The 56747-nt window shown below is 65.5% G+C and carries 55 protein-coding genes, 1 tRNA gene and 1 other RNA gene (1 of these 57 running past the window's edge); 9 read left to right on the plus strand and 48 right to left on the minus strand.

Annotated elements, in window-relative coordinates; translation table 11 throughout:
* Window positions 1–199 precede the first annotated feature (199 nt).
* Together GO707_RS08995 and arcA are read right to left on the minus strand one after the other, a co-directional pair.
* Window positions 200–1801: a YfcC family protein gene (locus GO707_RS08995; protein ID WP_114540475.1), complete on the minus strand. Its 1602-nt coding sequence runs from the start codon at window positions 1799–1801 to the stop codon at window positions 200–202.
* 69 nt (window positions 1802–1870) lie between these two features.
* Window positions 1871–3094, minus strand: coding sequence for an arginine deiminase (arcA, locus tag GO707_RS09000; RefSeq protein ID WP_114540476.1), 1224 nt, complete (start codon window positions 3092–3094; stop codon window positions 1871–1873).
* A 482-nt stretch (window positions 3095–3576) separates the two neighbouring features.
* On the opposite strand from arcA, the gene GO707_RS09005 reads away from it, so the two are divergent.
* Window positions 3577–4542 (plus strand): helix-turn-helix transcriptional regulator, encoded by a 966-nt coding sequence (locus GO707_RS09005; protein WP_114540477.1) that lies wholly within the window; start codon window positions 3577–3579, stop codon window positions 4540–4542.
* Between the two features lie 245 nt (window positions 4543–4787).
* Here GO707_RS09005 and polA read toward each other — a convergent pair whose 3' ends face one another.
* From polA to GO707_RS09095, 18 genes are all read right to left on the minus strand, one after another.
* On the minus strand, window positions 4788–7415 hold the full coding sequence (polA, locus tag GO707_RS09010) for a DNA polymerase I (protein WP_114540478.1): 2628 nt from the start codon (window positions 7413–7415) through the stop codon (window positions 4788–4790).
* Window positions 7416–7432: 17 nt separating this feature from the next.
* Window positions 7433–8107, minus strand: a complete 675-nt coding sequence (locus GO707_RS09015) for a winged helix family transcriptional regulator (protein WP_022740168.1) — start codon at window positions 8105–8107, stop codon at window positions 7433–7435.
* A gap of 1 nt (window position 8108) precedes the next feature.
* A complete protein-coding gene (locus GO707_RS09020) occupies window positions 8109–9452 on the minus strand; it encodes a glutamine synthetase family protein (RefSeq protein WP_157012849.1) in 1344 nt (447 codons plus the stop codon).
* A 152-nt stretch (window positions 9453–9604) separates the two neighbouring features.
* Window positions 9605–10087: a 50S ribosomal protein L31 gene (gene rpmE, locus GO707_RS09025; RefSeq protein ID WP_114540480.1), complete on the minus strand. Its 483-nt coding sequence runs from the start codon at window positions 10085–10087 to the stop codon at window positions 9605–9607.
* A gap of 167 nt (window positions 10088–10254) precedes the next feature.
* The gene (locus GO707_RS09030; protein WP_114540481.1) at window positions 10255–10635 is read right to left on the minus strand and encodes a desulfoferrodoxin family protein; all 381 of its coding nucleotides are present in this window, start codon (window positions 10633–10635) and stop codon (window positions 10255–10257) included.
* Between the two features lie 150 nt (window positions 10636–10785).
* Window positions 10786–11637, minus strand: a complete 852-nt coding sequence (gene lgt / locus GO707_RS09035; RefSeq protein ID WP_114540482.1) for a prolipoprotein diacylglyceryl transferase — start codon at window positions 11635–11637, stop codon at window positions 10786–10788.
* Window positions 11637–11867, minus strand: a complete 231-nt coding sequence (locus GO707_RS09040; protein ID WP_114540483.1) for a CpXC domain-containing protein — start codon at window positions 11865–11867, stop codon at window positions 11637–11639. The genes lgt and GO707_RS09040 overlap by 1 nt, the downstream gene beginning before the upstream one ends.
* Before the next feature lie 155 nt (window positions 11868–12022).
* On the minus strand, window positions 12023–12313 hold the full coding sequence (locus tag GO707_RS09045) for a hypothetical protein (protein ID WP_114540484.1): 291 nt from the start codon (window positions 12311–12313) through the stop codon (window positions 12023–12025).
* Between the two features lie 67 nt (window positions 12314–12380).
* Window positions 12381–12611, minus strand: coding sequence for a NifU family protein (locus GO707_RS09050; protein ID WP_114540485.1), 231 nt, complete (start codon window positions 12609–12611; stop codon window positions 12381–12383).
* Window positions 12612–12670: 59 nt separating this feature from the next.
* Window positions 12671–14182, minus strand: coding sequence for an LCP family protein (locus tag GO707_RS09055; RefSeq protein ID WP_114540486.1), 1512 nt, complete (start codon window positions 14180–14182; stop codon window positions 12671–12673).
* A gap of 8 nt (window positions 14183–14190) precedes the next feature.
* The gene (gene murA, locus GO707_RS09060; protein WP_114540487.1) at window positions 14191–15471 is read right to left on the minus strand and encodes a UDP-N-acetylglucosamine 1-carboxyvinyltransferase; all 1281 of its coding nucleotides are present in this window, start codon (window positions 15469–15471) and stop codon (window positions 14191–14193) included.
* Window positions 15472–15603: 132 nt separating this feature from the next.
* Window positions 15604–16464: a translation elongation factor Ts gene (gene tsf / locus GO707_RS09065; RefSeq protein ID WP_114540488.1), complete on the minus strand. Its 861-nt coding sequence runs from the start codon at window positions 16462–16464 to the stop codon at window positions 15604–15606.
* 40 nt (window positions 16465–16504) lie between these two features.
* Complete coding sequence (gene rpsB, locus GO707_RS09070) at window positions 16505–17329, minus strand: 30S ribosomal protein S2 (protein ID WP_114540508.1); 825 nt, start codon at window positions 17327–17329, stop codon at window positions 16505–16507.
* 546 nt (window positions 17330–17875) lie between these two features.
* On the minus strand, window positions 17876–19897 hold the full coding sequence (locus GO707_RS09075) for a class I tRNA ligase family protein (protein ID WP_256156660.1): 2022 nt from the start codon (window positions 19895–19897) through the stop codon (window positions 17876–17878).
* Complete coding sequence (gene sppA / locus GO707_RS09080; protein ID WP_114540489.1) at window positions 19881–21131, minus strand: signal peptide peptidase SppA; 1251 nt, start codon at window positions 21129–21131, stop codon at window positions 19881–19883. Before sppA ends, GO707_RS09075 begins: the two co-directional genes overlap by 17 nt.
* A gap of 33 nt (window positions 21132–21164) precedes the next feature.
* Entirely contained in the window at window positions 21165–23186 is a 2022-nt protein-coding gene (gene rho, locus GO707_RS09085) for a transcription termination factor Rho (protein WP_114540490.1), read from the minus strand.
* On the minus strand, window positions 23183–23869 hold the full coding sequence (locus GO707_RS09090; protein ID WP_114540510.1) for a transaldolase family protein: 687 nt from the start codon (window positions 23867–23869) through the stop codon (window positions 23183–23185). The genes rho and GO707_RS09090 overlap by 4 nt, the downstream gene beginning before the upstream one ends.
* Window positions 23870–24153: 284 nt before the next feature.
* The gene (locus tag GO707_RS09095; protein ID WP_114540491.1) at window positions 24154–25038 is read right to left on the minus strand and encodes a LysR family transcriptional regulator; all 885 of its coding nucleotides are present in this window, start codon (window positions 25036–25038) and stop codon (window positions 24154–24156) included.
* Window positions 25039–25227: 189 nt separating this feature from the next.
* Between GO707_RS09095 and GO707_RS12420 the strand changes: the two genes are divergently transcribed.
* Window positions 25228–25515 (plus strand): hypothetical protein, encoded by a 288-nt coding sequence (locus GO707_RS12420; RefSeq protein ID WP_157012851.1) that lies wholly within the window; start codon window positions 25228–25230, stop codon window positions 25513–25515.
* A 41-nt stretch (window positions 25516–25556) separates the two neighbouring features.
* Window positions 25557–26186 carry an EamA family transporter gene (locus GO707_RS09105; RefSeq protein WP_157012857.1) on the plus strand — a complete coding sequence of 210 codons (630 nt, stop codon included), beginning with the start codon at window positions 25557–25559 and terminating at the stop codon, window positions 26184–26186.
* A gap of 126 nt (window positions 26187–26312) precedes the next feature.
* On the opposite strand, the gene hisI is transcribed toward GO707_RS09105, so the two are convergent.
* Together hisI and GO707_RS09115 are read right to left on the minus strand one after the other, a co-directional pair.
* The gene (gene hisI, locus GO707_RS09110; protein ID WP_114540493.1) at window positions 26313–26636 is read right to left on the minus strand and encodes a phosphoribosyl-AMP cyclohydrolase; all 324 of its coding nucleotides are present in this window, start codon (window positions 26634–26636) and stop codon (window positions 26313–26315) included.
* Between the two features lie 8 nt (window positions 26637–26644).
* On the minus strand, window positions 26645–26938 hold the full coding sequence (locus tag GO707_RS09115) for a helix-turn-helix domain-containing protein (RefSeq protein WP_114540494.1): 294 nt from the start codon (window positions 26936–26938) through the stop codon (window positions 26645–26647).
* Between the two features lie 152 nt (window positions 26939–27090).
* Between GO707_RS09115 and GO707_RS09120 the strand changes: the two genes are divergently transcribed.
* The 3 genes from GO707_RS09120 to GO707_RS09130 all read left to right on the plus strand — a co-directional run bounded on the left by GO707_RS09120 (window position 27091) and on the right by GO707_RS09130 (window position 28266).
* Window positions 27091–27264 (plus strand): type II toxin-antitoxin system HicA family toxin, encoded by a 174-nt coding sequence (locus GO707_RS09120; protein ID WP_114540495.1) that lies wholly within the window; start codon window positions 27091–27093, stop codon window positions 27262–27264.
* Between the two features lie 30 nt (window positions 27265–27294).
* Window positions 27295–27738 carry a helix-turn-helix domain-containing protein gene (locus GO707_RS09125; RefSeq protein ID WP_181869741.1) on the plus strand — a complete coding sequence of 148 codons (444 nt, stop codon included), beginning with the start codon at window positions 27295–27297 and terminating at the stop codon, window positions 27736–27738.
* Window positions 27739–27963: 225 nt separating this feature from the next.
* Complete coding sequence (locus tag GO707_RS09130; protein ID WP_114540497.1) at window positions 27964–28266, plus strand: nucleotidyltransferase family protein; 303 nt, start codon at window positions 27964–27966, stop codon at window positions 28264–28266.
* A 6-nt stretch (window positions 28267–28272) separates the two neighbouring features.
* Here the strand turns inward: GO707_RS09130 and hisF are convergent, their stop codons facing one another.
* From hisF to pyrE, 21 genes are all read right to left on the minus strand, one after another.
* Window positions 28273–29037 carry an imidazole glycerol phosphate synthase subunit HisF gene (hisF, locus tag GO707_RS09135; protein ID WP_114540498.1) on the minus strand — a complete coding sequence of 255 codons (765 nt, stop codon included), beginning with the start codon at window positions 29035–29037 and terminating at the stop codon, window positions 28273–28275.
* A 178-nt stretch (window positions 29038–29215) separates the two neighbouring features.
* Window positions 29216–30007, minus strand: a complete 792-nt coding sequence (hisA, locus tag GO707_RS09140; protein WP_114540499.1) for a 1-(5-phosphoribosyl)-5-[(5-phosphoribosylamino)methylideneamino]imidazole-4-carboxamide isomerase — start codon at window positions 30005–30007, stop codon at window positions 29216–29218.
* A gap of 2 nt (window positions 30008–30009) precedes the next feature.
* Complete coding sequence (gene hisH / locus GO707_RS09145; RefSeq protein WP_114540500.1) at window positions 30010–30714, minus strand: imidazole glycerol phosphate synthase subunit HisH; 705 nt, start codon at window positions 30712–30714, stop codon at window positions 30010–30012.
* The gene (gene hisB, locus GO707_RS09150; RefSeq protein ID WP_114540501.1) at window positions 30711–31301 is read right to left on the minus strand and encodes an imidazoleglycerol-phosphate dehydratase HisB; all 591 of its coding nucleotides are present in this window, start codon (window positions 31299–31301) and stop codon (window positions 30711–30713) included. The genes hisH and hisB overlap by 4 nt, the downstream gene beginning before the upstream one ends.
* 12 nt (window positions 31302–31313) lie before the next feature.
* Window positions 31314–32408, minus strand: coding sequence for a histidinol-phosphate transaminase (gene hisC / locus GO707_RS09155; RefSeq protein WP_114540502.1), 1095 nt, complete (start codon window positions 32406–32408; stop codon window positions 31314–31316).
* A complete protein-coding gene (gene hisD, locus GO707_RS09160; RefSeq protein WP_232325754.1) occupies window positions 32401–33762 on the minus strand; it encodes a histidinol dehydrogenase in 1362 nt (453 codons plus the stop codon). Before hisD ends, hisC begins: the two co-directional genes overlap by 8 nt.
* Window positions 33763–33774: 12 nt before the next feature.
* The gene (gene hisG, locus GO707_RS09165; RefSeq protein ID WP_227070765.1) at window positions 33775–35487 is read right to left on the minus strand and encodes an ATP phosphoribosyltransferase; all 1713 of its coding nucleotides are present in this window, start codon (window positions 35485–35487) and stop codon (window positions 33775–33777) included.
* 319 nt (window positions 35488–35806) lie between these two features.
* A complete protein-coding gene (gene larC / locus GO707_RS09170; protein ID WP_114540504.1) occupies window positions 35807–36664 on the minus strand; it encodes a nickel pincer cofactor biosynthesis protein LarC in 858 nt (285 codons plus the stop codon).
* Between the two features lie 64 nt (window positions 36665–36728).
* Complete coding sequence (gene larB / locus GO707_RS09175; protein ID WP_227070763.1) at window positions 36729–37454, minus strand: nickel pincer cofactor biosynthesis protein LarB; 726 nt, start codon at window positions 37452–37454, stop codon at window positions 36729–36731.
* Between the two features lie 132 nt (window positions 37455–37586).
* Window positions 37587–37970: a MerR family transcriptional regulator gene (locus GO707_RS09180; protein WP_022740202.1), complete on the minus strand. Its 384-nt coding sequence runs from the start codon at window positions 37968–37970 to the stop codon at window positions 37587–37589.
* A gap of 135 nt (window positions 37971–38105) precedes the next feature.
* On the minus strand, window positions 38106–38732 hold the full coding sequence (rdgB, locus tag GO707_RS09185) for an RdgB/HAM1 family non-canonical purine NTP pyrophosphatase (protein ID WP_114540506.1): 627 nt from the start codon (window positions 38730–38732) through the stop codon (window positions 38106–38108).
* Window positions 38733–38777: 45 nt separating this feature from the next.
* Complete coding sequence (gene murI / locus GO707_RS09190) at window positions 38778–39653, minus strand: glutamate racemase (protein ID WP_022740204.1); 876 nt, start codon at window positions 39651–39653, stop codon at window positions 38778–38780.
* Between the two features lie 6 nt (window positions 39654–39659).
* A complete protein-coding gene (locus GO707_RS09195) occupies window positions 39660–41354 on the minus strand; it encodes a L,D-transpeptidase family protein (RefSeq protein ID WP_114540507.1) in 1695 nt (564 codons plus the stop codon).
* Between the two features lie 293 nt (window positions 41355–41647).
* Window positions 41648–42026: a transfer-messenger RNA gene (gene ssrA / locus GO707_RS09200) on the minus strand.
* 95 nt (window positions 42027–42121) lie between these two features.
* On the minus strand, window positions 42122–43075 hold the full coding sequence (gene bsh, locus GO707_RS09205) for a choloylglycine hydrolase (RefSeq protein WP_114540612.1): 954 nt from the start codon (window positions 43073–43075) through the stop codon (window positions 42122–42124).
* A gap of 125 nt (window positions 43076–43200) precedes the next feature.
* On the minus strand, window positions 43201–43833 hold the full coding sequence (locus GO707_RS09210; RefSeq protein ID WP_114540611.1) for a hypothetical protein: 633 nt from the start codon (window positions 43831–43833) through the stop codon (window positions 43201–43203).
* Between the two features lie 216 nt (window positions 43834–44049).
* A complete protein-coding gene (gene smpB, locus GO707_RS09215) occupies window positions 44050–44517 on the minus strand; it encodes an SsrA-binding protein SmpB (RefSeq protein WP_022740208.1) in 468 nt (155 codons plus the stop codon).
* A 5-nt stretch (window positions 44518–44522) separates the two neighbouring features.
* Window positions 44523–45692 (minus strand): M42 family metallopeptidase, encoded by a 1170-nt coding sequence (locus tag GO707_RS09220; RefSeq protein WP_157012853.1) that lies wholly within the window; start codon window positions 45690–45692, stop codon window positions 44523–44525.
* Between the two features lie 78 nt (window positions 45693–45770).
* The gene (locus GO707_RS09225; RefSeq protein ID WP_114540609.1) at window positions 45771–46067 is read right to left on the minus strand and encodes a hypothetical protein; all 297 of its coding nucleotides are present in this window, start codon (window positions 46065–46067) and stop codon (window positions 45771–45773) included.
* A gap of 584 nt (window positions 46068–46651) precedes the next feature.
* Window positions 46652–46726 (minus strand) — tRNA-Thr (locus GO707_RS09230).
* A gap of 100 nt (window positions 46727–46826) precedes the next feature.
* Window positions 46827–47510: an orotate phosphoribosyltransferase gene (gene pyrE, locus GO707_RS09235; RefSeq protein WP_114540608.1), complete on the minus strand. Its 684-nt coding sequence runs from the start codon at window positions 47508–47510 to the stop codon at window positions 46827–46829.
* Between the two features lie 238 nt (window positions 47511–47748).
* Between pyrE and GO707_RS09240 the strand changes: the two genes are divergently transcribed.
* The 3 genes from GO707_RS09240 (at window position 47749) to GO707_RS09250 (ending at window position 51319) form a co-directional block, all read left to right on the plus strand.
* Window positions 47749–48600, plus strand: a complete 852-nt coding sequence (locus GO707_RS09240) for an Rpn family recombination-promoting nuclease/putative transposase (RefSeq protein ID WP_198161066.1) — start codon at window positions 47749–47751, stop codon at window positions 48598–48600.
* A 235-nt stretch (window positions 48601–48835) separates the two neighbouring features.
* Window positions 48836–50353, plus strand: a complete 1518-nt coding sequence (locus tag GO707_RS09245; RefSeq protein WP_114540606.1) for a putative DNA modification/repair radical SAM protein — start codon at window positions 48836–48838, stop codon at window positions 50351–50353.
* Between the two features lie 9 nt (window positions 50354–50362).
* Window positions 50363–51319, plus strand: a complete 957-nt coding sequence (locus GO707_RS09250) for a TIGR03915 family putative DNA repair protein (RefSeq protein WP_114540605.1) — start codon at window positions 50363–50365, stop codon at window positions 51317–51319.
* Between the two features lie 41 nt (window positions 51320–51360).
* Here the strand turns inward: GO707_RS09250 and GO707_RS09255 are convergent, their stop codons facing one another.
* From GO707_RS09255 to GO707_RS09275, 5 genes are all read right to left on the minus strand, one after another.
* Window positions 51361–52263 carry a DegV family protein gene (locus GO707_RS09255; RefSeq protein WP_114540604.1) on the minus strand — a complete coding sequence of 301 codons (903 nt, stop codon included), beginning with the start codon at window positions 52261–52263 and terminating at the stop codon, window positions 51361–51363.
* 194 nt (window positions 52264–52457) lie between these two features.
* Window positions 52458–53390: a radical SAM protein gene (locus tag GO707_RS09260; protein ID WP_227070670.1), complete on the minus strand. Its 933-nt coding sequence runs from the start codon at window positions 53388–53390 to the stop codon at window positions 52458–52460.
* 142 nt (window positions 53391–53532) lie between these two features.
* The gene (locus GO707_RS09265) at window positions 53533–54537 is read right to left on the minus strand and encodes an NAD(P)-binding domain-containing protein (RefSeq protein ID WP_114540602.1); all 1005 of its coding nucleotides are present in this window, start codon (window positions 54535–54537) and stop codon (window positions 53533–53535) included.
* Window positions 54537–55463 carry a DegV family protein gene (locus tag GO707_RS09270; protein ID WP_157012856.1) on the minus strand — a complete coding sequence of 309 codons (927 nt, stop codon included), beginning with the start codon at window positions 55461–55463 and terminating at the stop codon, window positions 54537–54539. Before GO707_RS09270 ends, GO707_RS09265 begins: the two co-directional genes overlap by 1 nt.
* 12 nt (window positions 55464–55475) lie before the next feature.
* Window positions 55476–56747, minus strand: partial view of a nicotinate phosphoribosyltransferase gene (locus GO707_RS09275; RefSeq protein ID WP_114540600.1) — the 3' portion only. The gene runs 183 nt beyond the window's last position; 1272 of the gene's 1455 nt are visible here — the last part of the coding sequence; its start codon lies off the right edge, out of view; the stop codon is at window positions 55476–55478.

The raw sequence follows: 56747 nt of genomic DNA on the forward strand, positions 1-56747 counted from the left end.
GAACACCCGTATCGTATCCCGACTGGCGGCGTTTTGACGCAAGGGCGGAGCCTTCGACGCGCACCCGCATAGCGGGTGGTTTTTTGCCCGCCGCGCTTCGCGCGCCGTGCAGGCTCACGAGCCTGAAAACGAGGAGGGCGTCCCGCTAAAGGACGCCCTCCCGGAAGGATGACAGCCGGCAGGCTGTTATCAACGAATCTTAGGCCGCGCCGGGCAGGATGAGCATGGCGGCGGTAAGAATCACCATGCAAACCACCCCGAGCACGACGAACAGCTTGGCTCCGAACTTGAGCCAGGTCGAGTACTCGATCTTGGCCAGGGCCAAACCGCCCATGATAGCGCCGGAGGTCGGGGTGAACAGGTTCACGAGGCCGTTGCCGGCGGAGTAGATCATGACCATGGTCTCCACCGAGAAGTTCAGCTGGTGGGCCAGGCCGCCCATGATCGGAATAGACACGGTGGCCATGCCGGAGGAGGACGGGATCAGGAAGGACAGGACGATGTAGAGCAGGAAGGACAGCGGCGCGAAGATGATCGCCGACATGCCCGCGAGCGCGTTGGCGGCGTTCTCCAGGATCCACATGTCCAGGCCCGTGGAGGCCATGAGCACGGTGATGGAGCGAGCCAGCGCGATGATGAGCACGACCGACATCATGTCGGCGGCGCCGTTGATGAACGCCTTCACGAAGCGAGCCTCGGACACCCCGCCGATAAGGCCGATGACAAGCGCCATGAGCAGGAACCAGGTGGAGGCCTCGTCGAAGTACCAGCCGCCCAGGGGCACGCCGGTCAGGAACGAGGACCAAGCGGGCTGCACGGTCTCCTCGGAAACCGAGGTGGCCTCCACAGGAGCGGCCAGCTCGGTGGTGGTGCCGTTAGCCTCGTCGTAGGCCGTAATGAGTTCATCGCCGCTGATTGTGGTCGTGACCTCTTCGGTCACCTGACCGGCCTCGAAGATGTCCACGCCGAGATCGGTCCAGGGGATGAACGAGACGATCATGATGACGAAGGTCAGGCCGAAGACGATGAGCGACCACTTCTGGCGGCCGGTCATCTTGGCGGGGGCGGCGGCCTGGCCGTCGCCGGCCTCGACCTCGGACTCCTTCATGCCCCACTCGTTCATCATGTCCTGCTGCTCCTGCAACGACAGGAAGGTGGAGCCCTTGTCGGCCTTCACCTTCTTGGCGTAGCGCATCACGAAGATGATGGAGATGGTGATGGTGACGAGCCACAAAATGGCGCCAAGCGCGATGATGATGGCCTGGTTCACAGCAATGCCCACGCCGGAGAGCGCGTCGACGGCCACGCCGACGGCGAACGGGTTCACCGTGGAGCCCAGAACGCCGCAGCCGGCGCCGAGCAGCACCACGGCCGCGCCGGTCAGGCTGTCGAAGCCGGCGGCCACCATGGTGGCGGCGAGCAGCAGGTAGAAGGGCACGGTTTCCTCGCACATGCCGTAGGTGGTGCCGCCGATGGAGAAGATGAACATCAAAATAGGAATGAGCACGAGCTCGTTGCCCTTGAGCTTGTGAACCAGCGCGGCGATGCCGGCGTCAAGCGCGCCGGTCTCGGTAATGATGCCGAGGAAGCCGCCCAAGATCATGACGAACAGGCACACGCCGATGGCGTCTTGGAAGCCGAACACCGGCGCGGTGAGTACGCCGGAGAGCGTGGCGCCCTCGATGCCCTCCACGCCGCAAGCGGCCATGATGACGGTCACGACGGCGAGAACCACGAGGATGATCAGCAAGATGGTGAACGAAGAGAGGCTCGCGCGCTTCTTCTTTTTAGTATCAGCCATGGGAGTTTCTCCTTAAGGGAGAGGCGGCCGATAAGGGAGATCGGCCGCCGCAATGGATGGGAAGAGAGCCTAGATGGCCTCGCGCCAGGCCGGCATGGACATGCAGCGCGGGCCGCCACGGCCGCGGCTAAGCTCCGCGGACGGCATGACCAGGCAGTTGATGCCGTTCTTGTACAGCACGTCGTTGGTGACGTTGTTGCGCTGGTACACCACGACCGTGCCGGGGCGCACGCACAGCGTGTTGGAGCCGTCGTTCCACTGCTCGCGCTCGGCCGCGATGCGGTCGCCGCCGCCGCAGGGAATGAGCTTCACGGGCTGGCCGACGTACTCGGTCAGGATGGACTCCAGATCCTCGTCGCGCTCGCGGATCTTGGTGCCGCCGTTGCCGTCCGGGGTGATCTCGAAGACGGTCAAAGGTCCCATGATGCCGGGATGGATGGTGAACTTGTCGTAGTCGATCTGGGTGAACACGGTGTCCAGGTGCATGAAGGCGCGGGACACCGGGATGTTGAAGGCCAGGATGGTGTCGATGGTGGACGTCTCGTCGCCGAACACGTTGTGGGCCAGCTGGTCGATGGCGTCGGGCTCGGTGCGCTGCGAGATGCCGATGGCGAGCACGTGCTCGTTGATGTTCAGCACGTCGCCGCCCTCGATGTGGAAGGTGTTCTCGCGGCTGTAGTACTGCGGCACGTCCTTGAAATCCGGATGATAGTTGAAGATGTAGGAGCCGTAGATGGTCTCGCGGTTGCGCGTCTGGCTGTACATGCGGTTGATGCCCACGCCGTTGCCGATCATGTTGAACGGATCGCGGGTGAAGTACAGGTTCGGCATCGGGGCGCACACGAGCTTCGTGCGGTCGGACACCATGTCCACGAGCAGGTTGGTGTGCTGCTGCGGCAGCTCCTGCAGGTTGATACCGGCCATGGTCTTCATGACCATGTCCTTGGTGCCGGCGTACTCGCTATTGATGTAGTCCTTGATGATCTGGGTGTACAGATCGGTGCGGATGCCCGCCTCGTAGATCCACTGGTCGAGGAACTTCTCGCGCAGGGCCGGATCGGTGTCCAGGGCCTCGGCCATGAGGTCTTCCAGGTACACGACCTCGACGCCCTCCTCGCGCAGAATTCCGGCGAAGGCGTCGTGCTCGGCCTGGGCGACCTCCAAAAACGGGATGTCGTCGAACAGCAGCTCCTCCAGCGTGTTCGGGGTGAGATTCAAAAGCTCGTTCCCCGGGCGATGAAGGATAACCTTCTTGAGGTTGCCGATCTCGCTCTTGACGTTTACTCCTTGCATGTGACTCTCCGATCTGGCGCGTCCGCGCCACTCGATTGCCGGCTGCCGCGGTTTCCCTCCACGGCCACGCGAGTCCCGAAGGAACTGGCTCGCGATTTCATGAATCCAATGTGCAGGAACTATGAAGTTTGCGAAAGGTCTAAACCAGTTGTAGCTCGGCCCCATCAGCCAAACGCTTTCCTACGGGTTTCTTCTACAACCAATCTAAACCGCAGGTCACTTACGCTTTTTAAAAACTCTGATTATTGACTTTTCGTCAGGTAATTAAGCGCTGTTACCGTTTCGTAAGCTTTCTGCTCAAGAGTTTTCGCCCGGGCGCGTCTCCACAACTCTCCTTCGAGCGACGCATTCGGGGAACGCAGAGCGCCATCCAGGCCCCCATCGCTCTCGACGGCTTCCCCCGACCCTCGAAATTCCCCGCGAAGCGATATAATGAGCTTAAAAAGAGGGTTTGATGCAGGCTGGCTGGAACGAAGGGGTCTATGGGACTGGCGATTTTCTACGAGACGCTCTTGGTTATTCTCGTCTCGGCACTGACGGCGGCAGTGTGTCTTTCCTCGTATTTGGTGACGAAGCGGAAAACGATGCTGTTCGCCTGCATCGCGTTCATGTTCTACTTCTTCGACGTGGCCTCCATCCTGCAGGACGACTATGCGGCGCGCGAGCTGGCCTCGGGGCTGACCCAGGAGTACTATTTCATCCGCTCGCTCTACACGATGGTCACCGGAGCCGGCTTTCTCGGCGCCTTCTGGTTCATGGTCTGCGAGTACATCGGCGAGTGCCGTCGCAGCATCCGCATCACGCCCATCGTCGTTTATGCCGCCCTTTCGCTGATCCTGCTCGCCATCTCCGGCGAGAGCAAGGTGCTGAGGTTCTGCTATTACAGCTGCCGCGCCGCCTTCATGTTCTGGATCCTGGCCTATGGCGCCGTTCACTACCTGCGTACGAAAGACCAGGTCGAGCGGCAACGACTTGGGCGCTACAAGAACCATTGCGTCGCTCTCGCCCTGCTCGGAATGGTCATGGTGGCCGAGGACGCGCTGTTCTTCCTCGTGCTGTCCACCGACACAATCACCTTGGGGCCAATCACGCTGTCAGCGGAGCGCAACTACGCCGAGAACGTGCTCATGATGGTCTGCGCGGCTATGACCTGCTGGTTCGCCCTGCGCCAGCTGAACATTCACTCGAACACGTCGCCCGTGGTGGACGACACCCTGCGCTACCGCCAGACCGCCGAGGATCTGCTCGTCTACGCCAAGCGCCACCAGCTGACGGCCCGCGAGCAGGAGGTGCTCGACTACATCCTGCGCGATCAGGACAACCAGAACATCGCCTCGTCGATGTCGCTCTCCCCTTCCACCGTGAAGGTGCACGTGCACAACATCCTGCAGAAGACGGGGCACGCCAACCGCCAAGAGCTCGTCCAGGATTTTTGGAAGACGGTGTAGGGGCTCCTCCGGATGGGAGGTCGGGAAGAGGTATTCCCAGCCCGCTGCGCGCTTTATCCCCTTTCGAACGCGGCAAAAGAAATAGCGAAAGGAACGCACATCAGTCGGTACCATCCCCGCATCGCTGCTGCTGAAGTGGAAGCTATTTCTTAACGGCCGCGTTCTACAGGGGGCGCGCAGAGGTCTGGGAATACCTCTTCCCGACCTCCCAGCGCATGGCTCACTCAGCTGACTTGGTCGACTCGCTAGTGCGCCTCGGCCCAGGTGGGGCCCCAGCTGACATCGGCGATGAGGGGTACCTTCAGCTCGACGACGCCCTCCATGACCTCTTTCACCATGGCGGCCAACCGCTCCACTTCCCCAGCCGGCACCGAGAAGTCCAGCTCGTCGTGCACCTGGATCATGAGCTGGGCCGCAAAGCCCTCGGACAAAAGCCGGCGCTGCACCTCGTTCATAGCCATCTTGATGATGTCGGCGGCGCTGCCCTGCATGGGGTGGTTCATGGCCGTGCGCTCGCCGAAGGCGCGCTGCTGGCCGTTGGAGCTCTTCAGTTCGGGAATGTGGCGCTTGCGGCCGAGCATGGTCTCGGCGAAACCGCGCTCCTTCGCCTCGGCGACGGTCTCGTCCAAGTAAGTGCGCACGCCGGGGTACGCCTCGAAGTAGCGGTCGATCATCTCGCGGGCCTCGGCCACGGGGATGTCCAGCGTCTGGGAGAGCCCAAAGGCCTGCTGGCCGTAGACGATGCCGAAGTTCACCGCTTTGGCGCGGCTGCGCAGCTCCGGCGTCACCGCCTCCACCGGCAGACCGAAGACGCGAGAGGCCGTGGAGGCGTGGAAATCCGCCCCGGAGTTGAATGCCGCCACCAAGTGCTCGTCGCCGGACAGATGCGCGAGCAGGCGCAGCTCGATCTGCGAGTAGTCCGCCGACAGGAACAGCTCGCCCGCCCGCAGCGGCACGAAGCAACTGCGGATCTGGCGGCCGAACTCGGTGCGCACGGGAATGTTCTGCAGGTTCGGGTCGGATGAGGACAGGCGCCCGGTCGTGGTGACCGTCTCGTTGAACTGGGTGTGCACGCGGCCGTCGGCGGCCCGCATGCGGGGCAGGGCGTCGATGTAGGTGTTCTTGATCTTCGAGAACTCGCGGTAGCGCAGGATGAGGTCGGGCAACGGATGGATGGCCGACAGCTCCGTGAGCACCTTGGCGTCGGTGGAGTACCCGCGCTGGTTCTTCTTCACCGGGGGCAGTTCCAGTACCTCGAAGAGGATGTGGGCCAGCTGCTTGGGGGAACTCAAGTTGAAGGGCTCCCCGGCCAGCTCGTAAATCTGGGCCGTGAGACCGTCCACCTCGGCCTGGGCCTCGCGCCCCAGCGCCTCCAGACGCTCCACGTCGATGGCGGCGCCCACGCGCTCCATGACGGCGAGCACCCCCACGAGCGGCAAGTCGATGTCGGCATAGGCGTCCCAGCTGCCGTCCTTCTTCAGCGCCTCTTCCAAGAGCCCCTTCAGCAGTCGGGCCGCCGTGGCGCGGATGGCCGCGCGCTCGGCGTCGGTTTCGGCCTCGGGCAGCGTGGAGGCGGCCAGGACCTCCATGAGCGAGTCGTAGGTGTAGGCGGAAAGCGACGAGTTCAGCACGTAGCCCGCCACGGACAGGTCGAAGCCGTCGGCAGAGAGCACCTCCCCATCGCTCACGAGAGCCGGCTCGGCGGTGTCGGCCGGGTACACCCGGTGCAGCTCGGCCTTTACGTCCAGGGCCACGAAGGAGCCCTCGCGCACCACCTGGGCAAGCAGCGCCAGCGCCGCGTCGCCGACAGCGATCACCGTCGCCTTATCGGTGGCAAACGCGCCACAGGCCCCCTCGTCGAACAGCGACACCTGCTCGGGATCGACGAAGGCGACGCCGATGGTCTCCCCGGCCGCCACGGCCCGGGCGACTTCCGCCGCACCCGCATCCCCTTCGAGCATCGGGGCCACTTCCAGCTTCGCCTCCCGCGAGGGCGGCTCGGCGTCGATCATGGCCAGCACTCGGGCCAGAGGACTCGCCAGCTGGTACTTGCCGAAGGTCTCCTCCACGTCCGCCGCATCGAAGGCGGGGAAGCTCACCGACTCCAGATCGAGGGGGAAGTCCAGATCGGTCACGATGGTCGCGATCTCGCGGGACAGAAACGCCGTCTCGCGGTTGTTCTCGATGTTCTCCTTCTGCTTGCCCTTGAGCTCCCCCACATGCTCGTAGATGCCCTCCATGGAACCGTAGGTCTGCAAAAGCTTCGTGGCGGTCTTCGGCCCGATGCCGGGCACGCCGGGGATGTTGTCGGAACTGTCGCCCATAAGGCCCAGATAGTCGATGAATTGCGCCGGTGTCACGCCGTAGCGCTCCTCCACCTCGGCCGGGCCGTTAATGGTGACGTCGGTGATGCCTTTCTTCGTGGTCACGATGCGCGTCAGCTCGCTCGCCAGCTGGTAGGCGTCCTTGTCGCCGGTGACGAGCAAGGTCTCGTATCCCAACGCCTCATCGCGGGCGGCAATGGTGCCCAGAATGTCGTCGCCCTCCCAGCCGGGCACCTTCACCACGGGGATGGCCATGGACTCGAGCAGCTCCTGAATGACGGGGAACTGCACGTGCAGCTCCTCGTCCATGGGCGGCCGCTGCGCCTTGTACTGGGCCATGGCCTCGATGCGGTGCACCGGCTTGCCGGCGTCGAAGGCGCACACCACCGCGTCCGGCGAGGCCATCTCGATGAACTTGCAGAGCATGGTGAGGAAGCCGAAGACGGCGTTGGTGGGGGTGCCGTCCTTGGCGGTCATGGGCGTCTGCACCGCATGGTAGGCGCGATGCATGAGCGAGTTTCCGTCGATGACGGCGATCTTTTTTGACATTTCGAGCCTTTCGGGTCTTAGGCGTTCCACAAATAGCCGACGCCGCGCACCGTTTCCAGGCGTTGGGCGAGCTCCGGGCCGAGCTTGGCGCGCACCCGGCGCACGTGCACGTCCACGGTGCGGCTGCCGCCGTAGTAGTCGAAGCCCCATACGCGGCGCAGCAGCGCGTCACGGGAGTAGGTGCGGCCCGGGTGAGTGACGAGGAAGGCGAGCAGGGCGTATTCCAAATAGGTGAGGTCCACCGGCTCGCCGCCGACCTTCACCTGGTAGGTGGCCAGGTTCACGGTCATGTTGTCCACGGTGATGTAGTCGGCCGAACTGCCCTCGTTGCCGGGCCACAGCAGCTGGCGGATGCGGGTGGCGCACTCGGCGGCGCTCGCCCCGTGCACGACGAAGTCGGCCTTGCAGGACACCGGCAGGCGGAACTGGGCGAGCTGGTCCTCGTTCACGATGACGAGCATGGCGGTGGCGCCTTCCTCGGCAAGCGCCGCCTCAACGGAGGCCACTGTGCCCAGAGCGTCGCCCCGCGCCTCGTAGATGACCAGATCGTGGCTCGGGTGCGCCGCGAGCAGCTTCTTGAACTGAACCGACGAGCCGGCCGCCACGTCCACGTCCAGCTTCGAGAGCACCTGCTGGAACTTGTGGGCGTTATCGAGGCTGTCCGCGATGAAGATTACCGTTTTGCGCTGCATGCTACAACACCGCCAAATTGCGCTCGAGCTCCCACGCGGTCACGATGCCCTGGTAGGCCTCCCATTCCTCGCGCTTGGTGCGCACGAGGTAATCGTGGATGTGCTCGCCCAAGGTCTCGCGCATAAGGCGGCTTTCCGCGAAGCGCTCCACGGCCTCGCCGAGGGATTCCGGCAAGGTCTCGATGCCCCGCGCCCGATGCTCGTAGCGCGTGCAGCCGATGGGCGCGGCCTCGTCGGCGGGGGGCATGAGCTCAAGCCCCTCCTCGATGCCCGCCAGCCCCGCGGCCAGCATGACGGCGAAGGCCAGATAGGGGTTCGCCGCCGGGTCGGGGCTGCGCAGCTCCACCCGACAGGCCGACTCGCTGTTCGGGCGATAGCCTGGGATGCGCACCAAGGTCGAGCGGTTGCGCGCGCCCCAGCTGATGCAGGTGGGTGCCTCACCTCCCGGCTGCAGGCGCTTGTAGGAGTTCACGTACTGGTTCGTGACCAGGGTGTACTCGGGCGCGTACTTCAGAAGGCCGGCGATATAGCTCTTCGCCGTGGCCGACAGGTTGTAGCCCGACGGATCGTCCGGGTCGAAGAACACGTTGTTGCCCGAGCGGTCCATGAGGCTCTGGTGCACATGCATGCCGTTGCCGGGCGCGTCCGCCATGGGCTTGGGCATGAAGGAGGCGTACACCCCGTGCTTCATGGCGATTTCCTTCACCACCTGCTTGTAGGTCATGACAGCATCGGCCATGGAGAGCGCATCGGCGTAGCGCAAGTCGATCTCGTGCTGGGAGGGACCCTTCTCATGGTGGGAGTACTCCACGGGAATGCCCATCTTCTCCAGGGTGAGCACCGTGTCGCGGCGCAAGTCGGAGGCGGAATCGAGCGACGTCAGATCGAAATAGCTGCCGTGGTCGAGCACCTGGGTGCCCTCGGCGTCCTTGAAGTAGAAGTACTCCAGCTCGGGCCCCACGATGAACGAGTAGCCGGCCTCGGCGGCCCGACGCACTACGCGCTCCAGCACATGGCGCGAATCTCCCGCGTAGGGTTCCCCTTCCGGCGTGCGGATGTCGCAGATCATGCGGGCCACGGCGTTGGCCTGGGGGCGCCAGGGCAGGATCTCGAAGGTGGAGGGGTCGGGAAAGGCCAGCATATCCGACTCCTGCGCCGCCGAGAACCCCTCGATGCAGCTGGCGTCGAAGCCCATGCCCTCCTCGAAGGCGCTCTCCAGCTCGCCGGGCACCACCGCGAAGGACTTCATGTTGCCCAAAACGTCGGTGAACCAGAACCGAACGAAATGCACATCCCTGCTCTCCACCGTTTTCAGGACGAAGTCCTGCTCCGGATTCGCAACCATCTCTACTCCCATCGGTCGCGTTACATTCAACCTTCAGCATTATAAAACCGCGCCCGCTCCCCCATGCGGGAATTCACAGGACGGTAAAAGAAAAGACCCGCCGCACACAGGGGGTGCAAGCGGGTCTTGCGTTCACCGAATGCGATGACGGGCTACTCGGCGGCCTCCACGGCCTCGGTCACCTCGGCGTCGGTCAGCTCCACGCCGGGAGCCTCCTCGGCGGTGCCGGCGGCAGCGGCGTCCTCCATGTTCTGGACCTCTTCCATGGCCTCGGCGCGGGCGGCCTCCTCGGCGGCCTTGGCAGCGTAAGCGGCGGCGCGCTCAGCCTTGGCAGCGGCCTTGGCCTCGCGCTCGGCCTTCTTGGCGGCCTCGCGCTCGGCGATCTGGGCGGCGCGCTCGGCCTTCTTAGCGGCCTCGCGCTCGGCCACGACGTCCTTAGCGGCGCCGAAGCGGTCGGCAAAGCGCTGGACGCGTCCACCGGTGTCGATGAGCTTCTGGGTGCCGGTGTAGAAGGGGTGGCAGGCGTTGCAGATGTCGATCTTCAGCTCGGGCTTGGTGGAGCGGGTGGTGAAGGTGTTGCCGCAGCTGCACTTCACGACGCAGTCCACGTACTCCGGATGAATACCTTGCTTCATTGGGTTCTCCTAACTTCCTTGGTTTCCGACCAAGGGGCCGAATGCGGCTTGGTTTCCGACCAAGCCCTGAGACAAGCTTGTCTATATTAGCACCGTTTTCCCCGAATGCAAGAAAAAAAGACCCGCGCAACACGGGTCTTTCTCATTTCGCTCCGCGAGCGGGCGCTTTAGATCTCGGTCACCCACAAACCGTGGAGGTTGCAGTGCTCGTAGACCTTGAGCGGCGTCTCGCCCTCGGCGACGACGAACTCAGCGTGGGGGGCATCGCCCGGGGCGAGCGGGTGGATCTGGTAGCCCTTGTCGGTCACCAGGCAGATGAACTGGATCCAGTGCTCCTCCAGCATGGGATGATCCACCGAACCCACGTTCACGATGACCTTGTTGCCCTCGACCTCGACGGCGGGCACGTGCTTCTCCAGGGCGGCGTCCTGAGAGTCGGCGACCAGCTCGACCATCTTCTCGCCGCAGCACACCAGCGGCACGCCCGCGTCGAAGACCTTAACGGCAATGTTGCCGCAATGCATGCACTTGTAGAATTTCACGTCCATGTTCTACCTCATATCTCTTGTAGCTGCTCGTTACAAAGAGCCGCAGACGCGCTGTCCGCAGCCTTGAAATATTGTACTGGAAGGAGCGCCGCCCTAATTTCCGCAGCGCCGGGTGACACCACGTCGTTACAAGAAAACCCGATGGAGCGCCTAAGCCGCCTCGCCAGGAACAGACGGCGGCTGAATCTCCTGCGGCCCAACCTGGGGATGCCGCGTCCTCGCTGCCCAGATGAGCAGCGCGATGCCGGCCACAATGAGCGGCGCCGAGAGCACTTGGCCCATAGTGAGCCAACCGCCCCACAGGTATCCCAATTGCACGTCGGGCTCGCGCACGAACTCGATGAGGAAGCGGAAGATGCCGTAGAGCACCAGAAATGCGCCGAGGAAGGTGCCCTGGGGCCTCGGCGGCCGCTTGCGCGAGAGCGCGAACAGGACGCAGAAGATGACGAGTCCCTCCAGCACCGCCTCGTAGAGCTGGCTGGGATGACGCGGCATCATGCCGGCCGCCCCGCCGAACACGACGCCAAGGGGCCCGTCGGTGGGCGCGCCCCACAGCTCGCCGTTCACAAAGTTGGCGCAGCGGCCGAAGAACAGGCCCACCGGTGCGGCAATGGAGCCCAGATCGGCCAACGCGAGAAACGGGATACGCGTTATACGGGCAGCTACGGCGCCGCCGATGAGCAACCCCACGAGACCGCCATGGAAGCTCATGCCCCCCTGGTTGAACGCAAGGATCTCCAGCGGATGGGACAGGTAGTAGCCGTCGCCGTAGAACAGCACGTATCCGATGCGCGCACCCAGCACCACGCCGACGATGGCGCAGACCATGAGCGTGAGCAGGTTGTCCTCGCTCATGCCGAGCTTCCAGCGCTTCGCTACGAAGTAGATGATGGCGGCGGCGCAGACGAACCCGAGCACGTAGGCCAGGCCGTACCAGCGCACCACCAGAGGCCCCAGCGAGAAGGCAATGGGGTCAAGCCCCTGATAAATGTCGTTCAGCATTACGATGTTCCCTCATGGGCGCCCATGCCGGCGCCCAGCTCGATGGCGGCAAATACAACTTCCTCCCGCAACTCGGGCGGAATGGTCAGAAGCGCCGAGATGCGGGCGGCGCAATGGGGACAGGTCAGCGTGAACAGCGCCAGATCGGCGCGCAGGGCCATGAGCGAGTCGTAAGCGCGCACGTCGAGGTCATCGGCCCCGCAGGCCGGACAGGTCACCTTCGCTTTCACTGCTCTCACCGCCTTCGCTCACGCTTGAACCTTTGCCGAACTGCATTGTAGCAGAGCCCCTCGACAATCACGCAAAAGCAAGCCCTCTCACCCAACTGCCTTCTCGGTCTTTGCAAAAAGTCGAGAGAAAATGGTCACAAAATCTGTGTCGAGTCCTAAAGCAGGAACCGGTTGCGACCGCTGAATTTGTCGCGCGTGCACGTTTCCGGGTCGATGTCCGGCCCATTCACAAGGAAGTGCTCGCAGAAGCGACACACCTGCTTGACAGCCGCGTCGTAATCGCGGTTCGGATTTAAGAGCACTCCGAAGTCCTCGCACACCACATGAGTCGGACGGTGGCACGCCGCGTAATGGCAGTCCGCCGGGCACGGCTCCCCCGGCACGTTGTGCGGACAGCGCCCCTGCATCTCGTCATCGCACCCGCGACGGCTCCAGCATCCTTCCATACACCAGCCTCTCTCGTAAAAAAGCGGGCCCCGAAGAGCCCGCACGCATTCCCGAACTCGTTGCCGCCTATTGGGCCGGCACCACGGAGGTAACGCCGGGCACGCGCTCCTTCAGGATGCGCTCGACGCCATTGGCGAGCGTCATCTGGGACATGGGGCAGCCCTTGCAGGCACCCTGCAGCTCCACCGTGACGACGCCGTCGTCGGACACGTCCACCAGCTGCACGTCGCCGCCGTCGGCCTGCAGGCTCGGGCGGATCAGCTCCAGCACCGCGGCCACATCGGACTTCTCAACCATGAGTCACTCCTATCGTGAGAGGTTTCCTATATCGGCCAGCATCATAACACAGAGGGCGCCTAGCCGATCCAGTCGGTGCCGATGATCACCAAAACGTTGGTGTCGAAGGCATAGAAGTCACCGCCGTTCACCACCCGTCCCGCGGACAGGTCGCTCACGATGGCCTTGGCGGCGATTTCGAAGGCCTCGTCCTTGTAGATGACGAGCGTCTCGGGGTACACCGTGCCATCGTCCACGTTGCCGACGGATTTCACGTCGTAGCCCGCCGAGGTCAGAAGCTCGCCGCAACGGGCCGCCGCGCCCTGGATGCCGCTGCCGTTGCGCACCTCCACGGTGACGAGGCTGCGGTCGACATTGGCGAGGTTGCCCTCGAAACTCTCCGGCGAATTCCCCGCGTTCACCGCTTCCATCATCGCGGCGAGATCCTCGTCGGACACCTCGTAGGTCTCCTCGCCCTCGTCGGAGGTCGTGAGGCGCCCGGGAACCACGGCAGCGTACACCGTCGCCTCGGTGAGGGGGCTGAGAGCATCGCCCAAGGAAATGAGCTGGCCGCTCGTCCAGTCCGTGGAGACGAAGGGCGCGCCGTCGGCTATCACGCTCGGGAAGGAAAGGCCCTCGCCCGAGGTGGCGCGCTCGGCCAGGTTCACCGTGAACAGGGCCCGCATCTTCGCCTGCATTCCCATTGCATCGCTGTAGTTGGCCGCTCGCAAAAGCGTGAGCGCCTGGGCGCCGTCAAGCGTCTGGGAGCCGGCGGCCAGCACGTGAATGCCGGCCCGGGGGTCGTCCACCTCCTCGGACAGCTCCACCGGCACGCCTCCCACCAGATCAACCAGGGAGGCGAGGCCTTCGGCATCGGTGGAGGCAAAGTGGGCGAACTGAACCCCGAGCAGCGAACCGGCGGCCCGGAGAAGCTCCGCGTCGCCGCCAACCGACGTGGCGTCGCGGAGGGCGTGGCGCTCGCCGTCGGAAAGCTCCACGGACACCGAGGGCGGCAGCGAGATGAACGTAAGCGTGCGGGCGCCCTCGTCGATGCGCACGGCCAGGTAGGCCGCGTCAGATGCGGAGGGAGCTGCCGTGTTCTTGGCGAGATCGGCGGAGAGCAGCGCGTAATAGGGCGCTCCCTCCTCGGGAGCCGTCAGCGCCTCTTTGGCGTTCGAGTCGCCCAAGGACAGCTGGGAGTCGGACCAGGCGAAGAACGCCGCCGTGCCCGCCACGGCGGCCACCACGACTACGAGCAGGGCAACCGCCCCGAAGAAGATCATCTTGCGGCGGCGCCCCTTGGCCTGAATCTCCTCGGCGTAGCTGCGCCGGGCGCGGCGCCGAGCGTAATCGGAGTCGCTCTCGCCGCTCGTAGCGCCCACGTCCACCTGGTCCACCATGCCGCGGTCAGCTCGGCGGCTGCGGCGTCCGTCGGAGAAGTCGACGCGGGCCGGACGGTCGGCGCCGGCAGCGTGGCGCCCCCGAGCGGAGGAGCCGCGTTCCACATGGGAGCCGATCATGGAATCGTTCACGCGTCGGGAGACGCGACGGGTCTGGGAGGCCGAAGGGGCCTTTTTGCCGTGCAGTGCCATGGACGCCCCTAGCGGAGAGAATCCGCGGACACGCGACGGATGTCGGCGCCGAGGGAGGCCAGCTTGCCCACGTAGTCCTCATAGCCGCGGTCGATGTGCTCCAAGTGGTGCACGCTCGTCTCGCCGTCAGCCACGATACCCGCGAGCACGAGAGCCGCGCCCGCCCGCAGATCGGTGGAGGACACGGGTGCCCCTTCCAAATGATCGACACCGCGCACGATGGCATGGTGGTCGTCCAGCGTCACGTCGGCCCCCATGCGCATGAGCTCGGCGGCGAACATGAAGCGGTTCTCGAAGACGTTCTCCGTGATGACCGACACGTCATCGGCCAGGGCCGCCAGCAGCATGAACTGGGCCTGCAGGTCGGTGGGAAAGCCGGGGTGCGGCAGCGTCTGGATGTCCACGGAGGACAAGGGCCCTTCGCGGCGCACGGTGATCCAGTCGTCGCCCGTTTCGACATCGCAGCCCATGGCGCGCAACTTCATAATGGCCATGCGCAAAAAGGCGGGGTCGATGCCGTGCACGGTGAGGGGGCCTCCGGAAAGCGCGCCGCCGACGAGGAAGGTGCCCGCCTCGATGCGGTCGCCCACCGTCGTGTGCTCGCAGGGATGGAGCGTCGAGAGCGGCACGCCCTCGATCTCGATGAGCGAGGTGCCGGCGCCGGACACGCGGGCTCCCATGGCATTGAGCATGTTCGCCAGATCCTCGATCTCGGGCTCGCAGGCGGCGTTCTCGATGGCCGTGTGGCCCTCGGCGGTCACGGCGGCCATGAGCATGTTCTCCGTGGCGCCCACCGAGGGGAACTCGAGGTACACGTGGGTGCCGCGCAGGCCGTTCGGCGTCGTGGCGGCCAGAACGCCGTGATCCACGTCGAACGCAACGCCCAGGGCCTCCAAGCCCACCAGGTGCATGTCGATCTTGCGGGCGCCGATCTGGCAGCCGCCGGGCATGGCCACCCGCGCCTCGCCGAAGCGCCCGATGAGCGGCCCCAGCACCGAGATGGAGGCGCGCATCTTCGAGACGAGCTCGTAGGGCGTCTCGCAGCTGTCGACGTCGGCAGTGTTTATGCGCAGGGTATGCCCCTCGCGCACCACGGTGGCGCCCAGGCGCGCGAGCACCTCGCTCATAAGTTCGATATCGGAAATGAGTGGCACGTTGTGCAGGATCGTCTCCCCCTGCCCCAGAATGGACGCGGCCATGAGCTTCAAGGCCGAGTTCTTGGCGCCGGAGACGCGCACGTCGCCTTTGAGGGTATGGTTTCCCCGAACGATGATGACTTCCTGGTTCATTTCTAGTCCTTTTGCCGGGACGCCCGAGCGCCCCGCGTCATGCAACTATTCACAAGTGTCCCTATTATAGAAAAAAGCCCGCGCACCCGCGCGGGCTTTCCTCCTTTTGGAAATAAATCCATCCCGTTGCGGCTACTCGCCCAGGGCGAAGCGCACGAAACCGGTGATGGCGATTTTTCCGCCCATCTCCTTGGCGCACTCGTCGGCGTACTGGGCCACCGTGAGGTCGGGGTTCTTCACGAAGTCCTGCTCGGCGAGGCAGTTCTCCTTGTAGAACTTGTCCATGCGGCCGAGCGCGATCTTCTCCTGGATGGCCTCGGGCTTGCCGGACTCGGCGGCCTGGGCCTTGTAGATCTCCATCTCGTGGGCGGCCACGTCGGCGGGCACGTCCTCGCGGGTGGCGGACACCGGGTTCAGAGCGGCCACCTGCATGGCGATGTCGCGGCCGCACTTCTGGAAGGCGTCGGAGGCCGGATCGATGCCCTCAACGTTGAAGGTCACCAGAACGCCGATCTTGCCGCCGCCGTGGATGTAGGCGGACACAGCCTGGGCGTCCACCACGGCCACGCGGGCCAGCTGGGTGTTCTCGCCCATCACGTGGATGCAGTCGGTGACGATCTCCTCGACGGTCTCGCCGTCGATGACGGCGGCCTTCAGCGCGTCCACATCGGCCGGCTTGGCGGCAAGCGCCGCCTTGGCGATCTTCTCGGCGTAGGCCTTGAACTTCTCGTTCATGCCCACGAAGTCGGTCTCGCAATTCAGCTCGACCACGGCGCCGGTGGTGCACGCGTCGTTCACGATGGCCATGACGGTGCCCTCGTTGGTGGCGCGGCCGGCCTTCTTGGCCACGGCGGCGAGCCCGCGGGTGCGCAGCACGTCGACGGCCTTCTCCATCTCGCCCTCGGCCTCGGCCAGGGCCTTCTTGCACTCCATCATGCCCGCGCCGGTCATCTCGCGGAGCTCCTTCACCATGGAAGCGGTGATGTTAGCCATGAATTCCTCCTTTGGGGAATGAGAGTCTTACTGGGTCGGGTTACTCGGAAACCGCGTCAGCCACGACGTCGGCGGCCACTTCGGCGCCCGCGCCCTCGGCCACGTCGGCAGCGGCCTCGACGGCCACCTCGGCCACGGCGTCGGCGGCAGCGGCCTCGCCGGCCATCTCGGCGGCGGTCACGTCGGCACCGGTGCCGGCGATGACGGCGTCGGCCATGAAGTCGGCCAGAAGGCGCACCGAGCGGATGGCGTCGTCGTTGGCCGGAATGCCGTAATCCACGTCGTCCGGATCGCAGTTGGTGTCCAGCGTGCCCACCACGGGGATCTCCAGACGATGGGCCTCGTGCAGGGCGATGCCCTCGCGGTTGGTGTCGATCACGAAGATGGCGTCGGGCACCTTCTTCATGTTGCGGATGCCATTGAGGTTGGTCTGCAGCTTCGCGAGCTCCTTGTGCAGCAGGATCTGCTCCTTCTTCGGAAGCAGCGCCATGCGGCCGTCGGCGTCCATGGCCTCCAGCTCCTCCATGCGCTTCACGCGGGTGCGGATGGTGGCGAAGTTGGTGAGCATGCCGCCGAGCCAGCGGGCGTTCACGTAGGGCATGCCGCAGCGGTTGGCGGCGTCGGCGACGGCCTCCTGGGCCTGCTTCTTGGTGCCCACGAACAGCACGGTACCGCCCTTGCGGGTGAGGTTGCTCACGAAGGTGTAGGCGGCGTCGAGCCCGTAGAGGGTCTGCTTCAGGTCGATGATGTAGATGTCGCCGCGGCTGCCGAAGATGTACGGCTTCATCTTGGGGTTCCAGCGGCGGGTCTGATGCCCGAAGTGCGCGCCGGCGTCGAGCAGCGTGGTAATGCTGACTTTCGTCATGATCACTCCATTCGTTAGTCCTCTGCCCGAGGTCATCCCAGTTCAACCGCAGCCTTTTCCGGTGGCCACTCGCGGTGCCGGTCGCCCGAGCATGTGTGATAATTGCCGCTGCCCATCGCACGCCTGCGAAGACAGCCTGTCTAAAATAGCACAATCCCCCGCAAAAGCAAGGGATTGCGCAAAGAAAGTACGACAAGGCAGACAAGCGCCGGAGGAGGCGTCCCCGCGCAGCAAGAAGGCCCTCGACAATCGTAGCCATCTCATTCCCCTTCCGCTACAAAGCTCCCAGCCCGCGCTATCTCGTCCGCACCACTCAACGAACAGCATCGCGGCCGCAACCTCCGACCGACAGCCTCCGCCACGCAGCCGCGCAACCGCGACTTCCGGTTCGATGCATCGGATCCGCCATGCTGGGCACTCGCAGCCCCATTTGCGCGCTCTCGCTCATCCCTTACGGACCATCGCTTTCGCGGACAGGACATCCGAAGGAGCAAAAAGAGCCCGCCAGAAGCGGGCTCTCGGAACGATCGGTCCGGCACGTTAGCCTTACTTGTACTGCGACTCGTGCTTGCGGAAAAAATCGAAGCGCGGAGGGAGCTCGTGGATGCGGTGGGCGCCGGCATCGATCTCGATGGCCGGGCACAACTCGTCGTTGGAATCGAAGTCGTAGTTCCAGCTGAAGAAGTCACCGAAGTCGAAGCTCAGGTAGTCGCAGATCTTCTCGCAGCCCACGGGCACGACGGGATGCATGAGCAGGCAGGCCACGCGCAGCAGGTAGAACGAGTCCACAAGCACCTGGCGGCGCGCATCCGCGTCCTCGGACGCCTCGGCGGCCTTGATGCCGTCGGCCCACCACTTGTTCGACCAGCGGATGAACTCGTCGCACACCGACATCACCCGGTGCAGCTCCACCTTGTGCATGCGCTCCTCGTAGTCGAGCAGCGCCTCGAAGGCGCGACGACGCACCTCGGGCGTCACGGCGCCCAAAGGCATGCAGCCGTCGAAGTTCTTCTGCGCCTCGTAGAAGCAGCTGCGGGCGAGGCGGTTGAACACATTGGTGAGCAGCGCCCCCTCCTTGAGCACCGGGTCGGCGTAGCGCGGATCGTCGCGCTTGGCCGGGTCCGGGTCGAAGGGCTTCGGGGAAAAGCCGACGGACTTCTGGTCGAGCCCGAGCGCCAGGAAGTGGGCGCGCAGCTGCTCGGGCGTGTAGTGCTCCAGCAGCTCTTCGCCCGTGGGCGGCTTCACCGCGCCCGACGAGGAGGCCTTCTTTTTCCCGAAGAGCATATGGTGGTTCGCCACGAGCGTGGTCTGGCGCATCTGGGAGTCGGGGCCCTCGGCGAACAGGCCGCCGGGGCGCAGAGCCTCCCACAGCGCCGGCTGGGCCACGCCGTAAAAGTACAGGTTGTCCTGGCCGATGAACTGGTAGACCCGAGCGTCGTCGGAGCACCAGAAGTCGCGCCAGCTCGTGCGCGGCATCCCCTGCTCGTCGTTGATCGTAATGGTGAACGAGATGGGCGCCCACAGCGATTCGGGCCAGCACCACACCGTGAGCCCCTCCACGCCGTCGATGACGGGAGCGCGCACGCCCCATTCTATGTTGCCGGTGATGCGGAAGGGCACGAGCGTCTTCGAGGTGCGGAAGCGCAGGCCGGCCGCGGCCAGCGCGTCGCGGGCCCGATCGCGCTCGCCGATGGAGGCGAACTCTATCTCGAAGGATTGCTTGTTGCCCTCGGCGGGACGGAACTCGTGGGGCGGCAGCTCGGCGGCCATGGCCTCGTACTCTTCCAAGTGCTCGTTCTTCACGAAGATCACGGGCGGCGCCAGAAACTCGGCGATGGCCTTGGTCACTACCGGGCGCACCTCGTCGTCGGCCTCAAGCTCGCGCACGTAGCCCTTCAGGAAGTCCTCGAACCCGGGCAGATCGAAGTACCAGTTCTCCACGGGCCGCATCTCGGGGACGGTGCCCGTGAGCGTGGATACCGGAGCGATGAGGTCCACTGGCGCGTACTGGTGCCCCAGATCGCACTCGTCGGCGTAGGCGTGCTCCGACTTGCAGCCCTGCACGGGGCAGTGGCCCTGCACCTGGCGGCCGTTCAGGAAGGTGCCGGCCTTAGCGTCGTAGAACTGCAGGGTGGAATCCAGCTTCAAGTGGCCGCTCTCGTGCAGGCGCTCGATGAACTGGTCGGAGATCATCTGGTGCACGTCGCCCGCGTGCCCGATGCCGCTTCCCTCGTAGATGTCCAGGCTCACCTGGAAGGCCTCGAGGGTCGCCTTCTGGCGCTCATGGTTGGCGAGCACGTAGTCGGCGATGGTGCCCGAGAACTCGCCGGCCTCCACCAATTTGCGGTAGCCCTCGTTGATGGGGCTGCCGAAGCAGTCGGTACCGGAGACGAAACGGACGTTCTCGGCGCCGATGCGGTCGCGCAGAAAGCGCGCGAAGGCGTCGGCGGGCACGAACACGCCGCCGATGTGGCCGAAGTGCAAGGGCTTGTTCCCATAGGGCATGCCCGCCGTCACCACGGCGCGGGCGGGCCACTCGACCCGCTCTCTGCTATTCAAGTCCGACACGGTTCTCCAACTCCTTCAGTGTCCCGGAAACATCCAGCGAATCTTCGGTGCCCATGATATCCAGAAGGCGCGACAAATCGCTCGTGGACGACTGCAGATACACGGTATCAGCATCGGCGATACCGGCCAGCTCGCAGGCCTTCGCCACGGCGGCCTCTTGGGTGCCCAACTCGTCGGCCAGCCCGTTTTCCACGGCGTCCATGCCGGTGAACGTAAGGCCCGTGGCCAGCGCGCGCACGTCTTCCACCGGCATGTCGCGGCCCTCGGCGACGAAGTTGATGAACACCTCGTTGATCTGATCCACCTGATCCTGGTACCAGGCGCGCTCCTCCTCGGTGAGCGGGCGGTTGCCGGCGCCGGAGTCCTTGGCGTCGGCCGAGGTGATGTTCTCGACGGATATACCCAGCTTCTCGTAGAGCCCCGACAGGTCGGTCACCGACATGATGACGCCGATGGAGCCGATGGAGGTCGTCTTGTCCGTGAAAATGTAGTCGGCCTGGGACGAGATCATGTAGGCGGCACTCGCGTTGATGGAGGCGCTCGAGACCACCACGGGCTTGGAGAAGTCGCGGATGTAGGTGCTCATCTCCTCGCCGGCCGTGGCCACGCCTCCGCCGGAGTTCACGCGCAGCACGACCGCCTTGATATGCGGGTTCTGCTCGGCGGCGTCCAACTGGCTTTTAAGCCCCTCGGGGCTTGAGGTGGTGCCGTCGTACTGGATGGTGCCGCTGATGTTGATGATGCCCACGGTGTCTCCGGTAACCGTGTCGGCCCAGGAGGGCGACTCGTAGGAGAAGGCCCCCATGGAACTGGTGAACACCGAGGTGCACGACCCGATGGTGGCCACCCCCAAGATGAGCACCGTCAGCACGGCGGCCAGACCGACGATCCAACCGCGCCGTTTGGGCTGCTGGGCCGGGACGGCCCCAGCCGCGGTGCCGTAGGGAGCCTGGGCCGGCGCCGCGTAGGCGGCAGCCGGCTGCGACTGGGGCTGCGCGGCGTAAGCGGCTTGGGACTGGGCGGCATAGGCGGCAGTCGGGCGCGGCTGGGCAGCGGCGTAGCCGTAGGGATTTGCCTGCGCCTGCGGCTGCGGAGCCACCTGATAGGGAGGCTGGGGAGCGGCCTGCTGCGATGGGGCGCCCTGCCCCTGCCCCGCCGATGTGCCGCCCGAGGACGGGGTGCCCTCCTGCGGTGCGCCCCAGGCGGCGTTCTGCCATTGGTTTTGATCGCTCATGATGCCTCTTTCGTCGGGCCGGATTCGTCGGGCTTACAGTTCCATGCCATCGTCCGCACGACCCTGCTGAGCCTGCATCTTCTTCGCCATGCGCAGCAGGAACTCCTGGTTGGAATTGGTCTGCTTCAGCGACTTGATGAGCATGTCCATGGCGCGCTCGGTGGAGTTCGTGTTGGCCAGAATGCGGCGCACGCCCCAGATGAGCGGGGCCTCCTGCGGATCCATGAGCAGCTCCTCCTTGCGCGTGCCCGAGGAGATGGGGTCGATGGCCGGGAAGATGCGGCGATCGGCCAGGTAGCGGTCGAGCTTCAGCTCCATGTTGCCGGTGCCCTTGAACTCCTCGAAGATCACCTCGTCCATCTTCGACCCGGTCTCGATGAGGGCCGAGGCGAGGATGGTGAGCGAGCCGCCGTTCTCGATGTTGCGAGCGGCGCCGAGGAAGCGCTTGGGCGGATAAAGGGCCGTGGAATCGACGCCGCCGGAGAGAATGCGGCCGCTCGCGGGCTGCGCCAAGTTGTAGGCGCGGGCCAAGCGCGTGATGGAATCCAGCAGGATAACGACGTCCTTCCCTTGCTCGACCAGGCGCTTGGCGCGCTCGATGACGAGCTCGGCCACCTGGATGTGGTTCTCGGAGGGCATGTCGAAGGTGGAGGAGACCACCTCCCCGCGGATGGAGCGCTCCATGTCGGTCGCCTCTTCGGGACGCTCGTCGATGCCCAGGTACATGAGGTGCACGTCCGGGTTGTTCGCTGTGATGGCGGCGGCGATGTCCTTGAGCACGGTGGTCTTGCCGGCCTTGGGCGGCGAGACGATGAGGCCGCGCTGGCCCTTGCCGATGGGGGCCGTCAGATCGATGACGCGGGCCGTGGTGGTGTTCTTGCCGTGCTCCATGAGCAGGCGCTCGTCGGGGAACACCGGGGTCAGGTCGGCGAACTTCGGGCGCAGGGCCATGATCTCGGGGGCCATGCCGTTGACGGCCGACACCTTCTGCAGGGCCGCGAACTTGTCGTTGGGGCGCGCCGGGCGCGTCGTGCCCGTGACCATGTCGCCCTTGAGCAGGCCGTTCTTGCGGATGGTGGCGAGCCCCACGTAGATGTCGTTCTCGCCGGGCAGGTAGCCGGAGGTGCGCAAAAAGCCGTAGCCGTCGCCCATGATGTCCAGCACGCCGGTGACCTCGGCGAAGCCCTCGGCCTTGCAGACGGCCTCGTAGATGGCGTCCACCAGCTCGGCCTTCTTCAGGCCCGCGGCATCCACCCCGGCCTCGGCGGCGCGAGCGCGCAGGTCGGCCACCTTGAGCTCTGTCAGCTCCTCCTTGGAGACGGAGGGCTGAGGCTCTCGGTTGCGATTCTCGTGGCGGTTCTTCTTGTTCTTCTTGCCGCCCTGGCTATTCTGGGCGCTCTGCTTGTTCTGGCCGTTCTGCTTGCCCTGGCCCTGGCCGTTCTGAGTGTTCTGGCCGTTCTGGTTCTGGCGGCGCTCCTCGCGGTCGCGGCGGCGGATCACCGTCGTGGTGGTGCGCTCGCGGCGAGGAGCCTCCTTGGACTCGGGGGCATCGGCGGGCGCGGGCGCCTCGGACGTGCCGGTGCCCGCTGCGGACGCCTCGGCGCCCTCGGGCTCCTTGGCCTGCGGGGCCTTCTCCTCCGCGCCGGCCGTCGGCTCGGATGCCGCCTTACGGGCGCGGGCGCGGCGCGGCTTGGGAGCCTCTTCGGAAGTCTCGGAAGTCGTAGATGCTGCGTGGGTCGCGGCACCCGTCCCCTCCTCCGCCGCCGGCTCGGGCGTCTTGCGGGCGCGGGTGCGGCGCGGCTTCGGCGCCTCCTCGGCCGTCGGCGCCTCGGTGGCTGCGGGAGATGCGGCCTCGTCGGCGGGCTTGGCCGCAGCACGGCGGCGCGTCGTCTTCTTGGCCGGAGCGGCTGACGCCTCGGCGCCTTCGGCAGCCGGTGCCGGTGCCGGCGCCGGGGCCTCTTCCGCCTTCTTGCGGGGACGGCCGCGCTTCGGCTTCTCGAGGGTCGCCTCCGGGGCGGCCGCTTCCGTCGTCATCGTCTCTTGGGTATCGCTCATGCGTTCTGCACTTTCTCCCAGTCCTTGAGGAACGACTCAAGGCCGCGGTCGGTCAGCGGATGCTGCACGCATTTCTTCAGAATGCCGAAGGGAACCGTGGCGATGTCGGCCCCCATGAGAGCGGCCTGGGTCACATGGTTGGCGCTGCGGATGGAGGCGGCGATGATCTCGATCTGCTCGCCGTTCACGGTGTCCTCGGAGAAGTCGTAGTTGCCGATGGCGCGCACGACGTCGTCCAGCTGCGCCAGGCCGTCCTCGGAGATGTCGTCGAAGCGGCCCACGAACGGCGAGATGTAGCGGGCGCCGGCGCGAGCGGCCAAAATGGCCTGGGGCACCGTGAAGCACAAGGTCATGTTCACCGGGATGCCCTCGTCGGCCAACGCGCGCGTGGCGGCCAGGCCCTCCACCATGGTGGGGATCTTCACGACGACGTTCGGCGCGATGGCGGCGAGCTCCCGGCCGTCGCGGACGATCTCGTCGCGGGTCATGGCCACCGACTCGGCGGACACCGGGCAATCCGGCGCCACGATGTCGCAGATGCGCTTGATGTGCGCGTGGAAGTCGTCCAGCTTGCCCCCGATGCGCGAGTACAGCGTCGGGTTGGTGGTCACGCCGGCCAAAGCGCCCCAGCTGGCCGCCTCCTCGATCTCGGCGAGGTCGGCCGTGTCCAGAAAGAACTTCACGTTCATCCTCCTTCTTGAGGTTTACAGGCAAAGGAATGGGAATGGCGCTCGAATCGACCGCGGTAAAGCGCACTGCGAACCCGAACCGAGAGAACGTTGAAAATGGGCGATACGGGACTATGGGAAGGAAGTGGGGCGCCATCGCGCCCAAGATTCAGAGCTGGAACCATAGTAGCGCAACCGACCGCGCCGCACAAGAAAAAGCACAGACTGCCCGCGACTCAACTCGGAGGGGAGCCAGTCGGCGTTCCGACGGCATTCCAATTCGCTCAGGCCGTCCGCGCTCACTCCTCTTCTTTGCGAAATTCCAAGTAATCGAGGAAGCGGCGGGTGGCCAAAGGAAGGTGACCGGCGCTGCGATAGGCCACGCCGATGGTGCGGAAGACCGGATCGGACAAGGGCAGCGTGACCACGTTTTGGGACAGGCCCCGCAGCATAAGGCGCGACAGCACGCTCACGCCCATGCCGTACTCCACCATGGAGAGGATGGCCCGATCGTCCCATGAGGTGAAATGCGGGTTCTGCCGCACGCCCCACCGCTCCAGAAACTCTAAAAGCTCGTCGTCGGACTCCGATGCCGGCGAGAGCAGCGGCAGCTCGGCCAGGCGCTCCACGGGAAACACCTCCGCGCTCGCCAACTCATGGTCGCGCGGAAGCACGGCCAGAAACTCGTCCTCCTCCAAGGCCCGCACGACAAGCCGCGCATCGGTGCGCAACGGCAACATCACGAAGCCGCAGTCCACGGTGCCAGCGGCGATCCACTCCTCGATCTCGGTGTAATCGCTCACCCGCAGCTTGTAGTCGATGCCCGGGTAGTCGGCGTTGAAGCGCTTGATGATGCGCGGGATCCAATGGGCGGCCACGCTCGGGAACACACCGATGCGGATGAGACCGGTCTCGAGACCGCGCACCTCGTCCACGGTGGCCTCCAGGGCTCGAAAGCTCTCGCAGAGGGCGCGGGCCTCAGGCAGAAGCCGTGCGCCGTCGCCGGTCAGCACCACGCCCCGGCGGCTCCGCTCGAACAGCGCCACGCCCCAGTCGCGCTCCAAATCGGAGACCATGTGGCTTATGCCCGACTGGGAGTAGGCCAGCGTCTCGGCCGCCTTGGTGAAGCTGCCGGCATCGGCCACCTCCACGAAGGCCTGGTACTTCTGAATGTTGGCGTCCACAGCTCCCTCTTCCCCTCGTTGCTTCGTGCCTCATTGCCTCATATTATGAGAATTTCTCATGTGAACTATGAAATAGTTTCGCTTTTCAAGGGATTTGTCAAGCGCCATAATGCAGCTGCATCAAAAGGAAGGAGGCGGCGCGCTGAGCCTGCGAGCCCCGCGCCCTGCACCGAGAAGGAGAGGCTTGCCATGCGCACGAAGATCGCATCGATGAAGTACCTTCTGTGCTTCATTGCAGCCGTCATGATGTTCGGATCGTCGGGCATCGTTGCCAGCACGCTGCCGCTGTCGGCCTTCGAGGTCTGCCTCATGCGCCTCATTATTGGCGCGCTGTCCATGGGCCTGATCTTCGTCGTCACCCGCCAGCGACTGCCCCGGCACGTCGGCCGTCGCCAGTACCTGTTCGTGGCCCTCTCCGGCGCCTGTCTCGGCCTCGCCATGATGACCATTTCGCTGCCTACCGCTTACTCGGCGTAGGCCTCGGCGCCGTTCTGGCCGCCACGGCCCCGGTCATCACCATGGCGCTGTCCCCCCTCCTGTTCAAGGAGCGCCTGCGGATTCCCGTGATGGTCGGATTCGCCATCGTGGTCGGCGGCCTGCTTTTGCTGAATGCGTCCGCTCTGGAGGGCACGCTGTCGGTTCCCGGCATCCTCATGGGACTCGCCGCGGCCGCCAGCACCGCTGGCATGGTCATCTTCAACAAGCTCGCCCGCGACATCACCGGCGTCCCCTGCACCACCATCCAACTCGCCACGGCGGTGGCGGTGGCCCTCGCCGTGGCCGCGGCTGGCGAGGGCTTCGCCTTCATCGGCCGCATCCCCTCAAGCTCGTGGCCCACCGTCATCGCCCTGGGCGCCGTGTTCACCGCCCTGGCCTACTTCCTCTACTACCGGGCCATCGACCAGCTGCCCATGCAGACCGTGTCGGTGTGCGCCTACGCCGAGCCGCTCACGGCCGTGGTGCTGGGGGCGCTCGCGCTCGGCGAGGTGATGACGCCCGTGCAGCTCGCCGGCGCCTGCTGCATCATCGGCGGCGCGCTGCTCGGCGAGGCGCGCGTGAAGCTGCCGGCTGCCCAGCGACGCCGGATGCGCCGCGCCTACGTGCGCCTCGTGCGCGCCCAGCGTCACGTCCTGCACCACGCGGCCTAGGCCTCACTCGGCATCACCGAGCCTCGCGGGACAAGCTTTCCAGCTTCTGAGCATTGATCCTTGGACTCATCCACCTAAAACGCCCCTCGCACCTTTGCTCGACGAGCGCAAAACGCGAGCAACCAGCTACCTCTCCAGCATCGAGCGGTAGAAGCAGGTTCGCTCGCCGGTATGGCAGGCGGGGCCGGCCGGATGCACCAGCGCGAGCAGGGTATCGGCATCGCAGTCGTAGCGCAGATCCGCCAGCTTCTGGGTGTTGCCGCTCGTGGCCCCCTTGTGCCACAGCTCGCGCCGGCTACGGCTCCAGAACACGGTCTCGCCGCGCTCCAACGTGAGCGCCAGCGACTCGGCGCTCATCCATGCCATCATAAGCACCTCGCCCGTGTCGGCGTCCTGCACAATGCAGGGGATGAGCCCCGCCTCGTTGTACTTCAACTCGGGAAGATCCACCTCTCCTCCTAGGGCAGCGTGACGAGCATGACCTTGATGTCGGCCTTGCGGAAGGCCGGGCGCATGTATTCCGGATCGCACAGCTCGGGCAGCACCTGCTGCAACGCGAGGAAGATATCGGCGGAAGGTGCGCGCGAGGCGTCTTCCAGCGCGTAAATCGTGCGCTCCGAGATCCTCATGCCCGTCTTCTCCTCCACCGCGTCGGTGAGCTTCTTGCCTCGCGAGTACCCGTTGGCCAGCCGCGCCGCCTTCAGCAACGTCCCGTAGGCCTCCCAATCGATAACGCTGTTCTCCTTAGCCATTCAAATCTCCTATTGCACTATAGTTCGTAATCTGCTAAAGTGATGGTTGCATTATAGTTCGACTACGATTCAAACGCAAGTTTGTTGCGAAACCACGTTAGCAGTTGACTTTTTGTAAATTCAATTCATAATTATCTTACTAAGGAGAGAGCATGACAAAGAGAAGGGATGTCATAAGGTATTTCGAAAATCACGGGTTCTGGTCCGTCGGCGGCACGAAGCACGAGAAGTTCACCAACGGCCGCACAACCATCATGATCAAGAGACACCGAGAAATCGAGGATGAGGTATTCAGGGAGTTGAAGAAGCAGGCAGGCCTTTTATAGAAGATCAGCCAGATGATCAAGGAGCAAGAGATGCAATATACCTATGAATTCGAAATGTGGCGCGGGGAGTTCGCGTGGATTGCTGCACCTTTCGATCTTGTGGGCATCACCCAGGGCGTCGACGTGGAAGATGTCTGCGAGTCGGCGGCCGACCTTTTGAGGGAGCTCGCTCGGGAATACCTGATGCGCGGCGAGACACCGCCCAAGGCAACGTTCGACCACGAGCCCTCTCACGGAGGCGTGAGACTCATCGTGTCCGTCGATGTCACACTGGACGACATCGAGAAAGTGAGCGCTGCTCAGGCGGCGGAACTACTCGGCGTCAGCCGCAGCCGCGTGACGGCTATGCTGCATTCGGGCCTTCTAGAAGGTTGGAAAGACGGCCGCAACACCTGGGTGGCCAAAGCCAGCATCGACGCGCGCCTTGCCTCCCGCGCCCCAGCGGGAAGGCCAAAGGCCGGAAAGCGCGAATGACGACTAATGACATTGAGCGTTATGTGCAGAAGCGAAGTAAACGTAATCCCGAGTTCATCCAAGCATGGGAGAATTCTCACTCCAAGCACGAAGCTCTGCGGCAAAAGTCGAACAGCAACAACCTCAACAACACGAGCATCTATCTGAAAGAGGAAACCTCGTCGCATCCCACAACGACTTCCTGCCCATCGACGATCCCCTGGCTGGTTATGCTAAACTTGCACTATGAAGACGCTGGATGAACATACCATTTCCTCTGCCGTTCGTGAGGTGATGCCGCGATACGACATCACCGAAGCCTATCTTTTTGACTCCTATGCTCGCAATGAGGCCGACGAGGAATCAGACGTCGATATTTGCATCGAATGCGGCGACTCCATCACGCTCTTCTCCCTGGGAGGACCCGGCGTTGCTCTGGAGGCTGCCCTCGGTCGCTCCGTGGATGTCGTGTGCGGCAGCAATTCCTTCCACCCGCGCGCTCAACAGCGCTACCTGAAAGACAGAAATCTTCTTTATGCGAAATCCTAAGCTCGCCTAAAGCCGTACCGGGATGCCGGCGGCGCGCATGGATTCTTTTACCTGGCGCACGGTAAGCTCGCCGAAATGGAAGACGCTGGCGGCGAGCACGGCGTCGGCCTCGCCCTCGATGATGCCCTCGGCGAAGTGTTCCAGCTTGCCCACGCCGCCGCTGGCAATGACGGGGATATCGACGGCCCGGGCCACGGAGCGCGTCAAGTGGCAGTCGAAGCCGTCGCGGCTGCCGTCGCGGTCCATGGAGGTGAGCAGGATCTCCCCCGCTCCGCGCCGGGCCGCCTCGCGCGCCCATTCGATGGCGTCGATGTGGGTGTTCTTGCGGCCGCCGGCCACGTAGACCTCCCACTTGTTGGGGTTGCCGGGCACCGCTTTCGCGTCGATGGCGCAGAGGATCGCCTGCGTACCGAAGGCCCGAGCTGCATCGGTGATGAGCTGGGGGTTCGCCACGGCTGCCGAGTTCACCGACACCTTGTCGGCGCCGGCGGCGATCATCTTGCGGATGTCGGCCACGCTGCGGAAGCCGCCGCCCACGCAATAGGGCAGATGCAGCTCGGCCGAGGCGTGGCTCGCGAGCTCCACCGTGGTGGCGCGATCGTCGCTCGTGGCGGTGATGTCCAGGAAGATGACCTCGTCGGCCTTTTGCTCGTCGTAGGCGCGGGCCAGCTCGATGGGGTCGCCCGCATCGCGCAGGCCCACGAAGTTCACACCCTTCACGACGCGGCCGTCCTTTACGTCCAGGCAGGGGATTACTCTCTTTGTTAGCATACTCTCTTCAACCCGTCCGCCCGGGCGCCGCCGGGTACCTTGATTCGCTCAGACAGTCCTCGCTGGTATCGAAGGCGTCAAGGCCAACTGCTCCCTTTCCCTTTTGGCCTTCGATACCATCTGCGGAACTCGCTCGGTCAAGGCACCCGGCGTCGCCCGGGCTGCTCTTCCTTGTTTGCTAGCTTTCCAGCTCTTCGATGGTCAGGGGACGCTCCTCCTCTTCCAGCTGATCGGACAGCTGGAAGGTGCCGTCGCACGCCGCGACGCCATCGGCCACGGTAAGAGTGCCCTCGTAGATGGCCCGACCGGTAATGACGCCCTCGACGGCGTCGGCGATGGGGGCCAGCGCCCGGATGTCAGCTGCGGTGGCGATGCCGCCGGAAACGATGACCGGATTGCCGAAGGCGGCGGCCATCTTCGCGTAGGCGCCGTTCTCCACGCCGGTCTGCATGCCGTCGCGGGCGATGTCGGTGTAGACGAGGTGCTCGTATCCCAGCGCCGCCATGCGGCGGGCCAGGTCGGCGGCGGCCACGCCCGACCCTTCAGTCCAGCCGGCCACAGCGGCCTCGCCGGCCTTCGCGTCGATGCCGGCAACCAGCGCATCGGGGCCGAACTTCTCTATAGCAGCCTGGGCGAAATCAGGATCGCGCACAAGTGCGGTGCCTAGGATGACGCGGGTCGCGCCAGCATCCAGCAGACGGTCGGCCGCTTCCAGGGAGCGCACGCCGCCGCCTACCTCCACCTTCAGGCTCGTGCGCGCCAAAATCGCGCGCACCACTTCCAAGTTGTCGGGATTGCCGGACTTCGCGCCATCCAGATCGACCACATGAAGCCACGTCGCACCGGCCTCCTCAAACAGCTGAGCCTGATACGCCGGGTCGTCGTTGTACACGGTGACGGCGTGGTAGTCTCCTTTGGCCAAGCGCACCGCGCGCCCGTCTAAAAGATCGATGGCAGGAAGAAGGTACATGGCTACTCCTTTGACGCGACGGGGTTTTCCGCCACCTTATCAGCGTGCGCGCTGCCGGCGCGCGCGGCTCGTGCAATGGTTGCGAAGTTGGCAAGCAGGCGCGCGCCCGCATCCGAGCTCTTCTCCGGATGGAACTGCACGCCGAAGACGGGACGGCCCGGCACCTGCACGGCGCAGGGGAAGGTCACCGAGTGCACCGTCTCGGCAATGGTGGCCACGCTCGGCGGCGCCACGAAGCTGTGGGTGAAGTAGAAGAACTCGCCGGGCGCGATTCCATCGAACAGCGAATTCGGCTCGGAGAACTCCACGGAGTTCCATCCCACATGGGGCACTTTGTAGGCGCGGCCGGCAGCGTCGGTGCGGGGCATGGCGTCCACCACGCCCTCGATGAAGCCGAGGCCGCGTGGCAGCGGGCCGTCAGCGGGCGCGTGCTCGGTGCCCGCCTCGAACATGAGGTGCATCCCAAGGCAGATGCCCAAAAACGGCGCGCCGCCGGCCACCGCCGCGCGCACCGCCTCCATCTGGCCCATCTCCTCCATGGACGCGGCGGCATCGGCGAAGGCCCCCACGCCGGGCAGCACCACGGCGTCGGCCGCGCGGATGACATCCGCCTCGTCGGTCACGACGACGTCTGCCCCCGCGCCTACAAGTCCCCGCTCCACCGAGAGCAGGTTTCCCTTATGGTAGTCGACAATGACGATGCTCATAGCACGCCTTTAGTTGAGGGAACCGCGCCACCCAGGGCCGGGTCGACGGCCACGGCCTGGCGCAGGGCGCGGCCTGCCGCCTTGAAGGCGGCCTCGAAGATGTGGTGCACGTTGTCGCCAGCGAGCTGCCGGATGTGCAGGGTGATGCCCGCGTTAGCGGCAAGCGCGATGAAGAACTCCCGGGCGAGCTGAGTGTCGAAATCGCCCACCATGCCGAACGGCGCCTCGACGTCCCAGTGCAGCTGCCCGCGTCCGGAGATATCCAGAGCCGCCAGCACCAGCGCCTCGTCCATCGGCACGAACGCGCTGCCAAACCGCTCGATGCCGGCCTTCTCTCCCAAGGCCTCGGCCAGAGCGCGGCCCAGCACGATGCCCGTGTCCTCCACCGTGTGGTGGCCGTCCACATGCAAGTCGCCGCGCACCGACACCTTCAGATCGAAACGGCCGTGACGTGCAAAAGCGCATAGCATGTGGTCGAAGAACCCGATGCCCGTCGCTATCTCCGCCTGGCCCGCGCCGTCCAGGTTCACCGTGACCTCGATGCGCGTCTCCGCCGTCTCGCGGAGGATGGTGGCCTCTCTCGTCATTGCTCTCCTTCCCTATTGCATAGCCCGCGCGCGCCGCTCGCGGCTCTCGGACAGAAAGTCGCGCAGCCCGCGGATGAACGCGTCGTTCTGCTCCGGCGTGCCGATGGTCGCCCGCAGACAGCCCTCGAGCATGGGGGCGCTGCTGAAATCGCGCACGAGCACGCCGCGGTCGTACAGGTACTGCCAGGCCGCCCCGGCATCTTCCATCGAGAACAGAATCCAGTTGGAATCCGACGGGTAGGCGGTCACGCCGGGCAGGGTGCGCAGCGCCTCCATGACGCGGCCCCGCTCCTCGATGATCTCGCGGATGCCCGGCTCAAAGCGGGCGCGGTTCTCGAAGACCACCTCTCCTATGGCCTGGGAGACGGCGTCCACGGAATAGGGCTGGCGCACCTTGCACAGCTCCTCGATGACCGGCGCGTTCGCCAAAACGTAGCCCAGGCGCGCACCAGCCAGCGAGAACGCCTTCGAGAACGTGCGCAGGATGGCGAGGTTCTCGTGGGTCGCCAGCAAAGGGCGCACCGTGGCGCGCGAGAACTCGAAGTAGGCCTCGTCCACCAGCACGAGCGCATCGGTGGCGTCGAGCAGCTCTTCGATGAACGCCGTGGACGCCCTCTGGCCCGTGGGGTTGTTCGGACTCGTCACGATGACGAAATCGATGTCGCCCTTCCCCACGCGCTCAAGCACTGCCGCTTCGTCGATGGAGAAGTCGGCCCGACGCGGCACATCCACGCAGCGGGTGTTCGTGAGCCGTGCGTTGGCCGCGTACACCGAGAAGGTCGGGGGCAGGTTCAGGAAGCTGCGCCCCGGGCCGCCCCAAGCGAGGGCCACATCGAACAAAAGCTCGTCGCCGCCGTTGCCCAGAAGGACATTGGCGCGGTCGAGCCCGTTGGCCTCGGCGATGAGATCGCGCAGGCGGTTGGCCAGAGGATCGGGATAGCGGTTCAGAGGCACCTGGGCAATGCGACGCGCAATGGCGGCGCGCACCTCGGCGTCCACGTCGCGCGGATTCTCGTTGGCCGACAGGTACGCCTCGGCCGGCAGGTACTTCGGGTCGTAGGGAACGAGTCCCTCAAGCTGGGGCGCCGACGCGCGAACCTTATTCACCGCGCGCCTCGCCGTCCTCCACGCCCGCCGCGGCCGAGCCGGCCACGCTCGCCTGCTCGGCGTCCAGCAGCGCCTTAAGACGCAGGGCCACCGAGCGGGCATGGGCCCACAGCCCCTCGTGGGTGGCGATCTGCACCACGGCGCGCGCGTCGTTCTTCAGGGCCGCCGGGCTGTACTGGATGATGGAGGACTTCTTCACGAAGTCGTCCACGGAAAGGGGCGAGGAGTAGCGGGCCGTGCCGCCGGTGGGCAGCGTGTGGTTGGGGCCGGCCACGTAATCGCCCACGGCCTCCGGCGTCCACGCGCCCAAGAAGATGGCCCCGGCGTTGCGGATGGCGCCCAGGTACTCCATGGCGCCCTCCACGTGCATCTCCAAGTGCTCGGGCGCGATGACGTTCACTGCCTCCAGGGCCTGATCCATGGAAGTGCACACGACGATGAGCCCGTGGTCGTCCAGGGAGGTGCGGGTGATGTCGGCGCGGGTGGAATCGGCCAGGTGCACCTGGATGGCCGCCTCCACTGCGTCGGCGTAGGCGTCCGAGAAGGTGACGAGGTAGCAGGCCGCCAGGGGATCGTGCTCGGCCTGGGCCATGAGATCGATGGCCACCAGCCGCGGGTCGGCCGTCTCGTCGGCCACGACGCAGACCTCCGACGGCCCGGCGATCATGTCGATGCCCACATCGCCCGAGACGAGCTTCTTGGCCGCGGCCACGAAGGCGTTGCCCGGGCCGGTGATCTTGGCCACCGGGCGGATGGTCTCGGTGCCGTAGGCGAGCGCCGCCACGGCCTGGGCGCCCCCGACGGTGTAGATCTCGGTCACCCCGGCGATCTTGCAGGCGGCGAGAATGGCCGCGTCCAGCGTGCCGTCCTTGGTGGGCGGCGTCACGCAGACGATGCGCTCCACGCCGGCCACCTGGGCGGGCAGGGCGTTCATGAGCACCGTGGAGGGGTACAGCGCCCGTCCCCCGGGCACGTAGATGCCCACGGATTCGAGAGGCGTCACCTTCGAGCCCACAATGGCCCCGTCCTCGCGGGCGAAGAACCAGCTCTGCTGCTTCTGGCGCTCGTGGAAGTCGCGGATCTGGGCCGCGGCGTGCCTCAGGGCCTCGAGGGTGTCCGGGTCCACTTCCGCCATCGCGGCGTCGATGGCCTCGGGCGGCACGCGGAAGTTCTCGATGGCCACGCCGTCGAACTTCTGGGTAAGCGCGCGCAGGGCACCGTCGCCCTCTTGGCGCACCTGCTCGATGATGGCGGTGGCCGCCTCAAGGGCGCCGGGGTTGAAGGCGCCGGTGCGGTCGATGAAGTCGCTCGTGAAGGGCTCGAGGGGTTGCAGGTCGATTCGTCTCATGGTCATGGGGCGCACTCCTTAGGATAGGCTCGGTTGGACAGGGTTGGAAGCGCCGGCGATGGGCGCGTAAGTGTGCTTGGGGGCGTTCTCGGCGAGCACGCGGGCCAGCGCCACGATGCGCTCGTCGGTGCGCAGGGCGCAGCCGTTGGCGAAGAAGCGGGCCGTGGAGGCGAGCACCTCTTCCACGATCTCCAGGTTGTTCTCGCGCAGGGTGGTTCCCGTGGCGGTGATGTCGACGATGCGCTCGGCCATGCCGGTGATGGGCGCCAGCTCGATGTTGCCGTGCAGGTAGACGATCTCCACCTGGGTGCCGGTGCGCGCGAAATGGGCACGGGTGATGGAGGGGTACTTCGTGGCAATGCGGATGCTGCCGAGCTTGCGGTAGCGCTCCTCGATGGCCGCACTCGTGCCGGCCGACTCCGCCACGACGAAGCGGCAGCCGCCGAAGCGCAGATCGACCAGCTCCTCCACGGCCGCGCCCACTTCCAGAAGCGAGTCCTTGCCGCAGATGCCGCAGTCGGCGGCGCCCAGGGCCACGAAGACGGGCGCGTCGGAGGGCCGCACGATGATGTAGTCGACCCCGGGGTTGGAAATGACGAGTGCGCGGCCCGGATTGGCAAGTCCCGTCACGTCGAGCCCGGCCTCTTCCAAACAGGCGATGGCCTCGGTGTTCAGGGAGCCTTTGGGCACGGCGATGCGCAACGGGCGGCCAGAGGCGGCCGCGGCGTCGGCCTCGGCAGAGGCGGCGGCCATGGCCTGCTCCAGCGAGAAGGCGAAGCCCGCAGCGGGACGATCGGCCCCGAAGGCGCCTATCATGCGGTCGTAGCGGCCGCCGGAGCCCAGAGGCGAGCCCAGATAGGGCGAGCAGGCCTCGAAGACGAGGCCCGTGTAGTAGTTGAAGGAGCTGGCCACCGAGAAGTCGACGAGCACGGAGGAGGCCAGGCCGGCCTCGCCCAGAAGGTCGTAGGTGGCCTGGAAGTCGTCCAGATCGGCCACACACCCGAGCGGGGCCACGAGCGCGCGCACCGCGTCGATGGCGTCCTGGGCGCCCCGGATGCGCGCGAGCTGCCGGATGGCCTCGGTGTAAGCGGGCGCCGCAGCCCCCGCATCGACGGCCTCCCCTTCCACGGCGCGCCCCATGGCGACGTCGCACAAACGGTCGAGGGCCACGAAGTCCGAGCTGTGGTAGGCATCCAGCACCGCGGCCTTCCACGGCTCGGAGGCGCCGGAGCGCTCGAGCAGGGCCCGGAGCACCCCTACCGTGGCCATGGCGAGCACGAACTGCGTCGCTCCGGCCAGCCGCAGCGCCTCGGCGAACAGCACGACGATCTCGGCATCGGCCGCCGGTCCCACTTCCCCGATGCATTCCACGCCGCACTGGGTGAGCTCGCGGGCCTGCACCTGGTTCTCCGTCTCGGCCTCGCGAAAGACGCGCTGGGTGTAGCGGAAGCGCAAGGGGCCGGGCACGCCGGCCAGACGCGTGGCGCACATGCGCGCGATCTGCAGGGTAACGTCCGGGCGCATGGCCAGAAGATCGCCCCGGGAGTCGAAGAACTTGAAGGGGGTGGCCGGCACCCGTCCGCCGGCCCGCAGGACGTCCATCACCTCCAGGGTGGGCGTCTCGATGGGCACATAGCCGCGAGAGGCGAACAGGTCGGCCACGGCCCGGGTGATGGCCTCGCGGACGCGCGCCTCCTCGGAGAGCACGTCGCGGAAGCCCGATGGTGTCACAGCGTTCAACGCACATTCCTCACTGGCGCAAGCGATGCGCGAACGGCTCAAGACCCGTGGCCCGGCATGCATGCAGCCGGAGCTTTCGCCCTGGCTCGCAGGCAGCCGAGGCCATCGCCTGGCTCGTCTCGTCGAAAGCGCCTTCGATTACCGAGATTGTCATGTTACACGCCCTCTCCCCTCCCGGCGCACCGGGACGGCAAACGGCGAATTATCGACAGAGTTCCCACGCAAAGAACGCACGAGGATCTCGCATCGATGCTAGTACTTTATCACAGTAGAGTGCTAAAGCAATGGGAATTTTCACCTACGGTTGGAATTACTCCACGGGCTCGATGATCATGGCGCGGAGGATGCCGGGGGTGGCGTAGGCGCGCTTCCCGGCGCCCATGCCGATGGCCTTGATGGAAAAGCGCTCGGGAAGGACGGACTCAGTGCGCAGAGCGGCGGCCGCGGCGGCGCCCGTGGGGGTGACGAGCTCGCCTTCCACGTCCACCGGGGAAAGCGTCAATCCGGCAGCTTCGGCGATGAACGCCGTGGCCGGGGCGGGCACGGGGATGAGGCCGTGCTGGCAGCGCACCGTGCCGTACCCGCAGGGCAGATCGGACACCACGACCCCGTCGGGCGCCAAGTCGTCGGCCGCCACGGCGATGGCGATGATGTCGGCGATGGAATCCACGGCGCCCACCTCGTGGAAGTGAACTTCCCCCACGGGCACGCCGTGGGCCCGCGCCTCAGCATCGGCCACGAAGCCGAACATACGGTGCGCAATGGCCTTGGCGCCATCGGTCATGGCAGCACCGTCGATGATCTCCGCTATTTCCGCAGGGCCGCGGTGATGATGGTCACCGGGGGCACCGTGACCATGGTCGTGATCGTGGGCGTGACCATGGTCATGGTCATGGCCGTGGCCGTGCTCGCTTGCGCCCCCCTGCCCGTGCAGGTAGGCCATATCGTGGTCGTGGTTCTCGTGGGCGGCATCCAGCACGACGCTGAAGTCGCAGACGTCCAAACCCGACTTCTTCACCCGGGATATCTCCACAGCGAAACCTTCCACAGGCAGGCTCTCCAGCGCCCGGCGCACCGCCTCCTCGCTCGCGCCTGCATCCAGCAGGGCCGCCGCGCACATGTCGCCGCTGATACCGGAGGTGCATTCCAAGTAGAGAAGTTTCGTCATTGCATCGCCTTTCATGATGGTGCCACCCTCGAGGCGCCCGCGCTCGGCGGGAACCGCCGCAGGCCTATCCCTGTCGGGAATTCAAGTGATTGATGGCGCTTGCCTGGAAGGCGGCGCCGAAGCCGTTGTCGATGTTGACCACCGACACCCCGCTCGCGCAGGAGTTCAGCATGGCGAGCAGCGCGGTCACGCCGCCGAAGGAGGCGCCGTAGCCCACCGAGGTGGGCACCGCGATCACCGGCGCGGCGACAAGACCCCCCACCACGGAGGCGAGCGCGCCCTCCATGCCGGCCACCGCCACCACGACTCGGGCCGCGCGCAGCTCGTCGGCCACATCCAAGAGCCGATGGATGCCCGCCACGCCCACATCGTAGAAGCGCCGCACCTCGTTGCCGAGGAACTCCGCGGTGAGCGCCGCCTCCTCGGCCACGGGCAGATCGCTCGTGCCGGCGCAGGCGATGGCCACCACTCCGTCCCCGTCGGGCGCGGGCATGCCGCCGAACACGACGAGCCGCGCCGTCTCGTAGTAGGCGCACGGGGCGATCCCGCCGTCGTCGCCCCATAGAGCGGCCACGGCATCGGCCTTCTTCGCGTCCACGCGGGTCGCCAGAACGCGCGGTTGACCAGCGCCCATGAGCGACGAGGCGATGGCGGCGATCTGCTCGGCGGTCTTTCCCTCGCCGTAAATCACCTCGCCGGCGCCCTGTCGCATCGCACGGTCGTAGTCGGGCCGCGCGAACGCGGCTCCGCAGCAAAGACTCTCAGAATTCTCGCTCTGGTGAAAGGCCACGGCCACCCCGCTTTCCGACGAACGCCCTCACTCGTTCTCAGTTGGTTTCTCGGAAAGCCATGATAAATGTTGGAGTCAGCTCCAATAAAAGACTCGAGGGCAACGCCCACGGAACAAACGCATTCGCGGCGGTTACTCCCCCGCGCGCAGAGTCCGCTCGGTGGCCGTCATGACCTCGTCGTAGTGCTCGATCTTGTACTCGAGACGCGCCAAGGCCCGCTCCAGGCCGGCAATGCGCTCCCGGATCTCGTCGCCCTGCCTCAAAAGAAGTTCCTTGCGGGCCGCCGTCGTCTCGTCGCCCTGCTCCAGAAGCTCCATGTACTCCACCAAAGACTCGATGGACATGCCGGCATCGCGCATGCACTTGACGAACTCGACGGCATTGCAGCTGGCCTCGTCGTAATCGCGAATGCCGCTCTTGTTGCGAGGCACATGGCGCAACAGGCCAATGCGCTCGTAATAGCGCAGCGTGTCGGTGGAAACACCGTAGCGCTTGCTGACTTCCGCAATCTTCATGCCGTCCCCTTCGAAACGCGCCGCTGCGCATCTCACGTTCGCGCAACCTGCGTGTCCATTAGACCATATGGAGTATGCTATAAGTCAATAGATCGAAATAATATCCCACGGAAAAGCCCCGCACACAGCCCATTTTTACCGTTCGTCAACGCTTTGGGAAAGGGCCTTTTTGAGCACGCGCAAGGCATTTCCCCGATGAGATATGCCGTTCTTCTCGGCCTGGGAGACCTCGGCCAGCGCCCGCATGCCGCCGTACTCGTCGGGCAAAAACAGCGGGTCGTAGCCGAAGCCCTCGCTGCCGCGGGGTTCGCGTCCGATGGAACCCTCGATGGTGCCGCGGGCCACCGATTCCGTACCGTCCTCGTCGATGAACACGAGCGTGCACACGAACCGTGCCGTGCACTCGGCATCCGGCACGGCGGCAAGCTCGGCCAGAAGCTTCGCGTTGTTGGCCGCATCGTCCCCGTCGGATCCCGCGTAGCGCGCCGAGAAGACCCCCGGCGCGCCGTCCAGGGCGTCCACCTCCAAACCGGAGTCGTCGGCGAGCACCGCCACAAAGCGCCCCAGCGACTCCCGTGCCGCCGCACGCGCCGCCCGGGCCTTGATGCGGGCGTTGCCCTCGAAGCTGTCGGCGTCCTCGGCCGGATCTGATGTCACCCCCGCCTCGGCCAGCGTCGTGAACGTCCAGCCCTCGAAGTTCAGGGCCGTGCGGATCTCCTCCACCTTGTGGGCGTTGTTCGTAGCGATGAGCACTTCCTTCACGGGCTCCTCCTTGCAGACGGGCACCTCGCCGGTGCGGGCGGTTGCTTACAGTGCGGGCAGATCCACGTGCGCGACGACGTCCATGGGGCGGGCGAGCACGCGGCCGCCGAAGCGCCGGAACTCCTCCACGTCGTCGGCCGTGGTGAAAAACGAGTGGACGGGCACGTTGCCCGAGCGGGCGTGGGCGCGGCGCCGGCGCAGGATGTGATCGACGTCGCGGGCCGTCTCGTCGGCCGAGTTCACCAGCGTGACCTTGCGCCCCACCACGCCCCCGATGAGCGCCTTCAGAAGCGGATAGTGGGTGCAGCCCAAAACGAGCGTGTCGATGTCGCAGCGGCGCAGCGGCTCCAGGTACTGCCGAGCGATGTCCTCGAACTCCGGGCGGATGTAGACCTTGGTGGTGTCGGCCATGTAGTCCTCGATGGGCCCGTCGGAGAGCTTCAGCCCCATCTCGGCGATCTCCACGAACCGAGGCGTCGCCGTGGAGAACACGGTGATGCCGGCGTCGATGTGGCGTATGGCGTCGCTGTAGGCGTTGGAATCCACGGTGCCCTTGGTGGCGATGACCCCCACGCGCCGGTTGAGCGTCGTATGGGCCGCCGCCCGGGCGCCCGGCTCCACCACGCCGACGACGGGCACGGAGAAGTTCTCCTGGGCATGGGCGAGGCCAGCGGCCGTGGCCGTGTTGCAGGCGATGACGATCATCTTCACGTCCCGGCCGACGAGCCACGTGCAGATCTGCTGCACGAAGCCGTCCACCTCGGCCTGATCGCGAGGCCCATAGGGGCAGCGCGCCGAGTCGCCGAAGTACAGGATGGACTCCTCCGGCAGGCGCTTCTGCAGCGCGCGGGCCACCGTGAGGCCCCCGTAGCCGGAATCGAACACCCCGATGGGGCGGTTGTCGAAATGCTCCGTATCCACAGCGCCCTACTCGTGCACGACGACGACGTCGCCCACCGACAGAAGCCCGTGAAGCTCTTCGGCCTTATCGGGAGGCAGGTTGATGCAGCCGTGGCTGCCGTGCTCGACGTACCAGTCGCCGCCGAACTTCTCCTGCCAACCCGCGTCGTGGAAGCCCACGGAGTTGTCCTTGAAGGGCATCCAGAACTCCACCTCGGTCTCGTAGTCCTTGGTGCCGTCGGGCTTGTAGCCGCGCAGCACCGACTTGCCGTCGTTGGTCTTGATGTAGTAGGTACCCTGGGGCGTGTCGCGCCCGTCGGCGGGCTTGCCGCTGACGATATCGCTCTCCCAGATAATGGCGCCGTCCTCGCCGTAGAAGCGCGCGTGCTGCTCGGTGAGATCCACGTCAATGTAGCGGGTGCCGAAGTCGCGGCCGCCCTCGTCGGGGGCCTGGGCCGCGTTCTGCTTCATGATGATCTCCAGCGTGCCGCCCGCCCCGGAGGTGAGCGCCTCGCGCACGGCGTCGGCGGTGGCCTGGCTGTCGGTGATCCAGCCGTAGTCGCCGCCCTTCACCGTGACGGCCTTGCCGTCGGGACGCGTGAACGTGCGGGTAGCGCCCGTGGTGTCCATGGCGTTCACCTTCTCCTTCACCGCCGCCACCAAAGGCTCAGGGTCGAAGGTCACGGAGAGATCGTCGCCCAAGGTGATGTGCTCGGCGATTTCGTCGGCGGTGATGGCCATCTTCTCGGCGCCCGCCATGGTGAGGGAAAGCGCCCCGCCGAGGTGCTTGTTGGCCGCATCGCGCGCCTCGGCCAGCGCGGGGTCGTCGCGCGTCACCGTGGGCTTGGCCAGCACGGCGTCGGAGAGCGTCACCTTCGGCGCGAAGTTCACCGTGCCCCGCGTCACCTCGTCGATGACGACGTCGGCCAAAAGGGTGTTGCCCTCCTCCTCGGGCACGACGACATAGCCGCCCTCGTCGGCGTCATAGGCCACGGTGGCGTTCTTGGGAGCGGTGCCGCGGGCGTTGGCCTCCTCCACGGCGGCGGTCAGCGTGTCGGCCAGCTTCGAGTTCTCCAGAGTGGAGACTAAGTCGTCGGTGTCGTCGTGGCGCTGGAACACCTCGTAGGGCCACGCCCAGGGGTTCATCTCGGCCAGAAGGCCGTCGGCGATAGATTGGCTGTCGAGCGCCATGCCCATGTCCGTGGCGTCCAGCGTGAGGGAAAGACCCGGGCCCTCCACCTTGAAGGTGTAGTCGCCCAGCACCTCGTCGAGCATCTGATGGACCTCTTCGGGCGTCTTGCCGGAGATGTCCATGCCGATGATGGTGGACTGCGGGAAGAAGCGCCCGGAGAACACGATGACGCCGGCGAAGTAGACAAGGGCGATGGCGCCTAGAATGGAGGCCATCACGATGCCGAAGATCTTGAGCCCCCGATGCTTCTTGGGCGGCCGGGCATTCACCTGGTAGCCGGGCACGTAGCCGCCGGACGTCGGGCCCATGGGGGGCACGACGGGCATGGCGCCGGCGCCGCTGATTGCGGGGCGCGAAGGCTGAGGGGGCATCGCGGCGGTTCCCTGGTCGTGCTGGGGCGGCATCGCGCCCGTGGCCTGGGGCCCCACGGGCCTCGGCGCGCCGAAGCGGCCCTCGGGCATGACGAAACCGCGGGTCGCGCTTGCGCCGGCGTCGGGAGTGTTATGGGCAGATTTGCTGTGTCGTGACATAGTGCGCTTCCGTGCTGCGTTTCAACTTACTGTTCGGGACCGCCGCGCGCGTCGGCGGATGCGCCTTTGCCCATTATAAGCCAAGGAGCCCGCGGGCGCCGGCGGATACGTCGTTCGGCGCTACTTTCCCACAGTCTGAGCCCTGCGCGCCACCCTTCATCCCATTCCCCACGACTCCCCCACAGAACTTAAAGGATTTTCAGCCCGTTTCCCCAGAACATGACCGTTTTCGTAAGGAATAAGCCACGCGAGGAGAGAAAAGCGGCCGCCCCGAAGAGCGGCCGCGAAAAGCTTGGTGGAGGCGCGGAGAATCGAACTCCGGTCCATACTAAATTGTCCACAAGGCGCTACAGGCTTAGTCAGCGATCGGGCTTCGGAGCGGATCGGTTCGCAGACCAACGTGGCCGCTCCTAGTCGGTTCAGTCTTTCCCGCGGCCATACCGACTACGTGCCGCAGGGCATTCCCCTCAAATGACACCTTGCCCGGTTCGGGGAAGCACCGGGGTCGGTGATCACCAGAACTGCTGTTAGGCAGCCATGGCGGCCGGCATGTAGTAGCCGGTCTTAGAAGTGTTTTTGCCAATTAACTTGACGGTACCCCTGTTTAGCGTGGCGAGGAGACCACGGCCTGCTCCTCGTTTCGAACTTACCATGTCGAAACCAGTCGCCCCCTTAAGGGTTGTCGATTTATTCTAGCGGCCGCGACGCTCCTGTCAAGAGCCGCATCATCGGCCCCGCTACCGCGGCACACCCGTGCTGCTGCGGCGCTAGGCCGCCACGCGGATGAGCTCGGTGCCGTTCAGGTCGTAATCGTCCATGCACACGCTCTGGCGCGCCGGCTCGTCGTAGGTGCACCAGTAATAGGTCTTGGTGGCCGCCGAATAGCCGTCGGAGAACATGGTGTACTCGAAGCGCCCGTCAGCCATCTGCGCCCCGCCCTTGCACATGGACGCGCCCTCAAGCGTGCGGAACAGGCGCGTCACGTTGGCGGCCTCTCCTTCTTCTGCGGGGTAATGCGCGTTCAGGAAGGCGGCCCGCACGAAGCGGCTGGCCGGGTCGTAGCCGCCCGGGAACCCGATCATGCCCGCGCCGCTGCCGAACGCGCGCAGGGTGTCGCGCGTCCACGCAACCGGCTCGGGATGCGCGGTCTCGATGTGCATATAGTTACGCACATTCTCGGTGTGCCAGGGGAAGGGCGGCTGGTTGGTAAGCACGTCCAGCCCGTCGTCGTACACGTGCATGCCGTCGGCTTGGCATTCGATGACGATGGACTCCTTCCCATCGCCTACCAGCCAGTGCAGCTGGGCCACGCCATAGCCCTCGCTGGGCGCCTTGGCCACGATGACAACGTCCTTAAGCGCCTTGCGCACCTCGGCCACCGTGGAGAAGCTCGCCGCCACCCACAGAGGGAACTCGTAGGCCGCCACGTTCACCGCTCCCTTTTCGGGAGCTTCGGCGAACTGGGCGTAGCCGGGGAAGTTAAGGCCGGCGATGGCGAGTCCCGCCTCGTTGGCGCAATCGAAGTAGCACGGCACGCCGCCCACGACGATGCCCATGCCCACGCAGGCATGCTCGGGACTCAGCGAACCAAGGAACTGCGTGGGGATAGACGCCCCTCGCGGGGTGATGACCACGCCCTCGCCGTAGCTCTCGCACCAATCGAGGTTGCGGCCGAAATACAAGTTGCCGGCTGCATCGGCAAAACGAACGCCCGTGCACATAATGATCTCCTAACGACGAAATGGGAGCGACCCAACCGATCGCTCCCATTCATGGTAGGCCCCGATGACCGACGTTCGCCGATGCGGGCCGTCTCCGTTGTCGTTTCGACAGCGCCTTGTCGCCGTTACTTTTTCTTCTTAAGGAAACTCAGCGAATCGGAGATCTCGTCGAAGGTGCTCTTCAGCTCGGCGGCCACCTGAACGCCGTCCTTGTAGATGGCGTTCACGTCCCTGGTGGCGGCGGCCACGCCCTCGCGGCTGATGCCGAGGTCGAACTCATCGCCGTCCGAGGTGCGCTCCACGCGCACGCCGTCGCCGTCGTTGTCCTCGGCGACGTAGTAGTACTCCTGCTCGTTGCCGTCCTCGTCGAGCAAGATGAAGCCGATCTCGTTGTCGTGCTCGTCGACGATCACCGCATAGACATCGCCGTCCTCGATCTCCATCTCGATGACTTCGCTCTCCTCTTCGGGCTCCTCCTCGATGTGATAGCCCTCCGAGTGCAGGATGTCGGCGTCCTCCTCGGCCTGGATGGCCTCGGGCACCTCGTCGGGATCCCAGCCGTCGTAGTCGGCCTCGTTGTCGGTCATGAAGCTGTCGTAGGCGTGCTCCAAGTCGCTTTCGGCGGCATCCTCCTCATCGGCGTCGAAGAGGGCGTCCTCGTCGTCCTCGGCGTCTTCCAGCTCTGTTTCCTGGTCGGTCCACTCGGCATCGGTCTCGCCGACCTCTTCCATGCTCTCAAGCTCTTCGTCAAGACCCATTGCCAGACTCCTAACCTCGTGATGTACGTGCGCGGGCGACCTCGCCCGCCGAACCTATGATGCCACGACTTCCCGCGCCGTGGCCCTCCCGCGCCGTTTCGTTGACCGAGCGTGAACGTGCCAAGGCGCGACGCCGGTCGTGCAGCCCGCAGACACCGAGCGAAGGCGGTGGCGCAACCGAACGCCGGCGCGCGGCGCAGCCCCGCAGACCCCGGCCTAGCGAACGCGCTCCTTCAGCGCGCGGTCGATCTCGCGCTTGGTGTCGCGCTCCTTCATGGAGGCGCGCTTGTCGTAGAGCTTCTTGCCCCGGGCCAGCGCCAGCTCCACCTTCACCCGGCCGTCCTCGTTGAAGTACATCTTCAAGGGCACGATGGCCAGGCCCTTCTCGGCCACCTTCGCGTCCAGGTAGCGAATCTGCTTCTTGTGCAGCAGGAGCTTCCGGCGCCGGTCGGGGTCGGGGTTGAAGATGCTGCCATTGGAGTACGGCGAGATGTGCACGTTGTTGAGCCACACCTCGCCGTTCCGAATGAGGGCGAAGCAATCGGTGAGCTGGCAGTTGTTCTCCCGCAGCGAGCGCACCTCGGTGCCCGTCAGCTCGATGCCGGCCTCGTAGGTCTCCAAGATCTCGTAGTCGTGGAAGGCCCGGCGGTTCTTCGCGATGGTCTTCTCCTCGCGCTTCGGCACGGCCCTCACGCCCCCTCGGGTGCGGCGGAAGCGTCGGACGCGTCGGCATCGGCATCGGCATCGGCGCCGGCGGCCTTCCCTTCCGCATTCTCGGTCACCGCGCCGCCCAGCCCCGGCACGAAGCTCGTGTCGGGGGCGAGGTCTTGTGCGAAGCGGGTGATGAGGCGCACCGTGGCCTCCAAATCGCGCAGGCAGATGACCTCGGTGGGAGTATGCATGTAGCGCAGCGGCACGGAGATGAGGCCTGTGGGAATGCCCCCGCGCGTCACCTGGATGGCCCGGGCGTCGGTGCCGGTGACCGACGGCTCGGCCTCCAGCTGGTACGGAACGCCCTCCGCCTCGGCAGCGGCCACAAGGCGCTCGAACACCACGGGGTTGATGTTCGGCCCCCGCGCGATGACCGGACCCGCCCCGCAGACGATCTTGCCGTACTTCGTTTTGTCGATGCCCGGATAGTCCGTGGCGTGGGTGACGTCGAAGGCGAGCGCCACGTCGGGGTTCACGGCATGGGCGCTTGTCATGGCGCCGCGGGTGCCGATCTCCTCCTGAGTGGTGGCCACCGCGATGAAGTCGCCCGGGGCGCGGCCGGCGCGGGCCAGCTTCTCCATGACGCGACAGGCGATCCACACGCCGCACTTGTCATCGAAGCACTTCGAGACGGCCATGTCGTCGCCGAACCGCTCGAATCCGACGCCGAACGTGATGGGGTCGCCCACCCGCACAAGCTTCTTCACGCGCTTGGGCTTCATGCCCAAATCGATAACGAGGGAGGAGAGCGGCGTCACCGTCTTGCGCTCGTCCGGCTCGATGAGGTGGATGGGCTTGCAGCCCACGATGCCGCGGAGGGTGCCGGAAGCGGTGTGCACGTCGACCCGCATGCCGGGCAGGATGGCCGCGTCCACGCCGCCCAAAGAGGCCACGGAGAGGAAGCCCTCGTCGGAGATGTAGGTGACCATGAGGCCGATCTCGTCCATATGGGCCGCCAGCATGAGCGAGGGCGCACCGGCGTCGCGGCCCTCGAGTACCGCGCGCACCGAGCCCATGGTGTCGGTGGCCACTTCGTCGGCCACATCAGCGAGCCTCTCGCGCACCAACGCGGCCGCCGGCTCCTCGAAGCCCGTCGGCGAGGGCGTCTCCACCAACTGCTTCAAAAACTTCAGATGTTTCTTCTTCATTGGTTCTCCTGTTCGATCCACCGGTGAGCAGGCTCGTTGTGCTGCGTTCGCGCCGTCACCTTGCGCCTTGGGCCTCGTTTACCAGTATCCCTTCGAATGCTTTCGCTTGCGCTCGGGTTTGGGAGGACGGAAATCCAGCGCCAGCTGGCCGTCGGTGGTCTTCTCCCGCTTCTCGGCGGGGGCGGCGCCGGCCCGCTCCACCTTCTCGATAGTCCACGACACCGCGCTCGCGCCGAACAGCTCCAGCATCTTCATCCGCGCATCGTGGGCGTTGGCCTTAGTGCCGGCCCGCGCGTCGCTCTCGAACTCGAAGAGCCCGCGCTCACGGTCGTAGGAGCCCTTCGGCGACTGATAGTGAGCGATGTAGGTTGCCATAGACTCGCGCGCTTCCTTTCTCAAACGTTCCCGAGCCATGATAGCAGAGCACGCAGATCCGCGCGGCGTGCCATCCTCAGGACGCGCGAAGAAAACGCCCTACGCCGCTCGAACGATTTCCCCTTTGGATGCTCTCTCCTTTGAAGATCGCTGAAAAACAACAGTCGGAACCCGCAGTGGCAAGAGTTTGACGGAGTTTCGTCGAGCGATCGGCTGGAATGGCTTGAAAACCACGAAACATCGGACGAGAAGGCCTTTTTCGGCGATGTTGTAATACCGAAGAGGACATTTTCCCAGGTCGTGTATTACAAAGAGGCCTCTGAAGCCCGGTTGACGCCGATGTTTCGCTATTTCTAAGCCATTTGAAGAGCTGGAAACATCATTTTCTGGTCAGAAACCGATGTTTCGTGATTTCCAAGCCACTTCAAGCTTGGAAAAAGGTCGGTTAGCAGAAACCCGCATCAGAGGACACCAAGGCCATGCCCTCCAAGCCGCTGGCGCACAATTGGCACGTCCGCGCAAGACGAGCCCTCGAAAAGCGAAAGGCCATCGCTCGAAAACGAGAGATGACCTCGCTAAAGTTCTGGAGCCGGTGACAGGAATCGAACCCGCAACCCACTGATTACAAATCAGTTGCTCTACCGTTGAGCCACACCGGCGACGAGCGCGTGAACGGCCGACCCTCCCCATCGATGCCGTTCCGCGTCGGCCCATTGTACGACAACGTCCCGGTTTAGGGAAGTTGCAACCGCGGATTCTCTACTCCTTGGCGCCCCACTGCTCGTAGTAGGCGTCGATGGCGGCCGCGATATCGTCGTCGATAACGATGCGCCCGGCCACTTCATGATTGTGCAGGCACTCCTTCACCTCGGCCATGGACACGATGGAGGCCACCGGGAAGCCGTACTTCGCCTCGATCTCCTTCTGGGCCGTGGTGACGCCGCCCTTCCCCACCTCCATGCGGTTGAGCGACACGATGAGCCCGCGCACATCCACATCGGCAGCGGCCTTCAAGATGGGGTAGGTCTCGTCGATGGACTTGCCCGAAGTGGTGACGTCCTCCACCATGATGACCTTGTCGCCGTCGTGAAGTTCCGCGCCCAAGAGGTTGCCCGCATCGGCCCCGTGGTCCTTCACTTCCTTGCGGTTGCAGCAGTACTTCACTTCCTTGCCGTAGAGCTCCTGCAGCGCCATGGCGGTGACCACCGCTAAGGGGATGCCCTTGTAGGCCGGCCCGAACACCACGTCGAAGTCGAGCCCGAAGTTGTCGTTGATGGCCTGGGCGTAGTACAGCCCCAGCCGATGCAGCTGCTCGCCGGTCACGTACGCCCCCGCGTTCATGAAGAACGGCGACTTGCGCCCGCTCTTCAGCGTGAAGTCGCCGAACTTCAGCACATCGCTCTCCACCATGAACTCGATGAACTCGCGCTTGTAAGCCTCCATAGCCGCCCTTTCATCCGTGAGGAGTTCCCTCATGTTTCCTATGGGCACCATGATACCCGATTTCCTCGTCGGTTTCCCCGAATCGATCAAAGTGCGGCTCCAGCACGGATGGCGCGGGGAACGAACCGGGACATTCCTGCGTCATTTCTGCGGTTCGGATCGCGTAGCATGGCACGATCCAAACCCCGGTGAAAGGACGGCCTAGATGTCGAGAAACCTTCTGTTCAGCGAGTACCCCATGTTTGACAGAATCATGGAGGAGCGCCCCGATCTGTGCCGCCGAGTGCTGGAAACGGCCCTCGGGGTACCCGTGGACGAGGTGCGCAACGTCGTCGCCGAGCGCACCCTGCAGCCCCGCGTCGGCTCCCACGGAGTGCGCCTCGACGCCTGGGTTCGCACCTCGGACGCGCTCTACGACGTGGAGATGCAGACCTACTCCCGCGAGGGCCTGGGTCGACGCATGCGCTACTACCAGAGCGCCATGGACACTGCGATGCTGCGCCCGGGAGCCACCTACGACAGTTTGCCCGAGAGCTTTATCGTTTTCATCTGCCTACACGACGAGTTCAAGGAGGGGCTCCCCGTCTACACCTTCGACATGATATGCGATGAGAGTGGATCCGTGGTACTTGGGCACGGCTTCAAATGGGTCGTGCTCAACGCTTCCGCTTGGGAGATGTTGCCAGATGGGCCGCTTCGTGGTTTACTTCGGTACGTCGCCACCGAGGAGGTCGGAGGCGACGGCCTTACCGCCGATCTCGCGGCCGCCGTGGAGGCCGCCAACGAGGACGCCCCATGGAGAGAGGAGTCTCTTGTCATGCTGACGCTGGAAGAGGATATGCGCGCCCAAGGCCGCCTCCTGCAGAAGAAGGGCCGTGAGGAGGGGCTTGCCGAGGGTAGAGCCGAGGGTAGAGCCGAGGGTAGAGCCGAGGGCAGGGCCGAGGGTAGGGCCGCGGGACGGGCGGAAGGAGCCGACCAACTTGGAAAGCTGATAGCTCAGCTTATGGATGCCGGTCGCTTCGAGGACGCCCGCCGTGCGGCGACCGATGCGGAATACCGTGAGGAATTGCTCGAGGAGCTTGACTCGTAAAAGCAGGAGCCATCGCGAACCGACGACAACGAAGTCTCCTCCTTCGCAAACCCCTCGCCGCCACACTCCTCTCCCGACCCCAGAAGGCATACGCCGCAAGCAAACCGGCGATGTTCAACCCATTGACACGCGAACATCTATTCGGGTAGTATAGCGTACATTCATTCGGGCGAACAAGTGTGCCCGTAAAGAGTTGCGGGCCGGAAGATGCTTGGCGACGGGAAGGGGTTGCGCGGTGAACGTCATCGAGAAGCTGGAGATTCTGGCCGATGCGGCGAAGTACGACGTAGCTTGCACCTCCTCCGGGGTTCAGCGCGCGGGCAAGGCCGGGCAGCTGGGCGCGGCCACCCAGGCGGGATGCTGCCATTCGTTCACGCCGGACGGGCGCTGCGTCACGCTGCTTAAGGTGCTCATGACCAACGTCTGCGTCTACGATTGCTGCTACTGCGTGAACCGCGCGAGCAACGCCGAGGCACCCCGAGCCGCATTTACGCCCCGCGAGTTGGCCGACCTCACCATCGGCTTTTACCGTCGCAACTATATCGAGGGGCTGTTCCTCTCCTCGGGCGTCGCCGGATGCCCCGACCGCACCACCGAGCTCATGATAGCGGCTCTGCGCATCCTGCGGGAGGAGTACGGCTTTCGCGGCTACATCCACACCAAGGCCATCCCCGGCACCTCGGTGGAGCTCATCGACGAGCTGGGGCGCCTGTCCGACCGCCTCTCGGTGAATCTGGAGCTGCCGAGCCGGCAGAGCCTGGGGCTTTTGGCCCCCAACAAGTCGCGTGCGTCCATCCTGGCCCCCATGCGGCATATCTGCGACTCCATCGCCGACGATGCGGAATCGCGCTCGCTGGCGAAGAAGCGCACCACGGTGTACCTCACCAAGAAGAACGCCCGGAAGGCACGGGCCTTCGCGCCGGCGGGCCAGTCCACCCAGATGATCGTCGGAGCCACTCCGGAAAGCGACTACCAGATCTTGAATCTGTCAGCGGCCCTCTACACCCACCTGTCGCTGAAGCGCGTGTTCTTCAGCGCCTACCTCCCCGTCGTGGCCGACCCGCTCCTGCCCGCCACCGACGCCGTGCAGCTGAACCGCGAGCACCGCCTCTACCAGGCCGACTGGCTCTTGCGCTTCTACGGCTTTAACGTGAGCGAGATCATCGACGAGGACAATCCCTTCCTCGCCCCCGATGTCGATCCGAAGGCGAACTGGGCCCTGAACCACCTGGACTTCTTCCCCGTGGAGGTGAACAGCGCGCCTTTGGAGGCGCTTCTGCGCGTGCCCGGCATCGGCGTGCGCGGCGCCAAGCTCATCTGTCGGGCACGACGGCAATCCACCCTCGGCGAGGCGGAGCTGAGAAAGCTCGGCATCGCCTATAAGCGCGCCCGCTACTTCATCACCATGAACGGCGCCTGGGGCGGATCGGGGATCGACTTCTCCCGCGAGGCCCTGCACGCGCGGCTTTCGGCCCCTATCGACGGCGGTCGCCACGGGCGCCGCGCCGACCGCGCCCCAGCCGGCCAGATGAGCCTCTTCGAAACCGTGGAGGCACCGCCCGTACTGCCCGAGACGAGCCCCGATGCGGCAACCGCCCGCGAGGTCGCCTTTGCCGCCCAGCGCCGGGCCCTCGAGACGACCGGGACGGCGGACGGACGGCAAGCGATCGCAACCGAGGCGGCATCGGCCACAGAACGCTCGATCGCCGACGGCCGCAAAACGCTCGACAGCCCGCTGCTCTCGGTGGCCTAGGTGGGCGCCATGGAGCATATCCCGAACGCATCCGCGGAAGACGCCCCTGCGACGCCCTCCCCTCCTCCCGACATCTACGACGAGGTGGCCTACGCCTACGACGGCTCCCTGGAAGGGCTGCTCTCGGCTGTCTTCGCCGCCTACGAGCGCCACGAGCATCCCACCGATATCGCGCCGGAAGAGCGTCTGCAGCTCCGTCTCGGCCAGCGCGTGTCGCTCATCCCCACCGACCAGGACCGGGCCCTGCGCGTCATGGGCACCCTGCGCCGCCAGTGCGGCCGCGCGGCAGCCCTGGCGGTGACCCGCGCCGCTTGCTCGGACGAGCCGGGTGCGGGCACGGCGGTCTACCGCTTCGTGCGCTATGCCATCGACGAGCAAAAGCATCGCGCATGCGAGCACTGTCGCAAGCGCGCCTCCTGCGCAGGCCGCGGCGGCATGGGGCCGTGCCCCAAGCAGCGGGGCCGCGCCTTCTCGGACATCACGCATCCGGCCGTGGAGCGGCTCTTCCGCATTTCGCGCTCGGTCGGTCAGGAATGCGAGCATATGCGCCAGTTCGTGCGCTTCCAGCACCTCGCCGGCGAAGGAGCCGATGTATGGTTCGCCCGCGTGAACCCGAAAGCCTCGGTGGTGCCGCTTATCATGGATCATTTCGTGGAACGTCTCGGCGTGCAGCCCTTCATCATCTACGACGAGGTGCACCATCTCGCCGGCGTCTACGACGGCGGCGACTGGCAGCTGGTGAACACCGAGGGCGCCGGCGACTTGGAACGAGCGCTGCCCGACCGCACCGCCGACGAGGCCCTCATGAGCGAGGCCTGGCGCACCTTCTACAAAAGCGTCTCCATCGACGCCCGCTACCACCCGGAGCTGCGCCGTCAATTCATGCCCAAGCGCTTCTGGAAGAACCTCACCGAGCTGCAGGAAAGCCCTGCCGCCCTGCGCCCGCGCTACGCTGAACGCGGGTGAGCCGCGGCCGCGCAAACATCCCCGCCGGTGCGACGACGGCCCTACAAGCTGAATACCAGCTCGCCGGTCGGGGCGGTCAGCTTGCCGGGCACGGGGCACTCGCACTCATAGGCAATCCCTACGGCCGGCCCCACGTGAACGCCGATGACCGGACTGACGGGCAGCACCTCCACCGCGTGTCCCACCGCCGGCTCGATAGCCTCGCGCGCCCATTTGATGGCGGGGGCCGCCGATCCGATGTAGTGCACCACCACGCGCTTGAGCCCAAAGGCCTCGATCTCCTCTTTGAAGACGTCTGCCATGCGAGCAAGCGTCTTCTTCCACGTGCGCACTTTCGCCAACGTGGATGTCTCCCAATCGGCCACCGTGAGCACGGGGGAGATTTGCAGCAGACCGCCGAGCAACGCCGACGCACCTCCAATGCGACCGCCCGCCTTCAAAAAAGCAAGGCTCTCCGGAGCGAAGATGAACCGCGACGAGACGACCGAATCAATCGCCGCCTGCGCGCACCGCGTCAGATCGCCGCCCGCATCGCGCGCATCGCATGCATCGAGCACCGCGAACATCTCATCGCCGCAGTTCGACGTCGAGTCGATCAGCGTGCAGCGGAACTGCTTGTAGCGCTCCTTGCAGGCCCGAGCGCTGCGCACCGCCCCTTCGAACGTTCCGGACATCTTCGACGAGATGAAAACCCCGAGCACCTCATCGGCCGCCTGCGCCGCCTTTTCGAAAATCGTCTCCATCGCATGCTGCGAGGGCTGGCTCGACGTAGGCGGATTGTCGATCATGTCGGCGATATCCTCATAGAATGCATCGACGTCCATGTCGGCCTCGCGGTACTCACGACCATCCCGATTCACGAACAGCGAGACGACTTCGATATCGCGCTCCCGCACCACCTCGGCGGGGATAGAGGCGACCGAATCGGTGACGATCTTGACCACGACTTCTCCTTTCAGCGAGGCACCCGAAGGCATCCGCGCCGCACGCGACGGCGTATCGCGACGCTGCGGCCGCGATGGGCATTTTTGCTATCGTACACCATGTGCACGCTCGAAAACGCGCGCAGAGGAGAAGTTCATGCGACCGTTGAGCCAAAAGTCGGCTAATACTCTCGCATACCGCTGGCAGCTAGGCGCTACACGCCCGTGAAGTCGAAGGCCGGGATGAAGCTCTCCTCAGCGGCTCCCCCTTCTTGCCAGAAGTAGTCCTCCACTCCCAGCGCATCGGCGAAATCGAGCAGCTGCTCGTACTCGGAATCGGGTACCGTGGTCGCAAGCTCGGGACTCGCCGCCAGGGCCGCGGCCGCCCGCCTGTCGCCGGCTGCAGCGGCCTGAGCGATCACCGGCGTGTACTGGTTCATGAGCGAGAGCCGGACATCGCTCCCGAAGCGCTCGTGCAGAAGCCGCACCACGGCCTTGGAGTTATCCAGGGCCCCGGGCAGCATGAGATGGCGCACCACCACGCCGGAGACGAGGCGCTCCTGGCCGCGGAACTCGTCATAGCACGGGGCGCCAACGACCTCTACCATGGTCTGAAGCGCCGCGAGGGCCACCTCGGGGTAGTCGGCAGCATGGGAGTAGCGAGCCGCCAGCGCCGCATCGGCGTACTTGAAGTCGGTGAGGTAGGCGTCCACGAAGCCGACGTTGCCGCGCACCGCCTCCACGGTCTCGTAGCCGCCCGTGTTCCACAACACCGGCAGCGCCATGCCCTGCTCGCGCGCCAAGGCAACCGCCGCGCGGATCTGCGGCGCGAAGTGCGTCGGCGTCACGCAGTTGATGTTCAGCGCCCCGGCCGCCTCAAGCTCGCCCATGATGGCGGCCAAGCGCTCGACAGTGATTGCCCGGGCCGCCTCGCCCAGAGCGATAGAGGCGTTCTGGCAATAAACACAACGCAGAGGGCAGCCGGAGAAGAAGATGGTGCCGCTGCCGTCCTCGCCGGAGATCGGCGGCTCCTCCCAGAAGTGCAGCGCCGCCCGGGCCACGAGCACCTCGCCCGCAGCTCCGCAAACCCCGCGCTCCCCCGCCGCCCGATCAACGCCACACCTCCGGGGGCACAGCTCGCACGACAACGGCAACGCGTAGAGGGGATGCGGGATGCCTTGACCGAGCGAGTTCCGTAGCGAACGGAAATGCCCTGTGGGCATTTCCGCCGAGCGAGGACTGTCTGAGCGAATCAAGGTATCGCGCAGCTCTGATTCCGGCGAGTCACAACTAGTTGTTCGAGTAGTCGAAGTCGTCGTTATAGGGAGCGAAGTCGTCATAGTCGTCGTAGTCGTGATCCTCGCGGAAGTGGTCGTGGCCGCAACCGTCCTCGTCGTCGTAGGCGCTCCAGTCCTCGTCCTCCTCGGAGGCAGGGTGCCCATAGGCCTGCTCGGCGCGCGTCCAGTCGAGCCCGGCCCGGGCTCCGGCCGCCTCGTCCTGATACACCAGAGACAGCGCCGCCGGCGCCATATCGGCGCCTCCGATGACCACCAGAAGCTCCAGCAAGTGCATGGTCGCCTCCACTCCGGGCAAAATCACCTCGGCGTCGTCGGCGGCCATGAGCGCCGCGGACAGCTCGGCCAGGAGCATCTCGGCCGTGTAGTCGCCGGTGTAGCGCTGCTGGCGCACGGCCTGTACCACAGGATCGGCGGAGACGGGGCTGAACAGCGGAATCTGGTCGGCGTCCAGCGCTCCCACCGAACGGGCCGAGGCATCGTCCAAGGCCACGGCCTCGATGGCGCTCACCAGATCGGCGGCCAAGGGCAGCGTGTGGGTATTGCGCAGAAGCTGCGCGCGGCCCGGTGCCCCCACTTCCACCACTTCTCCGAAGATGGCGTCCAGAAGCCGACGGACATCGTCGGTCAGCTCGGCTTCGGTGGCCACCGGCCCCAGAAGGTTCTCGCGGGCGAAGGCATCGGCGGCCACCAGCGAGCGTACCGTCGCCGGTGCCTCCACCATGATCAGGTCGTTCACCGTCGCCACGGCGTTGATCTCGCGGGCGAAGTTCGGCGTGGCAGCCGACAGATCCACCAGCGTGGACCCCGGAGCCGTCGTCGTGACGAGTCCCTCGTCGCCGAAGTACAGATCCTCCAGCGCCGAGCCGGAGGTGGCATACGTCACCACGATGTCCGCCGAGGCGACATCGGAGACTTGGGAGAAGCCGGCGTCGGCCAGGCGCCCCTCCACGGCCCCGATGAACGACGGGGCACCCACGTAGGCGTACGACTTCGCCATTACTTGTCTCCCTTCACCTTGCGGGCGATGCGATCGGCCACGGACAGGTTCTCGCGCTTGTCGTGGCCCCAGAACACCACGGCCAGCATATCGGCGCCCACATGAGACCCGATGACCGGGCCGATGTTGCACACCAGGCACAAAAGCCCGGGCGCCTCCTTTTCCAAGGCCTCCTTCAGACGCGCGGCATCTTTGGGGCAGTCGGCGTGGCCCACAATGGCGACATGGGCCTGACCGGCGTCGTCGACGTTCTTCTTGTAGTACTCCGCCAGCTGCTTGATGCCCTTCTTGCGCCCCCGGGCCACGCCGACCAGCGACAGCGTCCCGTCCTCGGCGATGACGAGCAGCGGCTTCACATCCAGGGCGGCACCGGCCACGGCAACCGAGGCGGGAATGCGGCCGCCGCGGCGCAGGGCCTCCAGGTCGTCCACCATGAACTCCTCGTTCACGAAGCAGCGGGCCTCCTCGGCCCAAGCGGCCAGCTCGGCAGCCGACATGCCCTTCTCGTGCTGCACCAGCGCCTCGTAGACGAGCAGACCCTCGGCCACGCTGGCCAAATGGGTGTCCACGATATGCAGCTCGAAGTCCGGGTGCTCGGCAAGGACTTGATCGCGCACGACGCAGGCGGCGTCGAAAGAGGCGGACAGACCGCTGGAGAACGCCAGGTACACCGCCGGCGTCCCCTCCTCGGCCGCCGCCGTGAACGTGTCGGTGAGCGTCTGCAGCGTCACCTGGGCCGTCGAGGGCTCGGCGCCTTTGCGCATGGCCCCGTAGAAGGCCTCGGCCGACACGGACTCGAACAGGTCGTCCTCGAAGGTGCCCCCGTCGACGGTGTAGGGGAACTTCATGAGCGTGACGCCTGGGCGCCGCACCACCGAGGCGGGCAGATCGCAGCAGGAATCGATGTTCAGGTGGCATTTCGCCATAGAGCGTCCTCTCTATAGAATATGTCGCAGCTCGGCCACCAGCGCCCGGCGGCGCTCGTTGAGGCCCAGCTCCAGACCAACAGGATAGGTGTGGGGGTTCAGCATGCGCAACTGAGTTTCGTCAAGGGTTTCCAAACCAACACAAGCGCGCGCACGGGCGGCCATGGCGCTGCGCTCCTCGGGCGCGAGCACCACCTTGCCGACGCGGGCCAGCGGGCGCAGCAGCGTCTCGAAGCGCAGGCCCGAGAGGTTCTTCTGGCGCAAATCGTCCATGGGGTCCACGATGACCTCCCGCGCATCCGGCGTCTCGTTCACGTCGAAGACCATATCGCCGGCAATGCGGCCGTCGGACTGGTAGTACCGCCGCACGTCGAGCACGCCCGGGGTGGTGAGCTTGGCGGCCGACTCGGAGATCTTCAGCCGCGCCGTCCAAGGGGCGTCCTCGCCCACGCGAACCGCGGCCAGCTTGTAGACGCCGCCCAGAGTCGGCTGGTCGTAGGCGCTCGCGAGCTTCGTGCCCACGCCGAAGGACATGACGTCGGCGCCTTCCTCCAGCATCGACTGGATGGTGTACTCGTCCAGATCGTTCGAGAGCACGATGCCGCAATCGGTAAGCCCCGCCTCATCCAGCATGCGCCGGGCCATCTTCGAGAGCCACGACAGGTCGCCCGAGTCGATGCGGATGCCGGCCAGACGCTCGCCGCGCTCGCGCATTTCCAGGCCCACGGTGATGGCGTTTCTGATGCCCTGCTCCACATCGTAGGTATCCACCAGAAGGATGCAGTTGTTCGGGAAGATGCGGGCGTACTCGCGGAAGGCGGTGAGCTCGTCGTCGAAGGACATGACCCAGGAATGGGCGTGGGTGCCCGAGACCGGGATGTCGAAGAGCTTGCCGGCCAGCACGTTCGAGGTGGAGGCGCAGCCGCCCACCACCGCCGCGCGCGATGCCCACACGCCGCCTAGGCCCTGGGCCCGGCGCAGGCCGAACTCCGCCACGGGGCGCCCCTTGGCGGCGCGGCACACACGGGCGGCCTTGGTGGCGATGAGCGTCTGGAAGTTCACCATGTTCAACAGCGCCGTCTCGATAAGCTGGCACTGCATGATGGGGCCGGTGACCCGCACGAGCGGCTCGTGGGGGAACACGATCGTACCCTCGGGCACCGCGTCGATATCCACCGACAGGCGCAGATCGCGCAGATACTCCAGGAAGGCCGGATCGAACAAGGGGCCGCCGGCCGGGGCGTCCAGCGAGGCCAAATAGGCGATATCCTCCTCGCTGAAGCG

The organism is Adlercreutzia rubneri (assembly GCF_009755265.1).
Taxonomy (GTDB): Bacteria; Actinomycetota; Coriobacteriia; order Coriobacteriales; family Eggerthellaceae; genus Adlercreutzia; species Adlercreutzia rubneri.

Bases quoted from the DNA above. Each gene is read 5' to 3' on its own strand.
- sppA (WP_114540489.1), bottom strand. From the start codon at position 21,131: ATGAGCGATCAAAACCAATGGCAGAACGCCGCCTGGGGCGCACCGCAG.
- pyrE (WP_114540608.1), bottom strand. From the start codon at position 47,510: ATGGAGGCTTACAAGCGCGAGTTCATCGAGTTCATGGTGGAGAGCGAT.
- GO707_RS09195 (WP_114540507.1), bottom strand. From the start codon at position 41,354: ATGTCACGACACAGCAAATCTGCCCATAACACTCCCGACGCCGGCGCA.
- GO707_RS09125 (WP_181869741.1), top strand. From the start codon at position 27,295: ATGCAATATACCTATGAATTCGAAATGTGGCGCGGGGAGTTCGCGTGG.
- GO707_RS09055 (WP_114540486.1), bottom strand. From the start codon at position 14,182: ATGGCACTGCACGGCAAAAAGGCCCCTTCGGCCTCCCAGACCCGTCGC.
- larC (WP_114540504.1), bottom strand. From the start codon at position 36,664: ATGACGAAACTTCTCTACTTGGAATGCACCTCCGGTATCAGCGGCGAC.
- GO707_RS09240 (WP_198161066.1), top strand. From the start codon at position 47,749: ATGTTTGACAGAATCATGGAGGAGCGCCCCGATCTGTGCCGCCGAGTG.
- hisB (WP_114540501.1), bottom strand. From the start codon at position 31,301: ATGACGAGAGAGGCCACCATCCTCCGCGAGACGGCGGAGACGCGCATC.
- GO707_RS08995 (WP_114540475.1), bottom strand. From the start codon at position 1,801: ATGGCTGATACTAAAAAGAAGAAGCGCGCGAGCCTCTCTTCGTTCACC.
- hisD (WP_232325754.1), bottom strand. From the start codon at position 33,762: ATGACCATGAGACGAATCGACCTGCAACCCCTCGAGCCCTTCACGAGC.
- GO707_RS09115 (WP_114540494.1), bottom strand. From the start codon at position 26,938: ATGGCTAAGGAGAACAGCGTTATCGATTGGGAGGCCTACGGGACGTTG.
- GO707_RS09120 (WP_114540495.1), top strand. From the start codon at position 27,091: ATGACAAAGAGAAGGGATGTCATAAGGTATTTCGAAAATCACGGGTTC.
- GO707_RS09015 (WP_022740168.1), bottom strand. From the start codon at position 8,107: ATGCAGCGCAAAACGGTAATCTTCATCGCGGACAGCCTCGATAACGCC.
- arcA (WP_114540476.1), bottom strand. From the start codon at position 3,094: ATGCAAGGAGTAAACGTCAAGAGCGAGATCGGCAACCTCAAGAAGGTT.
- polA (WP_114540478.1), bottom strand. From the start codon at position 7,415: ATGTCAAAAAAGATCGCCGTCATCGACGGAAACTCGCTCATGCATCGC.
- tsf (WP_114540488.1), bottom strand. From the start codon at position 16,464: ATGGCTAACATCACCGCTTCCATGGTGAAGGAGCTCCGCGAGATGACC.
- GO707_RS09030 (WP_114540481.1), bottom strand. From the start codon at position 10,635: ATGGACGTGAAATTCTACAAGTGCATGCATTGCGGCAACATTGCCGTT.
- GO707_RS09180 (WP_022740202.1), bottom strand. From the start codon at position 37,970: ATGAAGATTGCGGAAGTCAGCAAGCGCTACGGTGTTTCCACCGACACG.
- GO707_RS09045 (WP_114540484.1), bottom strand. From the start codon at position 12,313: ATGGAAGGATGCTGGAGCCGTCGCGGGTGCGATGACGAGATGCAGGGG.
- lgt (WP_114540482.1), bottom strand. From the start codon at position 11,637: ATGCTGAACGACATTTATCAGGGGCTTGACCCCATTGCCTTCTCGCTG.
- GO707_RS09250 (WP_114540605.1), top strand. From the start codon at position 50,363: ATGGAGCATATCCCGAACGCATCCGCGGAAGACGCCCCTGCGACGCCC.
- GO707_RS09220 (WP_157012853.1), bottom strand. From the start codon at position 45,692: ATGAAGAAGAAACATCTGAAGTTTTTGAAGCAGTTGGTGGAGACGCCC.
- GO707_RS09050 (WP_114540485.1), bottom strand. From the start codon at position 12,611: ATGGTTGAGAAGTCCGATGTGGCCGCGGTGCTGGAGCTGATCCGCCCG.
- rho (WP_114540490.1), bottom strand. From the start codon at position 23,186: ATGAGCGATACCCAAGAGACGATGACGACGGAAGCGGCCGCCCCGGAG.
- GO707_RS09225 (WP_114540609.1), bottom strand. From the start codon at position 46,067: ATGGCAACCTACATCGCTCACTATCAGTCGCCGAAGGGCTCCTACGAC.
- rpsB (WP_114540508.1), bottom strand. From the start codon at position 17,329: ATGACGAAAGTCAGCATTACCACGCTGCTCGACGCCGGCGCGCACTTC.
- murA (WP_114540487.1), bottom strand. From the start codon at position 15,471: ATGAACCAGGAAGTCATCATCGTTCGGGGAAACCATACCCTCAAAGGC.
- GO707_RS09020 (WP_157012849.1), bottom strand. From the start codon at position 9,452: ATGGTTGCGAATCCGGAGCAGGACTTCGTCCTGAAAACGGTGGAGAGC.
- GO707_RS09105 (WP_157012857.1), top strand. From the start codon at position 25,557: ATGGCGCTGTCCCCCCTCCTGTTCAAGGAGCGCCTGCGGATTCCCGTG.
- GO707_RS09210 (WP_114540611.1), bottom strand. From the start codon at position 43,833: ATGGGTCTTGACGAAGAGCTTGAGAGCATGGAAGAGGTCGGCGAGACC.
- hisA (WP_114540499.1), bottom strand. From the start codon at position 30,007: ATGTACCTTCTTCCTGCCATCGATCTTTTAGACGGGCGCGCGGTGCGC.
- GO707_RS09130 (WP_114540497.1), top strand. From the start codon at position 27,964: ATGAAGACGCTGGATGAACATACCATTTCCTCTGCCGTTCGTGAGGTG.
- GO707_RS09270 (WP_157012856.1), bottom strand. From the start codon at position 55,463: ATGGCGAAATGCCACCTGAACATCGATTCCTGCTGCGATCTGCCCGCC.
- GO707_RS09265 (WP_114540602.1), bottom strand. From the start codon at position 54,537: ATGGCGAAGTCGTACGCCTACGTGGGTGCCCCGTCGTTCATCGGGGCC.
- rpmE (WP_114540480.1), bottom strand. From the start codon at position 10,087: ATGAAGCAAGGTATTCATCCGGAGTACGTGGACTGCGTCGTGAAGTGC.
- GO707_RS12420 (WP_157012851.1), top strand. From the start codon at position 25,228: ATGCGCACGAAGATCGCATCGATGAAGTACCTTCTGTGCTTCATTGCA.
- hisH (WP_114540500.1), bottom strand. From the start codon at position 30,714: ATGAGCATCGTCATTGTCGACTACCATAAGGGAAACCTGCTCTCGGTG.
- bsh (WP_114540612.1), bottom strand. From the start codon at position 43,075: ATGTGCACGGGCGTTCGTTTTGCCGATGCAGCCGGCAACTTGTATTTC.
- hisF (WP_114540498.1), bottom strand. From the start codon at position 29,037: ATGCTAACAAAGAGAGTAATCCCCTGCCTGGACGTAAAGGACGGCCGC.
- GO707_RS09005 (WP_114540477.1), top strand. From the start codon at position 3,577: ATGGGACTGGCGATTTTCTACGAGACGCTCTTGGTTATTCTCGTCTCG.